At 36.7% G+C, this 57,671-nt stretch carries 52 protein-coding genes and 1 tRNA gene (2 of these 53 cut by a window edge); 23 read left to right on the top strand and 30 right to left on the bottom strand.

All coding sequences use genetic code 11. From position 1 onward, the window contains the following. The 5 genes in view from DKG77_RS13095 to DKG77_RS13075 are tightly spaced (at most 21 nt apart) and all read left to right on the top strand, a layout consistent with a single transcriptional unit that may run on beyond the window. Positions 1-39: the final stretch of a polysaccharide biosynthesis protein gene (locus DKG77_RS13095; RefSeq protein WP_109663611.1), read on the top strand. The gene continues 966 nt to the left of window position 1, outside the view; 39 of the gene's 1,005 nt are visible here — the last part of the coding sequence; its start codon lies beyond the left edge, outside the window; it ends in the stop codon at positions 37-39. Further along, a complete protein-coding gene (locus DKG77_RS13090; RefSeq protein ID WP_109663609.1) occupies positions 39-467 on the top strand; it encodes a dTDP-6-deoxy-3,4-keto-hexulose isomerase in 429 nt (142 codons plus the stop codon). The genes DKG77_RS13095 and DKG77_RS13090 overlap by 1 nt, the downstream gene beginning before the upstream one ends. A 5-nt stretch (positions 468-472) precedes the next feature. Then, positions 473-1,615 carry a polysaccharide biosynthesis C-terminal domain-containing protein gene (locus DKG77_RS13085; RefSeq protein ID WP_109663809.1) on the top strand — a complete coding sequence of 381 codons (1,143 nt, stop codon included), beginning with the start codon at positions 473-475 and terminating at the stop codon, positions 1,613-1,615. Positions 1,616-1,636: 21 nt separating this feature from the next. Continuing rightward, the gene (wecB, locus tag DKG77_RS13080) at positions 1,637-2,770 is read left to right on the top strand and encodes a non-hydrolyzing UDP-N-acetylglucosamine 2-epimerase (protein WP_109663607.1); all 1,134 of its coding nucleotides are present in this window, start codon (positions 1,637-1,639) and stop codon (positions 2,768-2,770) included. Positions 2,771-2,775: 5 nt separating this feature from the next. Beyond that, positions 2,776-3,978, top strand: coding sequence for a glycosyltransferase family 4 protein (locus DKG77_RS13075; protein WP_109663605.1), 1,203 nt, complete (start codon positions 2,776-2,778; stop codon positions 3,976-3,978). A 50-nt stretch (positions 3,979-4,028) separates the two neighbouring features. Here the strand turns inward: DKG77_RS13075 and DKG77_RS13070 are convergent, their stop codons facing one another. Beyond that, positions 4,029-5,357 (bottom strand): UDP-glucose dehydrogenase family protein, encoded by a 1,329-nt coding sequence (locus DKG77_RS13070; RefSeq protein ID WP_109663603.1) that lies wholly within the window; start codon positions 5,355-5,357, stop codon positions 4,029-4,031. Positions 5,358-5,652: 295 nt separating this feature from the next. Continuing rightward, positions 5,653-6,681, bottom strand: a complete 1,029-nt coding sequence (locus tag DKG77_RS13065; protein ID WP_109663601.1) for an NAD-dependent epimerase/dehydratase family protein — start codon at positions 6,679-6,681, stop codon at positions 5,653-5,655. Between the two features lie 373 nt (positions 6,682-7,054). On the opposite strand from DKG77_RS13065, the gene DKG77_RS13060 reads away from it, so the two are divergent. From DKG77_RS13060 to DKG77_RS13045, 4 genes are read left to right on the top strand one after another with little or no spacing between them, the layout of a single operon-like run. Beyond that, complete coding sequence (locus tag DKG77_RS13060) at positions 7,055-8,191, top strand: DegT/DnrJ/EryC1/StrS family aminotransferase (RefSeq protein ID WP_109663599.1); 1,137 nt, start codon at positions 7,055-7,057, stop codon at positions 8,189-8,191. After that, positions 8,184-10,130: a polysaccharide biosynthesis protein gene (locus DKG77_RS13055; RefSeq protein ID WP_109663598.1), complete on the top strand. Its 1,947-nt coding sequence runs from the start codon at positions 8,184-8,186 to the stop codon at positions 10,128-10,130. Before DKG77_RS13060 ends, DKG77_RS13055 begins: the two co-directional genes overlap by 8 nt. Positions 10,131-10,143: 13 nt before the next feature. Continuing rightward, entirely contained in the window at positions 10,144-10,905 is a 762-nt protein-coding gene (locus DKG77_RS13050; protein ID WP_109663596.1) for a polysaccharide biosynthesis/export family protein, read from the top strand. Between the two features lie 43 nt (positions 10,906-10,948). Further along, a complete protein-coding gene (locus tag DKG77_RS13045) occupies positions 10,949-13,318 on the top strand; it encodes a GumC family protein (protein ID WP_109663594.1) in 2,370 nt (789 codons plus the stop codon). On the opposite strand, the gene DKG77_RS13040 is transcribed toward DKG77_RS13045, so the two are convergent. Next, positions 13,319-14,059 (bottom strand): tyrosine-protein phosphatase, encoded by a 741-nt coding sequence (locus tag DKG77_RS13040; protein WP_109663592.1) that lies wholly within the window; start codon positions 14,057-14,059, stop codon positions 13,319-13,321. Positions 14,060-14,109: 50 nt separating this feature from the next. After that, on the bottom strand, positions 14,110-15,480 hold the full coding sequence (gene mnmE, locus DKG77_RS13035) for a tRNA uridine-5-carboxymethylaminomethyl(34) synthesis GTPase MnmE (protein ID WP_109663590.1): 1,371 nt from the start codon (positions 15,478-15,480) through the stop codon (positions 14,110-14,112). A gap of 87 nt (positions 15,481-15,567) precedes the next feature. Here mnmE and DKG77_RS13030 point away from each other — a divergent pair, with 87 nt between their 5' ends. Then, positions 15,568-15,927 carry a DUF4870 domain-containing protein gene (locus DKG77_RS13030; protein ID WP_109663588.1) on the top strand — a complete coding sequence of 120 codons (360 nt, stop codon included), beginning with the start codon at positions 15,568-15,570 and terminating at the stop codon, positions 15,925-15,927. A 53-nt stretch (positions 15,928-15,980) separates the two neighbouring features. Here the strand turns inward: DKG77_RS13030 and dnaN are convergent, their stop codons facing one another. The 5 genes from dnaN to DKG77_RS13005 form a co-directional block, all read right to left on the bottom strand. Beyond that, positions 15,981-17,099, bottom strand: coding sequence for a DNA polymerase III subunit beta (gene dnaN / locus DKG77_RS13025; RefSeq protein ID WP_109663586.1), 1,119 nt, complete (start codon positions 17,097-17,099; stop codon positions 15,981-15,983). Between the two features lie 121 nt (positions 17,100-17,220). Beyond that, a complete protein-coding gene (gene gldG / locus DKG77_RS13020) occupies positions 17,221-18,885 on the bottom strand; it encodes a gliding motility-associated ABC transporter substrate-binding protein GldG (protein WP_109663584.1) in 1,665 nt (554 codons plus the stop codon). Next, positions 18,885-19,616, bottom strand: a complete 732-nt coding sequence (gene gldF, locus DKG77_RS13015; RefSeq protein ID WP_109663582.1) for a gliding motility-associated ABC transporter permease subunit GldF — start codon at positions 19,614-19,616, stop codon at positions 18,885-18,887. Before gldF ends, gldG begins: the two co-directional genes overlap by 1 nt. Then, positions 19,616-19,918 (bottom strand): putative quinol monooxygenase, encoded by a 303-nt coding sequence (locus tag DKG77_RS13010; protein ID WP_109663580.1) that lies wholly within the window; start codon positions 19,916-19,918, stop codon positions 19,616-19,618. The genes gldF and DKG77_RS13010 overlap by 1 nt, the downstream gene beginning before the upstream one ends. A 1-nt stretch (position 19,919) precedes the next feature. Next, a complete protein-coding gene (locus DKG77_RS13005; protein ID WP_109663578.1) occupies positions 19,920-20,750 on the bottom strand; it encodes an SAM hydrolase/SAM-dependent halogenase family protein in 831 nt (276 codons plus the stop codon). 123 nt (positions 20,751-20,873) lie between these two features. Between DKG77_RS13005 and DKG77_RS13000 the strand changes: the two genes are divergently transcribed. From DKG77_RS13000 to acs, 6 genes are all read left to right on the top strand, one after another. Then, positions 20,874-21,827 carry a PhoH family protein gene (locus DKG77_RS13000; RefSeq protein ID WP_109663576.1) on the top strand — a complete coding sequence of 318 codons (954 nt, stop codon included), beginning with the start codon at positions 20,874-20,876 and terminating at the stop codon, positions 21,825-21,827. A gap of 6 nt (positions 21,828-21,833) precedes the next feature. Next, the gene (locus DKG77_RS12995; RefSeq protein ID WP_109663574.1) at positions 21,834-22,787 is read left to right on the top strand and encodes a phosphoribosylaminoimidazolesuccinocarboxamide synthase; all 954 of its coding nucleotides are present in this window, start codon (positions 21,834-21,836) and stop codon (positions 22,785-22,787) included. Between the two features lie 24 nt (positions 22,788-22,811). Beyond that, positions 22,812-23,066 (top strand): DUF4212 domain-containing protein, encoded by a 255-nt coding sequence (locus DKG77_RS12990; RefSeq protein WP_109663572.1) that lies wholly within the window; start codon positions 22,812-22,814, stop codon positions 23,064-23,066. Positions 23,067-23,069: 3 nt separating this feature from the next. Continuing rightward, the gene (locus DKG77_RS12985; RefSeq protein WP_109663570.1) at positions 23,070-24,845 is read left to right on the top strand and encodes a sodium:solute symporter family protein; all 1,776 of its coding nucleotides are present in this window, start codon (positions 23,070-23,072) and stop codon (positions 24,843-24,845) included. A gap of 201 nt (positions 24,846-25,046) precedes the next feature. Further along, on the top strand, positions 25,047-26,531 hold the full coding sequence (locus DKG77_RS12980) for a cytochrome C (RefSeq protein WP_207785455.1): 1,485 nt from the start codon (positions 25,047-25,049) through the stop codon (positions 26,529-26,531). 227 nt (positions 26,532-26,758) lie between these two features. Then, positions 26,759-28,666 (top strand): acetate--CoA ligase, encoded by a 1,908-nt coding sequence (acs, locus tag DKG77_RS12975; RefSeq protein ID WP_109663569.1) that lies wholly within the window; start codon positions 26,759-26,761, stop codon positions 28,664-28,666. Positions 28,667-28,669: 3 nt separating this feature from the next. Here acs and DKG77_RS12970 read toward each other — a convergent pair whose 3' ends face one another. The 3 genes from DKG77_RS12970 to DKG77_RS12960 all read right to left on the bottom strand — a co-directional run bounded on the left by DKG77_RS12970 (position 28,670) and on the right by DKG77_RS12960 (position 31,415). Continuing rightward, positions 28,670-29,347 (bottom strand): 3'-5' exonuclease, encoded by a 678-nt coding sequence (locus DKG77_RS12970; RefSeq protein WP_109663567.1) that lies wholly within the window; start codon positions 29,345-29,347, stop codon positions 28,670-28,672. Further along, the gene (locus DKG77_RS12965) at positions 29,347-31,266 is read right to left on the bottom strand and encodes a DUF294 nucleotidyltransferase-like domain-containing protein (RefSeq protein WP_109663565.1); all 1,920 of its coding nucleotides are present in this window, start codon (positions 31,264-31,266) and stop codon (positions 29,347-29,349) included. Before DKG77_RS12965 ends, DKG77_RS12970 begins: the two co-directional genes overlap by 1 nt. 75 nt (positions 31,267-31,341) lie before the next feature. Then, positions 31,342-31,415, bottom strand: a tRNA-Met gene (locus DKG77_RS12960). A 137-nt stretch (positions 31,416-31,552) separates the two neighbouring features. On the opposite strand from DKG77_RS12960, the gene DKG77_RS12955 reads away from it, so the two are divergent. Together DKG77_RS12955 and DKG77_RS12950 are read left to right on the top strand one after the other, a co-directional pair. Then, complete coding sequence (locus DKG77_RS12955; RefSeq protein ID WP_109663563.1) at positions 31,553-31,936, top strand: START-like domain-containing protein; 384 nt, start codon at positions 31,553-31,555, stop codon at positions 31,934-31,936. Between the two features lie 54 nt (positions 31,937-31,990). Next, on the top strand, positions 31,991-32,836 hold the full coding sequence (locus tag DKG77_RS12950; RefSeq protein ID WP_109663562.1) for an aminotransferase class IV: 846 nt from the start codon (positions 31,991-31,993) through the stop codon (positions 32,834-32,836). 1 nt (position 32,837) lies between these two features. On the opposite strand, the gene DKG77_RS12945 is transcribed toward DKG77_RS12950, so the two are convergent. The 5 genes from DKG77_RS12945 to DKG77_RS12925 form a co-directional block, all read right to left on the bottom strand. Further along, positions 32,838-33,398, bottom strand: coding sequence for a YqgE/AlgH family protein (locus DKG77_RS12945; RefSeq protein ID WP_109663560.1), 561 nt, complete (start codon positions 33,396-33,398; stop codon positions 32,838-32,840). Between the two features lie 126 nt (positions 33,399-33,524). Beyond that, positions 33,525-33,797 (bottom strand): HU family DNA-binding protein, encoded by a 273-nt coding sequence (locus DKG77_RS12940; protein ID WP_073176939.1) that lies wholly within the window; start codon positions 33,795-33,797, stop codon positions 33,525-33,527. 176 nt (positions 33,798-33,973) lie between these two features. Further along, the gene (fmt, locus tag DKG77_RS12935) at positions 33,974-34,942 is read right to left on the bottom strand and encodes a methionyl-tRNA formyltransferase (protein ID WP_109663558.1); all 969 of its coding nucleotides are present in this window, start codon (positions 34,940-34,942) and stop codon (positions 33,974-33,976) included. Continuing rightward, a complete protein-coding gene (locus DKG77_RS12930) occupies positions 34,920-36,812 on the bottom strand; it encodes a RecQ family ATP-dependent DNA helicase (RefSeq protein WP_109663553.1) in 1,893 nt (630 codons plus the stop codon). Before DKG77_RS12930 ends, fmt begins: the two co-directional genes overlap by 23 nt. Then, the gene (locus DKG77_RS12925) at positions 36,812-37,372 is read right to left on the bottom strand and encodes an AAA family ATPase (protein WP_109663551.1); all 561 of its coding nucleotides are present in this window, start codon (positions 37,370-37,372) and stop codon (positions 36,812-36,814) included. The genes DKG77_RS12930 and DKG77_RS12925 overlap by 1 nt, the downstream gene beginning before the upstream one ends. An 88-nt stretch (positions 37,373-37,460) precedes the next feature. Here DKG77_RS12925 and DKG77_RS12920 point away from each other — a divergent pair, with 88 nt between their 5' ends. The 3 genes from DKG77_RS12920 (at position 37,461) to murA (ending at position 39,816) form a co-directional block, all read left to right on the top strand. Next, positions 37,461-37,748 carry a DUF493 family protein gene (locus DKG77_RS12920; protein ID WP_109663549.1) on the top strand — a complete coding sequence of 96 codons (288 nt, stop codon included), beginning with the start codon at positions 37,461-37,463 and terminating at the stop codon, positions 37,746-37,748. Positions 37,749-37,833: 85 nt separating this feature from the next. After that, positions 37,834-38,493, top strand: a complete 660-nt coding sequence (locus tag DKG77_RS12915) for a DUF4290 domain-containing protein (RefSeq protein ID WP_109663547.1) — start codon at positions 37,834-37,836, stop codon at positions 38,491-38,493. Between the two features lie 15 nt (positions 38,494-38,508). Continuing rightward, on the top strand, positions 38,509-39,816 hold the full coding sequence (gene murA, locus DKG77_RS12910; RefSeq protein WP_109663546.1) for a UDP-N-acetylglucosamine 1-carboxyvinyltransferase: 1,308 nt from the start codon (positions 38,509-38,511) through the stop codon (positions 39,814-39,816). Between the two features lie 3 nt (positions 39,817-39,819). Here murA and DKG77_RS12905 read toward each other — a convergent pair whose 3' ends face one another. The 7 genes from DKG77_RS12905 to DKG77_RS12875 all read right to left on the bottom strand — a co-directional run bounded on the left by DKG77_RS12905 (position 39,820) and on the right by DKG77_RS12875 (position 47,946). After that, on the bottom strand, positions 39,820-41,787 hold the full coding sequence (locus DKG77_RS12905) for a tetratricopeptide repeat-containing sensor histidine kinase (protein WP_165819395.1): 1,968 nt from the start codon (positions 41,785-41,787) through the stop codon (positions 39,820-39,822). A gap of 146 nt (positions 41,788-41,933) precedes the next feature. Next, on the bottom strand, positions 41,934-42,938 hold the full coding sequence (locus DKG77_RS12900) for a pirin family protein (RefSeq protein WP_109663543.1): 1,005 nt from the start codon (positions 42,936-42,938) through the stop codon (positions 41,934-41,936). Between the two features lie 2 nt (positions 42,939-42,940). Continuing rightward, on the bottom strand, positions 42,941-43,825 hold the full coding sequence (locus DKG77_RS17145; protein WP_243414927.1) for a VOC family protein: 885 nt from the start codon (positions 43,823-43,825) through the stop codon (positions 42,941-42,943). A 72-nt stretch (positions 43,826-43,897) separates the two neighbouring features. Then, the gene (locus DKG77_RS12890; RefSeq protein ID WP_109663541.1) at positions 43,898-45,325 is read right to left on the bottom strand and encodes an amidohydrolase; all 1,428 of its coding nucleotides are present in this window, start codon (positions 45,323-45,325) and stop codon (positions 43,898-43,900) included. Positions 45,326-45,441: 116 nt separating this feature from the next. After that, complete coding sequence (locus DKG77_RS12885; RefSeq protein WP_109663540.1) at positions 45,442-46,752, bottom strand: cryptochrome/photolyase family protein; 1,311 nt, start codon at positions 46,750-46,752, stop codon at positions 45,442-45,444. Beyond that, positions 46,752-47,444 carry an SDR family NAD(P)-dependent oxidoreductase gene (locus tag DKG77_RS12880; protein ID WP_109663538.1) on the bottom strand — a complete coding sequence of 231 codons (693 nt, stop codon included), beginning with the start codon at positions 47,442-47,444 and terminating at the stop codon, positions 46,752-46,754. The genes DKG77_RS12885 and DKG77_RS12880 overlap by 1 nt, the downstream gene beginning before the upstream one ends. A gap of 4 nt (positions 47,445-47,448) precedes the next feature. Then, a complete protein-coding gene (locus DKG77_RS12875; RefSeq protein ID WP_109663537.1) occupies positions 47,449-47,946 on the bottom strand; it encodes an SRPBCC family protein in 498 nt (165 codons plus the stop codon). A gap of 211 nt (positions 47,947-48,157) precedes the next feature. Here DKG77_RS12875 and DKG77_RS12870 point away from each other — a divergent pair, with 211 nt between their 5' ends. Further along, positions 48,158-49,003 (top strand): DUF2911 domain-containing protein, encoded by an 846-nt coding sequence (locus DKG77_RS12870; RefSeq protein ID WP_109663535.1) that lies wholly within the window; start codon positions 48,158-48,160, stop codon positions 49,001-49,003. A gap of 46 nt (positions 49,004-49,049) precedes the next feature. On the opposite strand, the gene DKG77_RS12865 is transcribed toward DKG77_RS12870, so the two are convergent. From DKG77_RS12865 to DKG77_RS12840, 6 genes are all read right to left on the bottom strand, one after another. Then, on the bottom strand, positions 49,050-50,756 hold the full coding sequence (locus tag DKG77_RS12865; RefSeq protein WP_109663533.1) for a sodium:solute symporter family protein: 1,707 nt from the start codon (positions 50,754-50,756) through the stop codon (positions 49,050-49,052). A gap of 111 nt (positions 50,757-50,867) precedes the next feature. Beyond that, complete coding sequence (locus DKG77_RS12860) at positions 50,868-53,399, bottom strand: PIG-L family deacetylase (protein WP_109663532.1); 2,532 nt, start codon at positions 53,397-53,399, stop codon at positions 50,868-50,870. Positions 53,400-53,503: 104 nt separating this feature from the next. Further along, on the bottom strand, positions 53,504-54,460 hold the full coding sequence (locus DKG77_RS12855; protein WP_109663530.1) for a septum formation inhibitor Maf: 957 nt from the start codon (positions 54,458-54,460) through the stop codon (positions 53,504-53,506). Between the two features lie 36 nt (positions 54,461-54,496). After that, positions 54,497-55,099, bottom strand: a complete 603-nt coding sequence (locus tag DKG77_RS12850; RefSeq protein WP_109663528.1) for a Maf family nucleotide pyrophosphatase — start codon at positions 55,097-55,099, stop codon at positions 54,497-54,499. Further along, a complete protein-coding gene (locus tag DKG77_RS12845; RefSeq protein ID WP_109663527.1) occupies positions 55,092-55,619 on the bottom strand; it encodes a KdsC family phosphatase in 528 nt (175 codons plus the stop codon). Before DKG77_RS12845 ends, DKG77_RS12850 begins: the two co-directional genes overlap by 8 nt. Then, positions 55,603-56,364 carry a Rossmann-like and DUF2520 domain-containing protein gene (locus tag DKG77_RS12840; protein WP_109663525.1) on the bottom strand — a complete coding sequence of 254 codons (762 nt, stop codon included), beginning with the start codon at positions 56,362-56,364 and terminating at the stop codon, positions 55,603-55,605. Before DKG77_RS12840 ends, DKG77_RS12845 begins: the two co-directional genes overlap by 17 nt. Before the next feature lie 136 nt (positions 56,365-56,500). Between DKG77_RS12840 and DKG77_RS12835 the strand changes: the two genes are divergently transcribed. Beyond that, positions 56,501-57,671 carry the 5' portion of a cytochrome c biogenesis protein CcsA gene (locus DKG77_RS12835; protein WP_109663523.1) on the top strand. 2,000 nt of this gene lie beyond the right edge of the window, so 1,171 of the gene's 3,171 nt are visible here — the first part of the coding sequence; the start codon lies at positions 56,501-56,503; the stop codon falls past the right edge of the window.

Raw genomic sequence — 57,671 nt, 5'->3', positions numbered from 1 at the left:
ACACTTTTAGGGCTTGATTTTATCAAAGAAAATCTTTAATGATTAATGATTTTTTAATAAAAGGTGAAGTATTTGAGGATGAAAGGGGAAAATTACGCTTTATCAATCTCTTCGACATGTCTGAAATTATTCGCTTTTACGAAATTGTACCAAAAAATCAACAAATTATAAGAGCTTGGCAAGGGCATAAGCATGAAAAAAAATGGTTTCACTGTCTATCTGGCTCTTTCATTATTAATATTATAGAAATTGATAATTTTAGTAATCCTTCGGATGATTTAATTCCTACACGAATTGTACTTAGCTCCCAAACCCCTGAAATTTTAGCTATACCTAATGGTTTTGCTACAGGAATTATGGCAACTTTGGAAAATTCAAGACTACAAGTCTTTTCAAATTTTGGAATAAACGAATCAAAAAAAGATGATTTTAGATATCCTTTGGAAAAATGGCAAGCTGAATGGTAAAAACAATGGAAAAGCATAAAATAGGAATAACAGGTCAGGCAGGTTTTGTTGGAAGCCATTTGTATACAACTTTGTTGCTACGTGAAGATGTTGAACTAGTTCCATTTGAACGTTCTTTTTTTGAAAGTCCAGAGCAATTGGGTCAATTTGTTTCAGAATGTGACACTATTGTGCATTTGGCTGCAATGAACAGGCATGAAGATCCCAATGTTATTTACAATACCAATATAAAACTGGTTGAACATCTAATTGCTGCTTGTGAGGAAGTGGGTTCGACACCACATATTATTTTTTCATCATCATCACAAGAAATAAAAGACAATCTTTACGGCAATTCTAAAAAAGAGGGTAAAGAACGGTTTATAACTTGGAGCAAAAAATGTGGCGGCAGATTTACATCATTGACCATACCCAATGTTTTTGGACCTTTTGGCAAACCAGACTATAATTCCGTTGTATCCACGTTCTGTCATAAAGTGGCCCATGGTGAAAAACCCACTATTATTAATGATGGTGAAGTGGGGCTGATCTACATTAATGATTTGGTTAAAATTTTCATCAATACAGCTTTTGGGGAACAGGCAGTTACAAAACTTGATGAAAATAGTTTTGAAGTAAAGATTGAACCCAATCATCATGTAAAAGTCTCAAGAATATTGGAATTACTTAACCACTTTAAATCTGATTATATGAAAAATGGTGTTTTTCCAAATATGGAGGACCATTTTGAAAAATCACTGTTCAATACCTTCAGATGCTATATCCCAGAGTCTCACTATCCCGTTAAATACACTAAACATACAGATCCCAGAGGTAGCTTTGTAGAGATTGCCAGAACCGAAACCTCCGGACAATTCTCGTTTTCCACAACAGTGCCGGGCATAACTCGCGGCAACCATTTCCATACCAGAAAAGCGGAGCGTTTTGCAGTTATTAAGGGTAAAGCAAGGATACAGCTAAGAAAGATAGGTACAGATCGCGTCATTAACTATGATTTGAATGGTGATGAACCGGCATATGTTGATATGCCAATATGGTATACGCATAACATTACCAATACAGGTGATGAGGAACTTGTAACACTATTTTGGATAAATGAGCCTTATGATCCAGAAGATGCCGATACTTATTTTGAAAACGTAGAATAAAAAACGATAAAAAAGAGACCATTGAAAAAACTTAAAGTTTTAACCGTTGTTGGTACAAGACCAGAAATAATACGTCTTGCATGTGTTTTGAATGCATTAGATGCCAACGATGCCATAGAGCATACTTTGGTTCATACTGGACAGAACTATGATTATGAACTAAATGAAATATTTTTTGATGACTTTGGCATTCGTAAACCTGACCATTTCTTAAATGCGGCTGGCAAAAATGCCACGGAAACTGTAGGCAATATTTTAATAAAAATTGACCCATTACTTGAAAAAATAGCTCCTGATGCTTTTCTTGTACTAGGAGATACCAATTCTTGTCTTTGTGCCATTCCGGCAAAAAAACGTAAGATTCCTGTGTTTCATATGGAGGCTGGCAACAGGTGTTTTGACCAAAGAGTCCCAGAAGAGACCAATAGGAAGATTGTGGACCATGTATCGGACATAAACCTTACTTATAGTGATATTGCAAGAGAATATCTTCTTAGAGAAGGATTGCCTCCAGATAGAGTTATTAAAACAGGTAGCCCTATGTATGAGGTGCTTCACCAATTTAAGGAAAAAATTGAGGCATCAAGTGTTTTGAAGGACTTGGGTTTGGAAAAGGGCAAATACTTTGTAATTTCTTCTCATAGAGAAGAGAACATAAGTAACTCCAAGAATTTTAATGGATTAATAGAATCACTTAATCGTATTGCGGAGACTTACAACTATCCTGTAATAGTTTCAACCCATCCAAGAACTCGCAAAATGCTCGACTCTAAAAAGGCAGAGACACATAAAAATATTCAATTTTTAAAACCTCTTGGTTTTTCTGATTACAATGCACTTCAGTTAAACTCCTTTGCCGTATTATCGGATAGTGGAACAATTTCTGAGGAATCCTCCATTTTAAATTTTAGAGCCTTGAACATTCGTGAGGCACATGAACGGCCTGAAGCTATGGAAGAAGCATCTGTTATGATGGTAGGTTTAAATCCTGAAAGAATATTGCAAGGACTTAAAGCGCTTGAGACACAAAAGAGAAATCCTGAACGAAATTTCCGTGAAGTTAGTGATTATTCTATGCCAAATGTGAGTGAAAAAGTGGTTCGGATTATTATTTCTTATGTTGACTACATAAACCGTGTTGTTTGGTCTAAATAAATCTTATGAAGAAAGTTATTTTTTTAGCTCTTGGATACCCGAACATCAAAAATTCTACGCATTTGTATACAGATTTGATGCAAGAGTTTTCTAAACAAGGTCATGATGTCTTGGTTGTGGCTCCGGCTTCAAAAAGTAATGGATACGGTTTTAAAAAAGAAGGAAATGTAAAAGTTTTGAGAGTGTCAACGTTACCTTTGTTTAGGGTTGGTGCAATACGAAAGGGGATTGCAAATCTTCTTTTACCATTTCAGTACAAGAAGGCAATAAAGAATCACTGTGATACTTTGGAATATGATTTGATCATTTTGCCTACTCCTCCAATAACTCTTGTCACTGTTGCTTCGTGGTTAAAGAAAAAAAGTTCGGGAAAGGTATATCTTGTTTTGCGAGATATTTTTCCTCAAAATGCAGTGGATCTCAAAATGATGAAAAAAGAAGGTTTTTTTCATAGATATTTTAGAAGACAAGAGCTCAAACTATACAATATATCAGATGCAATAGGGTGTATGTCAAAAGCTAACACCCTTTACGTAAAAAAACATAACCCAAGTGTAGAAAACAAAAAATTACATCTACTACCAAATTGGGAAAAGCTTCCCGCTCCTGTAACTGAAGATGAGATTAAAACAATAAGGGAGAAGTTTGGTTTCACCGATAAGTTTGTAGCAATTTTTGGCGGAAATTTAGGAAGGCCACAAAAAATGGAAAACATTGTTAATCTTGCTAATAGTTGCAAAGAATACAATGACATCTATTTTCTTATATTGGGAAAAGGTACCGAGAAAGAAAATATTAGAAAGTTGGTTTCTAAATTTGACCTGAAAAACTTTAAGTTAATGGAATCTCTTCCAAAAAAAGAATATATACGAATATTGGCCGCTGCGGATATTGGCCTTATTTCTTTAAGTGATGAGTTTACAATACCTAACTATCCATCAAAAGTCCTTACTTACTTTGGGCTTAAAAAACCAGTACTGGCATCATTGGATTTAAATACAGATTTTGGTCAAATGTTGGAAGAAACGAATTCTGGGCTTTGGTCTGAAGCAGGTAAAGTGGAGGATTTAAAGAAAAATTTACTTTGGTTTTACAACAATAAGGAGGAGGGAATAAAAATGGGTGAAAATGGATATAACCATATGAAGACAAACTTGACGCCAGAAATTGCTTATCAAACAATAATCAAGGAAATAGATAATTGCTAACCAGCACATGACAGTTAACAATTATCTTATAAACTCGTTGTAATTACTAACTATTTTTTCCCTATTTGGTAATATGTAAACCCTAGTTCCTGAAGTCGTGAACCATCAAACTGATTACGACCATCAAAAATAACAGGTGCTTGTAACGAATTTTGTATTTCGATAAAATCAGGTGAACGAAACTCTTTCCATTCGGTTAACAGCAACATAGCATCAGCACCTTGTAAAGCTTCATATTTGGTGTTTGTATATGAAATGCCTTCAACATCCTTTAAATAGTGTGATTGGGCCTCATGAATGGCCTTTGGGTCATAGGCTTTTATTTTAGCTCCCATTGAAGCCAGTTTTTTAATTATGTATATGGATGGAGCTTCTCGCATGTCATCAGTTCCAGGTTTAAAAGACAACCCCCAAATTGCAAAGGTCTTGTTTGACAAATCCTCTCCATAATGAGCGATTACTTTGTTTGCAATTACAAATTTTTGCCTATCATTAACATCTTCAACTGCATTTAATAATTGTGCATCATAACCTTCCTGTTCAGCAGTTTTCTTAAGTGCCTTTACATCTTTTGGAAAACAAGAACCTCCATACCCACTTCCAGGATATATAAAACTATAACCAATACGACTGTCAGAACCTATTCCAACACGGACTTTGTTAACATCGGCCCCTACCAGTTCGCATATGTTTGACACCTCATTCATGAAAGATATTTTGGTAGCCAACATAGCATTCGCAACATATTTGGTCATTTCCGCAGAGCGCACATCCATTACCAACATTCGATCCATACTACTTCTAAAAAACGGTGCGTATAACCTACGCATAGCCTCTGCTGTTTGTTTGTCTTCAGTACCAACAACAACACGATCAGGTTTCATAAAATCACTAATCGCATCTCCTTCTTTTAAAAATTCAGGATTAGATACCACATGAAATTCTATTTCTTGCCCTCTCTTTTTCAACTCTTTATCAATCGCCGCCTTTACTTTATCGGCAGTCCCAACCGGTACTGTAGATTTGTCTACCACAATCAGCGGAGTGGTCATATGTTTTCCAATTTCAGTGGCCACTTGAAGTACATATTGCAAATCGGCTGAACCATCTTCACCCATAGGGGTCCCAACGGCGATAAATGCCATATTACATTTATCTAAACAATCTTTTAATTTGGTATGAAAATGTAAGGTCTTATTTGCAACATTGCGTTTTACCATGGCTTCAAGCCCTGGTTCATATATTGGCACAATGCCTCTTTTCAAATTTTCAATCTTTTGTTCATCAATATCCACGCAGGTAACATTATTTCCCATTTCGGCAAAACATGTTCCTGTAACCAAACCTACGTACCCTGTACCAACAATTGTTATTTTCATATGTTCGACTTCTTAAACCTATTAATTCTTAGCTTTAAAAGACTATCAAAACTTGTATTTAATATTGACGCTATTAAAGATTTTTAGTTTACAACTACTCTATTTTTTCGCCAAAAATATGCAATAAAGTAATTAATCAACAGATGGTTCTAGACAAACTTTTTAATAAAACAGATGAAATGTAATTTCACTGATAAAATGTATGTTCTATTAACTCAATTTATGTGCTAAGTTTTAAACAAAAAAGCTTATGATTGGTACAACTGATTTTATCAAACTACTAGGTTTGCTATATTCATATGCTATAGTATGCTTTATACCATTTAACAAATTGTTTAACTCCACTATCAATTGAGGTATTGGAACGATAGTTATAATCTCTTTCCAAATCGCTAACATCTGCCCAAGTCGCTTTTACATCTCCAGGTTGCATAGGCTTCATAACTTTTGTTGCCTTTAAGTGTAAAGTATCTTCTATAGCTTCAATAAAATCTAATAGCTTTACAGATTTACTGTTACCGATGTTGTACAAATTATAAAGTTTTTTTGGGTTGTAGGAAGCTGTATAGTTGTCTTCAATAATAGGTATTATGCCATTAATTATATCATCTATGTAAGTGAAGTCTCTTTCTAGATCACCATTATTAAATACTTCTATTGGAGTATTATTGAGAATTCCTTTTGTAAATAGAAACATTGCCATATCTGGACGACCCCAAGGGCCATAAACGGTAAAAAAACGAAGACCGGTAGTTCTAAAACCAAATAAATGACTGTATGTATGGGCCATTAATTCATTACTTTTTTTTGTGGCTGCATAAAGACTGATTGGACGATCTACCGAATGCGAAATCTTAAAAGGGACCTCTCTATTGAGACCATAAACACTGGAACTACTAGCATACACCAAATGTTTGATATCATGGTTTCGAATGCACTCCAATAGATTTGAAAAGCCAACAATATTACTATCAATGTAGGCTGCCGGATTTTCAAGACTATGGCGAACTCCTGCTTGAGCAGCAAGATTACATACAACATCAAATTTTTGGGAGCTAAATAAACCTGAAAGCATGGTTTTTTCTTCCAAAGAAATTCGTATAAACTTTAATGCATCACCGTATTTATCACTAGTAACAATTTCGTTGATCCTTTTGGCTTTTTCCTCTAAAACACCCAACTCCTTCAATCTATTGTATTTAAGAGAAGTACTATAGTAGTCGTTTACGTTATCCAACCCTACAACCTGATGCCCCATTTTCACAAGCCTTTCTGAAAGATGAAACCCAATAAATCCGGCAGCTCCTGTTACAAGTATTTTCATATAGTTTATTACAGTTAAAATATAAAAACAGTAAAATTAAGTTTTTGAATCTTATGCTATGTAATATCCAAAAAAATCACTGGACACAAGTTAAGCAAAGCGGATATTTTTAATTCAAACTCTGTACATTCTTGGATATTAAAGGAAAGGACATTATTTATCATTAAATAGTGGGTGATTAAGTAAAAATACCAATGTTTTACCTATTTCATTTTAAATTCAAGACTAGAAAAGCGTGTAAACTTGAACCAGTATTATTTTGTTCTTTTAGCTCTTGAACGAGTATTTCCAACTTATATCGAATTGTCAATTTAAATTGATTGATAATCATTCGTTAAGAATTAGTTTTATCAAAAATTCCTCAAATTAACCTATGGAGACTGGAGTACAAGAAAAGATTTGGCTTTCTTCCCCACATATGGGGTCAACAGAACAATTATATGTTAAACAAGCGTTTGATAGTAATTGGATAGCACCTCTAGGACCAAATGTCACCGGTTTTGAAAGAAGTATAGAAGGTTATGTTGGAAATAATGTTCATGCCGCTTGTTTAAGCTCAGGGACTGGAGCAATTCACCTTGCTCTAGAACTTCTAGGGATAGGTTTGGGAGATGAGGTATTATGTCAGAGTTTCACTTTTGCTGCGTCAGCAAACCCAATTACTTATTTGGGAGCAGAGCCCGTATTTATAGATAGCGAACGGGAAACCTGGAATATTTCACCTGAATTATTGGAAAAAGCAATAGTAGATAGAAGGAATTTTGGTAAAAAACCCAAGGCAATTATTGCTGTTCATTTATATGGAATGCCGTACAAGGTGGATGAGATTAAAGCGATATCCAGAAAGTATGACATTCCCGTGATTGAGGATAGTGCAGAAGCTTTGGGTAGTGTATACGATGGTGTTAGATGCGGTAGCTTTGGAGATATTGGAATTTTGTCGTTTAACGGGAATAAGATCATAACTACTTCTGGAGGAGGAGCTTTACTAAGTAAAGACAAACAAATTATTGATAGAGCGGTTTATTTGGCAACACAAGCAAGAGATAATGCCCCGCACTATCAACATTCACATATTGGATATAATTATCGTATGAGCAACGTTCTTGCTGGTATTGGTAGAGGGCAGATGGAAGTTCTAGAGGAAAGAGTCAGCGCAAGAAGGAACAACTTTTTGTTTTATAAAGAAAATTTATCCTCAATTTCTGGATTAAGTTTTCTTGAAGACCCAAAAGGAAGTTTGTCTAATAGGTGGCTTACCTGTGTTTTAACCTCTTCTTTTGAAACTCGAGAAAGAATTAGAATTGCACTTGATAATGAAAATATAGAATCAAGACCACTTTGGAAACCAATGCATTTACAACCCATATTTAAAGAGGCAACAAATTACACCAATGGAGTAAGTGAAGACCTTTTTGAAAGAGGGTTGTGCCTACCAAGTGGTTCGAATTTGGAACAAGAAGATTTAGAAAGAATTTGTACGATAATAAAAGCAAATTTCGATGATTAAAAAATACATTTTTGATAACAATAAGCATTATGCCTCCAAGTGGACCGTGCTCCTTATCGATCTGTGTATTGTAGGGGTTTCATTTATGCTGGCCTATTTCATTAGATTCAATCTTAGCTTTAATTTTGATGTTCAACGGCTTTGGGCACAGCTGCCGATAGTGATTTTATTGTTCCTTACCTCATTTTTAATTTCTGGAAGCTACAAAGGTGTTGTACGGCACACTGGAATAAAAGATGTTTATGCCATTTTCAATGCCATTTGTTTGGCTAGTATAGGAACAATAGGTATTGTTTTAACAAATAGATATTTCGGTATTGTTGACAGCTTTACAATCCCCCTTTCTATAATCATTATTAATAGTTTACTTACTTTTTTGGCACTCACGGCTGCTAGGTATGTTTTTAAGATTTGTTTTGAGAGCTTGATCAAGAATAATGAAACTCCAACAAAAAACCTTATAGTCTATGGTGCTGGGGAATCTGGTATAATCACATACAATACACTTACCAATCATTCAAAAATGAAGGTCAAAGTTGTGGGATTTGTGGATAACAACCTTCAAAAGGTTGGAAAACAGATTAATGGTGTCAAAGTGTATGACAAATCTATACTTACTAAAGAATTTGTAAGGTTCCATAGCATCTCAGAAGTTGTTTTTTCAATCCAGAATATTCGTCCAAGGCAACTTAGGACCTTGGTTAATGAGATTGTAGATTTACCAGTTAAAGTAAAAATTGTCCCCCCTGTTGAAGATTGGATAAATGGGGAGCTAAAAGTTTCTCAGATAAAGAGAGTACAGATAGAAGATCTTTTAGATAGGCCGCCAATTAAAATAAAGAACAGTAAAGTTGTAAAGGACTTTGAAGATAAAGTTATTATGGTCACCGGAGGAGCGGGATCCATAGGTAGTGAACTGGTTCGTCAAATTTGTAAATACAGTTATCAATCTCTTATTATTATTGATCAGGCTGAGTCTGCACTATATGATCTTCAGCAAGAATTAAAACAAGTAGGATTCCATAACTTTATTCCAGTTGTTAGTGATATCAGGGATAAAAACAAAATGAGAGCTCTGTTCGAAGAACATAAACCTGACAGAATTTTTCATGCAGCTGCATATAAACATGTTCCTCTTATGGAACGTAACCCATATGAGGCCGTTAAAATTAATGTTGCTGGCACGAAAACCATAGTTGACCTTGCGGTCGATTTCAATGTTGAAAAATTTGTTTTTGTTTCTACAGATAAGGCTGTAAACCCTACCAATGTTATGGGTGCGACCAAACGAATTGCAGAAATGTACATAGGTTGTAGACAGCAAGATGAAAAAACAAAGTTTGTTACCACTCGATTTGGGAATGTACTTGGATCCAACGGATCGGTAATTCCTTTGTTTAGAAAACAAATAGAAAAAGGAGGCCCTTTAACGGTAACACACAAAGATATTACAAGATATTTCATGACTATTCCAGAAGCTTCTCAGCTAGTTTTGGAAGCTGGTGCAATGGGTAAGGGTGGAGAAATATTTATATTTGATATGGGTGAGTCTGTTAAGATTTTAGATTTGGCCAAAAACATGATTAGACTCTCTGGTCTTCATTTCCCAGATGATATTGATATTAAAATAACAGGACTTAGACCAGGAGAGAAACTATATGAAGAACTATTGGCTAATGGTGAAAACACGCTTCCTACCTATCATGATAAAATAATGATTAGTAAAGTAAGGGACATTGACTATATAAAAACAAGAACCATGATTGATGAGCTTTGCATATCAAACTTGTTTTTTAAAGGAAATGTTGTTCAGCTAATGAAAAGTATTGTTCCAGAATACATCTCCAACAACTCTGATTTTTGTAAATTGGACACCGATACAAAAAAATCTAACCCTACAGAGGATTTGAAATCAAAAATTCCACAACTCAATAGCTAAACACGTACGTTTTATGAACTCAAAATTTAAATTGGTGTATTTATTGTTAATGGCACTGATCATTGCTTCATGTGGGTCAAAAAAAGAAGTGGTTTATTTTCAAGATGCAAACCAGTTTGAGACCCTTGTTGATGATAATTCTTTTACTACCAAATTTAAGGTAGACGATTTAGTCAGTATTCATATTTCCACGTTGGATCCAGAGGCAAGTGCCCCGTTTAACCTTTTTAGGGGGGCAGAAGAAGGTGGTATTCGTGCTGAACAGGTTAATTATTTGGTGGATAAGAATGGAGAAATCGATTTCCCCGTAGTTGGAAAGATTAAAATTGTAGGCCTTTCTCCAAGCGAAACAAGAGAATTGCTTAGGGATAAGCTTTCAGATTATCTGAAGGACCCCATAATTAATATTAGAATCAGAAATTTTACCGTTACCGTTTTAGGTTCGGTTAATAGACCGGGAACCTATCAAGTAAATGGTGAGCAAATCTCAATTTTAGAAGCTTTAGGTTTGGCTGGGGATATCAATATTAAAGGTAGACGTGATAATATCATGGTAATAAGAGATTTTAACGGAACTAAAGTTTACAATCGTGTTGATTTAAACAAAAAGGATGCTCTAAAGTCACCAGTTTATTATCTAACACAGAATGATGTTATATATGTAGAGCCCAATCAGTCGGGTAAAACTGCATCAAATTTGGACCAGAGAGCGTCTATTGCGGTTTCAATAATTTCCGTTCTTGTAACTTCAACGGTTGTTTTATTGACAAGGTAGTTGATTTTTATTTTTTGTATTATCCCCTAAAATTTTATTAGTGATGTCGAGTACCTCTGAATTAAACCTTAAAGCCCTTTTGGATATATGTCTTAGGAATTGGAAGTGGTTTTTGATTTCAATAATAATAAGTATTTCTTTATCAACAGTATACCTTAGATATACTATTCCTGAATATAGCGCAACCGCTAAAATTCAGATTTTAGAAGAATCAAATCAAGCCTCTGAATTAAGTGTTTTAGACGATTTGGACATTTTTTCATCAGGAAAAGCTAAAATTGAAGATGAAACTGAACTACTTGCTGCAAGAGATAATTTCATCAATATTACTAAAAACTTGGATTTAAACATCCAATTTTTTGTGCTGGGTAATATAAAAAACACGGAGATTTATCGTAAAGAAAAGATTCCTTTTTCCATCAATTTTTTATCCAATGATTCAATAATCAACAACGCACGATTTAATTTTTTTGTAAAGGCATATTCTGACACTTCATTTGGTTACAAAGAAAAAGAGGATGAGCCGGAGAAGAAATATGATTTTGGAGATAAAATAAAAAGTGACATAGGCGATATCATTTTAACACCCAACAAAACATTATCTTCCTATAAGGATAAACAAATGCAGGTAGTTATTAAACCATTGCATTTTGTCGCGGATTCATATAGAAAAAGAACACGTATTAATGCCAATGATAAGAAGCTTTCTAATATTATTAATATTAGTCTAACGGACCCTATTGAACAGAGGGCCGTGGATATAATCAATGAACTTATAGGCATTAACAATATCAATGCAGTTACTGACAAAAAAGCAATAGCAGACAGAACCACAAAGTTTATTAATGATCGTATTACAGAAATTTACTCCAATTTATCATCAGTTGATGATACCGCCGAAAACTTTAAGTCGAGTAGGGGAATTGCCGATTTAGGGTCTCAATCAAATGTGAATTTTAACCTGAGTGCATCCAGTGAGCAAGAGCTACAGAATATTAATATTCAGTTAAGTATTGCCAATTCAATGAAGGACCTTATTAATGGTCAGGATGGCTACGATATTATTCCCGAAGTTGGTTTATCTGACCAAAGTATTTCAAATTCGGCGCAACGATATAATGAATTGGTAGCTCAAAGAAATAGATTGTTAGAAAGCTCTAATGAAAAAAACCCGGTAATAGTTAATTTAGATCAACAATTACAAGGTTTAAAAAGAGGTATGCAGTCAAGCTTGAACAATGTTTCCAATAACCTTAATCTTCAGGTGAACAGTTTGAGTAAACAGTTATCTCAAATAAATTCAAGAATATATGCGGCTCCCAGTAATGAGAGAGCTTTAAGAGATATAACTAGAAAACAACAAACAACAGAATCACTTTACTTATATTTATTGCAGAAAAGAGAGGAATCTCAAATTACATTTGCTTCTGCATCTCCTAAATCAAAAGTTATAGATTCCGCTTATGGATCTAATTTTCCGGTTTCCCCAAAAAAGAAAGCCATTTTTTTAGCTTCAATTATTTTAGGAGCGCTAGTACCTTTTTCACTGATTTATGTTAAGGATTTACTAGACAATAAAGTACATAATAAGCTTGGATTGGAAAAAACTATTTTAAACAAAGCGCCTGTTTTAGCCGAACTTCCTAAGATAGGAAAGAAGGAGCCTAAATTGATTTCAGGTGTAGATCGTTCTGTGTTGGGTGAATCTCTTCGTATTCTAAGAACAAATTTGGATTATATACTTAAGAAAAGTGTAAAGCCGAATCGTGGCGGAGTGATACTGGTTACGTCGAGCGTTCCAGGAGAAGGTAAAACATTTATATCCTCGAATTTGGCCATGGTTTTTGCAAGTACAAAAAGGAAAGTTTTGTTGATTGGAGCAGACATAAGAAATCCCAAGCTATATGACTTTTATTCAGGTTTAAGCGAAAATGTCAATGGAGTTAACAAAAGGAGGAAAGATTTGACCGGATTGACTGAATATTTGCATAATGATAAAGTAGAAATAGAGGAGATCATAGTACCAATCCATGTTAATGATAATGACGTGGACGTCATTTTTTCTGGTCAGATTCCACCAAATCCAGCTGAACTTTTAATGAGCAATAGGTTGAAAGAACTTATAGAACATTGTTCTAGCATTTATGACTGTGTTATTATTGATTCTGCACCTTTATTACCCGTTACCGATACTTTGTTAATTAATGCGTATGCTGATCAAACGGTTTACGTGACCAAAGCTGGAGTCACTGAGGAAAAAGTCTTGGAATATCCAATTAAACTAAAAGAAGAAAAAAAATTAAAGAACCTATCTTTTGTGGTTAATGGTGTGAAGGATGCAAACTTGGGGTATGGGGGCCAATATGGCTACGGTTATGGTAAGACCGTTAAGAAATGGTGGAATTTTTCATAATCAATAAAAAACCTTAATAGTATTTTCTATTACTGGAAGAATGCAATTGAGCGTCTTAGTGGATATTTTAATTTCCTTAATTGCGTTTAATTGCTTCATGTTATGCACATCTGAGGCGGCAAATTCTATTAAGCCATCATCAAGAAGTTTTTTTGCTGTTTTCTGTATTTCGCTTCCATAGTACCCAGAAAGGGAAAGAAAGTTTAGTTGAAAAAGAATACCCATTGATTTAAGATTCTTATAGACATCATATTTTTGATGATAATAAAGATACCGCTCTGGATGCGCAAGAATTGGAAAATATTGTTGACCGACTATGTTTTGTATGGCACCATTAAAACCAAATGAAGGTTGCAAATAAGACATTTCCACCAATAAATAATGTTCTTTTAGGGGCATTACATTTTTGTTATCCAGCAAGTTATCGAAATTGTCATCTACCATATGCTCTGCGGCATAATCAATACGAACATTATCCATATTGTTGGCAATAAGTTCTTTCCACAATATATTGAATGAGTCTTTTATGGTATCAGGTGTATTCGGGTAATAATGATTCATTATGTGCGGAGTGCAAACAAAGTTTTTTACACCAAGCTCAGAAAACTCTTTGATTAATTTAATGGATTCATCTACGGTTTTGGCCCCATCATCTATACCTGGAAGAATATGATTGTGCATATCCACTAAACCGTGCAAGTAATCCGCTAAAAAAACTTTCTTTTGAAAGAAACTAAACATGCATAAAATTTGGTACGTAAAGATAAGGGATAAGTGCGCTAGCTTTGTTGTTATTTTCCAATACAAAAATTTGAAAAAATATTCCCCAACAGATCATCAGTAGTGACACTGCCTGTAATTTCCCCTAAATGAAAAAGCGCTTGGCGAATGTCAATTGCCATAAGATCACTTGCCAAACCTACTTCCATTCCTTCTTTTACCTTCTGAATTTCTTCTAAAGCTTTTAATAAGGCGTCATAGTGTCTGCTATTGGTAACAACAGTATCATTACTGCCTAAAGAACCAGAGTCAATCAATGAAAGTAACTTTTCCTCTAAATTTGATATGCCTGTTTTATGTTTGGCAGAAAGGAAAATGGTTTTTGGAATTTCTTTTTTAAGCTGATCAATTTGAGAAGCATCTAACAAGTCCATTTTATTGCAAATAGTCAAAAGCTCCTTATTAGGGTAACTTTTTTTTATACGTTCCAATTCCAGTCTGTCAAATTTTGGAGTATCAAAAAGAAAGATAATAAGTTTTGCTTGTTCAATTTTATCAAAAGTTCGTTTAATACCAATTTGTTCCACTGCATCGCTTGTCTCCCTAATTCCTGCGGTATCTATAAATCTAAAATTAATTCCATTAAGACTTATCTGATCTTCTACTGTATCTCTAGTGGTCCCGGGTATATCACTAACAATTGCTCTATCTTCATTCAATAAGGCATTTAGAAGTGTGGACTTGCCGACATTTGGTTCACCAACTATTGCAACCGGGATTCCATTTTTAATTACGTTACCTAAGTTAAAGGAATCAATAAGTCTTTTTAGTACTTCGCTGATGTGGTTCAATAGCTCATTAAACTGGGTTCTGTCTGCAAACTCAACGTCTTCTTGAGAAAAATCTAGTTCCAGCTCAATTAACGAAGCAAAGTTTAACAGTTCTGCACGGAGTTTTTCAATTTGATTGCTAAATCCCCCGCGCATTTGCTGCATAGCAATTTCATGGGCAGCTTCGCTATCACTGGCAATCAAATCAGCGACGGCTTCGGCCTGGCTTAAATCCATTTTACCATTCAAAAAAGCACGTAGGGTATACTCTCCAGCAGATGCCATATCGCAACCTTTTCTCAAAAAAAGCTGAATAATCTGTTGTTGTATGTATGGAGAACCATGACAGGAGACTTCAACAATGTCTTCGCCAGTATAAGAATTAGGTCCTTTAAACAAAGAAACCAAAACCTTATCCATGACTTTTTCGTTTTCAATAATATGTCCTAAATGAATTGTATGACTTTTTTGATCTTTTAATTTTTTCCCTCTAACAGATTTAAATACAGTATCTGAAATTTCGATGGCTTCAGGTCCAGAAACCCTTATAATCGCTATTGCGCCCATTCCCGAGGGGGTTGCAAGAGCAATAATTGTATTTGTATTAGACATAGAGGCAAAAATACGAATTACTAGAATGTTGTAACATTAGTTCAAAAAAGTATACAGATATTATACATCATTAAAATCAATCAAAAAATGGAAATCATCAATCAAAATGTAATTAGGAAGGATAACACATTGTTATCCATGACACATCTTTCGCAGTTATTGCACTATGTAACTGGCTTTGGAGGGTTTATAGTGCCTCTAATCATCTGGTTAACATCTAGAAGGACTGTTGAAGGAATGAATGAACACGGGAAAGCTGTAATTAATTTACAGTTAAGCTTATTGCTTTATATAATAATAAGCATACCGGCAATTTTGTTGTTGGGATTGGGAATTTTAGGCTTAATAGGAGTTGCCATTTTAGGTTTTGTAATGCCTATAATAAATGCGGTTAAAGCTGCTAATGGAGAATCACCATCTACATTTTTAACCATCCCTTTTGTGTAAATAAAAAAAGCTAGAGCAATTGCTCTAGCTTTTAAGATATTTAGGTTGAATATTTAGTTGTTCAACATAACTGGCATAACCAACATGGTAACATGCTCGCCTTCATCCAATCCATCAGCAGGTGTTAAAATCCCAGCTCTGTTTGGTAAGCTCATTTCCAAAGAAACTTCATCGGATGTTAAGTTGTTCAGCATTTCCACCAAAAATCTGGAATTAAACCCTATTTGCATATCGTCACCCTGATAGGAGCAAGAAAGCCTTTCTTCAGCTTTGTTACTGTAATCAACATCTTCGGCAGAGATATTCAATTCTGCACCAGCGATCTTTAATCGTATCTGGTGCGTGGTTTTATTAGAAAATATGGAAACCCTTCGGACAGAACTTAAAAATTGATTTCTAGAAATGGATAGTTTGTTGGGATTTTCCTTTGGAATAACAGCTTCGTAATTAGGATATTTTCCATCAATCAATCTACAAATCAGTTCAGAATTGTCAAAAATGAACTTTGCGTTGCTGTCATTGTATTCTATAGTTACCTCTGACTCTGACCCCGACAGAATACCTTTTAGAAGCGTTAACGGCTTTTTTGGCATGATAAATTCTGCAACTTCAGATGCGGTAACATCATGCCGTTGATATTTCACCAATTTGTGCGCATCTGTAGCAACAAAAGTCAAATTTTCAGTTGAAAACTGGAAGAAAACACCACTCATCACCGGACGTAAATCATCATTTCCAGCTGCAAAGATGGTTTTGTTAATGGCTGTTGCCAATATATCGCCAAGTAAGGTCGTGGAGCTTGGATTGGAAACTTCCACCGCTTTTGGAAATTCGGCTCCATCAGCATATGCCAAAGCGTACTTACCATGATTAGAACTAATTTCTACCGTATTGTTGTCCTCCACAACAAATGTCAACGGTTGTTCCGGAAAAGTCTTCAACGTATCTAGCAGCAATCTGGCAGGAACGGCAATGGTACCTTCTGCGTCAGAATCAACTTCTAACACAGAACTCATGGTGGTTTCCAAATCTGAAGCGGAAACAGTTAACTTGTTCTGTTTTAGATCAAAAAGAAAATTGTCTAGAATAGGAAGTGTATTGCTATTGTTGATTACACCACCTAAAACCTGAAGTTGTTTTAACAGATATGTACTGGATACTATAAATTTCATTAATGGAACTCTTTTTTAGCATTGTGTTTGTCCATAAATTTCTGTGTGGACAAAACTCATAAAATCAATAGAAACAAATATATCTTAAAACGCTTAAGTAAAGAAACAAATTTATTAACACCTAGCCTGCATATTTGCGCTTGCGGTATGCACCAAAGAAAATCCCCAAAACTAAAGTTAAAAGCACGGGAACACCTATATTTACTAGCTGCCACTTAGTTTTTTGTTCAGTGATTTTTTCAACATCCAATAACGGGATGGATACTTTTTTATTTCTTATGTTTATAAGTCCGGTGTCATCCAAGAGATAATTAGTGCAATTGACCAAAAACTCTTTGTTGCCGTACGAACTATTGGTCCATTTATCATAACCCAATTCCAAAGGTCTGCCATTTCTTAATTGGTTTTTGATAACATCTCCATCAGAAATAACTATCATTTTGTTAGCTTCTCCATCTTCTAGGACATTGTCCAATTTAATTGGCCTTACGCGGTTTTTGAACATGGATGTAAATTGTCCTTCAATCAATACGGCCAATGGTTGATTACCATTATTATAGGTTTCTTTGTTTGGCGGCGTGTCCAAAATGTTTAAACCTACTTGTTTTGGGGTGCCTTCGGTCTTGGATAGAGGAGAGCTTCGTAACAAAACCGTTTTTTGATAATCATTTTCTAAAACGTCCATTGCGTTCGAAAACTGATACCGGACGGCTTCTATATTGGTGTTGATAGGGTGGTTGTTTCTAGAAAACACCATGGGATTATAGTACCATGGCACTGGATTGTATTGTGAATCATTTCCCTCTCCTGTGGCTAATACGATTTGTGTAAAATAAAGATCGTTTACCAAAACGGGGTTTATTCGTACACCATATTTAAAGAAGAAGTCGTTTAGGTTTAAATCTCGGGGCAGGGCCAAGGCACTTCCACCACCTTTAAAAATACTGTCAATTTCCATAGCTACCTGGTCCATTAGCCAAATAGATTTTCCTCCGTTTACAATGAACTGATCCATGACGTATTTTTCTCCATCTGAGAATGCCTCCGTTGGTTTTGCAATGATAGCAAGGTCAAAACTGTTTAGCTGTTCTAAAACCCTTTCTGGGTTTTTGGCAACAGAATCTAAGGTGATAGCGCCAATGTCATAGTATTCTTGAATTGTGGTCAAGTAGTCGGCCAAGAAGATATCTTCCAATTCTCCATTACCTTTTAAGACGGCAACCCGTTTCTTTTTGGTAATGCTCAATTTGGTAAAAGCATCTGCAAAAGCATATTCCAGTTGTTGCACGGAATTATTGACACGCTCTTCCGTGGAAGAACCCAGTTTGTTCTTTAGAAGCGCAACTTTAACAGTTTGATTCTTGTAATTGACCATGGCCCATGGAAAAACAAGTTCCTGTGAAACTTTTCCATTTTCTTCTACCGTTACATTGGCCGGTGTTAAGCCAATACGCTGCAAATTTGCAATGGTTTCTTTCGTTTGGGTCTCATCCTCCAGGGGGTCGACCAAATTGTATTTAATGTTTTTGTTTTTAGAAGCAAAAGACTTCAATAATTGAATAGTTTCTATTTTTAGTTTGGAAAACTCCGGTGGAATGTTTCCATCCAAAAGTATATCAACAACTACTGGAGCGTCAAACTCTTTAGCTGCATCAATGGTTGGTGCTGATAGGGTAAACCGTTTGTCTTCGGTTAAATCAAAACGGGCAGATATGAAACTTCCCATCACATTTAAGACAATAACGGCAACGAGTGCTTTAAGAGCAGAAACTGAAAACTTTCCCATTATCTTGATAATTGTTTTAATCGTACAAAAGTGAGATACAGAAAGAACAGCGTCAACGATATAAAATATAGTAAATCCGCAGTATCGATTATTCCCCTCGCTATACTGTCAAAATGTGATTTAGCTCCAATTTTTTGAAGTAACTGCTGGGTTTCTCCATTAGAAAACAGGGACGAAATAGCATCAAAACCATTAAAAAGCAAGAAGCATATTAGAATGCCTATGATAAAGGACACAATTTGATTGTCTGACAGGGTTGAAGAGAAAAGCCCTATTGATGTATATGTTCCAATCAAGAACAGTAAACCAAAATAGGAACCCAAAACAACACCTAAATCATAGTTGCCCGTGGTCATGCCCAAATTTGAAATTGCAAAAACATAAATAACAGTGGGTAAAACTGCAATAACACATAAAAGAAACGCTCCCCAGAATTTTCCCAAAACCAGTTTCCAAATAGATATAGGTTTTATTAAAAGAAGCTCCAAGGTTCCAACTTTACGTTCTTCAGAAAAACTTTTCATGGTAATTGCCGGAACCAAAAAGATAAAAATCCAAGGGGCCAATAAAAAAAGGTTTCCCAAGTCGGCAAAACCATATTCAAAAATATTAAAGTCACCTTTGAACACCCATAGAAAGAGGCCGTTAAGCAACAAAAATAGGCCCACGATCATGTACCCAATTGATGATGTGAAAAAGGATTGTACCTCTCTTTTAAAAATTGCGAACATTAAAATTGGTTTGATGATTGAATTTTTGCAACGCTCCAAGCTTCTGGCTTTTCTGCGAAGAGTGCTTTGGTCCTAGACCAAACCCCTTTAAAGAAATCTGAGTTTCTGTAGTTTTCCAAATTTGATTCATCATCCCAAAAACTGTACGTAAAAAAGATGCACGGATTCTTAAGATCTTGATACAATTCTACAAAAGTGCAACCTTCAAAAGCCAATATACCATGTTTTGATTCTTCAAAAACTCGTTCAAAACTAGGAATATTTTCGGGTTTAAAGGTGAGTTTTACAATACGAATGAGCATTTTACAGAAAATTTATGGTTACCGTATCCCTGTAATTAAGTCCAAGCAGGGTAGAAGCTCCACCTACGGTATTTTGGTCGCTTTTATATATGGCCAGTTCCAAATAAGAAACAGAATTGAAAAGCGCTAGAGCATCTCCCGGACCTTTACGCTGTCCTTTTTCCAAGTTGTAGTTGATGATTCCGTTATAACTATTGTGAATGGTCTTTATTTTGTTTGTCCTTGCTATTACTTCAAAATCCCTTCCGTTTCTATAGGCTTCAAAAAGACTCCTTTGAATATTGGTAATTACATTGCCATAATTATCAATATAGATTACGTTGCCAATGATTGTTTTACCATCATTGGTAATTCTGGGCTCAAATTCTTTCAACTCCTTTAAAGCATCAAAAGGTTTTCCAATTACTTCCAATTTTCCTCCTCTAGCTATATGGCAAGCAACTTGTACAAACACATCAAGCACTGGAAAAGAAGCGGAATTCAAGTTGGGAATGTTCACTTCCATCACCTTTTCTGGTTTTATTTCCGAAGTAATTAAAGAAATGACACCATTGTTGGCGCTTATAAAATAATGCCCATCTACCAGCACAACAATATGTTGGTTTTCCGGCGAAAGTTCAGAATCAACGCCAACCACATGCACGGTCCCAATTGGAAAAGAACGGTAGGCATTTTTGAGGATATAGGCACACTCCTGAATATTGAAAGGACTAATGGCATGCGAAATATCAACAATACTGACTTCTGGCAAATTATTTAAGATTGTCCCTTTAATGGCACCTACAAAGTGGTCCTTATGTCCAAAATCTGTAGTTAGTGTTATGATTGCCATGCAATACTGTTGATATGTTTTTCCGTGCTCAAATTGATTTTTGGTTAAGTTTGTGGGGTAAAATTAAATAAAAAAGAAAGAATAAAATTTCTTCAAAAATAACCTTAAAACATCCCTCTTTTTTTGAACGAATTAATCATAGAACTTACGGAGATTAGCCCACAGGATTTTTTTGGGCAAAGGAATGAAAATATAGAACTACTCAAAAAATATTTTCCCAAGCTTAAAATTGTTGCTCGCGGCAGTAAAATTAAGGTGTATGGGGATGAAGAATTATTGGAAGAGTTCGACAAGCGTTTTGATATGCTCACCACTCACTTTGCAAAATACAACAAGTTGGATGAGAACATGATAGAACGTGTACTTACCAGCAATGGACAGGAAGATTATGCTTCATCTAAAAGTAGTGGAGATGTTTTGGTGCATGGTGTTAGTGGCAAACTAATAAAAGCGCAAACAGCAAATCAAAGACGCCTTGTTGATGCTTGCAAAAATGATGATATGGTTTTTGCCATTGGTCCCGCAGGAACAGGAAAAACCTATACGGGGGTCGCTTTGGCCGTAAAGGCTTTAAAGGAAAAGCAAGTACGACGAATTATTTTAACTCGCCCGGCAGTTGAAGCAGGGGAGAATCTTGGTTTTCTTCCAGGAGATTTAAAAGAAAAATTAGATCCCTATATGCAACCGCTTTATGATGCGCTCCGGGATATGATCGCTCCAGAAAGACTGGATAAGTACATTGAGGATGGCACAATCCAAATTGCTCCCATGGCTTTTATGCGGGGGCGAACATTGGACAATGCCTTTGTTATTTTGGATGAAGCCCAGAACACGACCCATGCTCAAATGAAAATGTTTCTGACACGAATGGGTAAAAATGCCAAATTTTTATTAACAGGAGATCCTGGCCAAATAGATCTGCCACGTAGGGTGACCTCTGGTTTAAAAGAAGCTCTTCTAATTTTGCAAAATGTAAAGGGAATAAGCATGATTTATTTAGATGATAAAGATGTAATCCGTCATAAATTGGTCAAAAAAGTTATTGACGCCTACAAGAATATTGAGCACCATAACTAGTAACACATGTCAAACACTTTAATGGATACCAATTTTCACTTTGTTGGACAGAAGTCCGTTTACAAAGGAAAAGTGAGGGAAGTTTATACTTTGGAAAATGATGTTTTGGTCATGATCGCTACAGATCGTCTATCAGCTTTTGATGTGGTAATGCCCAAAGGAATTCCATATAAAGGGCAGATTCTAAATCAGATTGCCACCAAAATGATGCAAGCCACAGAAGATATTGTGCCTAACTGGTTAATGGCAACCCCAGATGCCAATGTTGCAGTGGGAAAAGCTTGTGAGCCCTTTAAAGTTGAAATGGTCATTCGCGGATACCTTTCTGGTCATGCAGCAAGAGAGTACAAAGCGGGAAAGAGATTGTTGTGTGGAGAACCAATGGCAGAAGGGATGAAGGAAAACGATAAGTTTCCAGAACCTATTATAACACCGGCTACGAAAGCAGAAAAAGGAGATCATGATGAGGATATTTCCAAAAATGAAATCCTGAATAGGGAAATTGTATCCAAAGAGGATTACGAAGTTTTGGAAAAGTATACTAGGGCACTATTCCAAAGAGGAACAGAGATTGCAGCCAAGCGAGGATTAATCTTGGTTGATACCAAATATGAGTTCGGAAAAACAAAGGATGGTAAGATTGTCTTGATAGATGAAATCCATACACCAGACTCATCCCGGTATTTTTATGCTGAAGGTTATGAAGAACGCCAGGCTAAGGGCGAGACTCAAAAGCAATTATCAAAAGAATTTGTGCGCCAATGGCTTATTTCCAATGGATTTCAAGGATTGGAAGGACAATCTGTCCCTGAGATGAGTGATACATACATAAATTCGGTCTCTGAACGATACATTGAACTATACGAGAGTATTATGGGCGAGACTTTTCAAAAGGCTGATGTTTCCAATATTCAAGAACGTATTGGACAAAACGTTTCTTCGTATCTCAATTCAATTTAATATCTTACCATTTCAAAATTTGAAATGGAACTTTCTCAGCGCAAAAAATACTGGAGGGAAAACCTGAAGTATCTCGCTATTCTTTTGGTCATCTGGTTTTTGGTTTCCTATGGCTTTGGTATTTTATTGGTAGATGAATTGAACACCATTCGTTTAGGAGGTTTTAAATTGGGCTTTTGGTTTGCTCAACAAGGTTCCATTTATGTTTTTGTACTGCTCATTTTTGTCTATGTCCGTTTAATGAACAAGCTTGACAAAAAATACAAGGTAAACGAATAAACTATGGGAATTCAAACGTGGACGTTTATCATTGTCGGAATTACTTTTGCACTGTATATTGGAATAGCTATTTGGTCCCGAGCCGGTTCAACCAAAGAATTTTATATTGCCGGTGGTGGAGTTTCTCCTTTAGCAAATGGCCTGGCCACAGCAGCTGATTGGATGTCAGCCGCCTCTTTTTTGGGTATGGCGGGCATTATAGCCTTTTCAGGGTATGATGGTTCTGTGTACTTAATGGGATGGACAGGAGGTTATGTCTTATTGGCATTATTACTTGCCCCATATTTACGAAAATTTGGAAAGTTTACCGTACCAGATTTTATAGGTGATAGGTATTACTCCAATGTTGCGCGAACAGTAGCCGTTGTGGCTGCGCTTTTTGTGTCATTTACATATGTGGCAGGTCAAATGCGTGGAGTAGGTGTGGTTTTTTCTCGCTTTTTGGATGTTGAGGTAAACACAGGAGTATATATTGGGATGGCGGTTGTATTGTTCTATGCCTTTTTGGGTGGAATGAAAGGTATTACCTATACCCAAGTTGCACAATACTGCGTGCTCATTTTTGCTTTTATGGTGCCGGCTATTTTCATATCGATTATGGCAACAGGCAATCCAATTCCGCAATTGGGATTTGGTTCTGCAGGTGAAGATGGTGTATATCTGTTGGATAAATTGGACGGTCTCATGACAGAACTTGGTTTTACTGCCTACACAGATGGCACCAAATCTAAAACAGATGTCTTTTTTATTACAGCCGCTTTGATGATGGGTACCGCTGGATTACCCCATGTTATCATTCGATTTTTTACTGTTCCCAAGGTAAAAGATGCGCGAAAATCTGCGGGGTATGCGCTATTATTTATTGCGATTCTCTACACAACTGCGCCTGCCATAGCTGTTTTTGCACGTACCAATTTAATGGAGACCGTTCAAAACACACCCTATAAAGAGATTCCTTCTTGGTTCACTAAATGGGAAGATACGGGTCTGATTGCATGGACAGATAAAAATGGTGATGGAAAGATTCAATATTTACCTGGTTCTGCAATTGAAGGTAAAAAGCCTCAATTTATTGAAGGTCGAGCCGATTTTGGACAACGAAAGATCACTAACCCTAGCACAACAGCAAATGAGCTGTATGTGGATAGAGATATTACCGTACTGGCAAATCCTGAAATTGCGGGACTGCCCAATTGGATTATTGCCTTGGTAGCAGCCGGTGGTTTGGCTGCGGCACTTTCAACGGCAGCTGGTTTGTTGTTGGTAATTTCAACTTCCATTTCTCATGATTTGATTAAAAAGCAGTTGGCAAGAGATATTTCTGACAAAAAGGAGTTGTTGATTGCCCGTCTCTCCGCAGTACTTGCGGTAATAGTTGCAGGCTACTTTGGCATTAATCCACCTGGTTTTGTGGCCTCGGTAGTGGCACTGGCATTTGGATTGGCGGCTTCATCTTTTTTTCCAGCAATTGTTATGGGCATATTTAGCAAACGGATGAATAGGGAAGGAGCCATCTCTGGTATGGTAGCTGGCTTGGCCATAACAACGTATTATATTGCCCGTTTTAAACTTGGTTGGGTTGGAAACCCGGAAACTAGTGGCGCGGACAATTGGTGGTTTGGTATTTCCCCAGAAGGATTTGGTACCGTGGGGATGTTGGTCAACTTTGCTGTGGCATTAGTTATTTCACAATTTACTTCTCCACCACCTCAAAAAGTTCAAGAAATCGTAGAGAACATTAGAATTCCAAGCGGAGCTGGTGATGCCAGTAATCATTGATTTTTAGGATTTTAGTTAGTGATTACTACATTCGATTCTTGTTAGGATTCGATGTTAATAAATTTGAACGTTACCTTTTGAAGAATAGCAAAATATAAACGATTAAACTATTTTTTGGTTGATTTTCATGATAAAAGTCATTTGTTGTCAATTAACATTTGCCCTACTTTAGAAATGAATAACGTCCAAAATTAGTCATGAATGAAAAGAAAAATCTTATATTTTTCACTTACTGGAGCTTTTCTTCTTTTGAGTTTTCAGATAGTAAACACCAAATTACATTTATTACAATCCCCTGGAGCAGTAGTTGACGATTATATTGAACCTGATTATGGATTGGGATCAGGTCATATAGATTCTTTAATCCCGTTTCCAGAAGTAAAAAAAGGAGAACGAACACCTTTCGATTTGTGGAAATATGGAGGTATTGGGAAATCCTCTTTTATGGATCCCAAGCTACCAATGGAGTGGGAAGAATGGTTGAAGTTTCATAAAAACCAAAAGCCAAAATTGATGATGGATATTGATTCCTATATGAATTCCAGATATAACTTCTCAAACGAAGTTATTGAAGGAGAATTTATGTCGGGAGGTAGAAAACCAATTATGAAAGGGCCAGTTTCTAGGCTGTCAAAGGGTGTTCGGTCATACGAGGAGCTTTCCAAATTATCGACAATGGAGATTAAAGAAAAAGACCTATTTCCCTTCAAGCCATTGGCACATCCATTGGCTTCCACGGCACACATGGTTTTTCCAGATAGCTGGAACGCAGTCCATCCAGAGCATAATAGAATAGATGTAGGTCACGATTATCCGGATGAATATTTACCCGAATTTCCTCCACCAATGTTTCTTACTACACATAAAGAGCTTGGAGATGTAACGAATGGAAGGGAAGTTACTCTATCCAATTATTATGAAATATTTAATGGGCTATTGACCCCAGAACAAATGGAAGGACTTAAGGAGTTGGTGAGACCAACACCTACAACCTGGTTTAATCAAACAACCCATAGGGTTACGGAAGAGGCGAGCGCAGGAGTTTCCTGTTTTTCTTGTCATGTAAATGGGCATACCAATGGCGCATTTGAGCTGGCTCCAGATAGTCGGCCTCATTTGGCACGATTGCGTGTAGGTACGCCATCCATGAGAGGTAATTATAACTTAATGCAACTTGCTTCAAAAAGATCCGTGAGGAGCATGGATCATTTTGCGGAGATTGAGGAATATTTTGATGGGGATCCTGGTATGATGCAACATATCGGTCCAAGAGGACATCAAAAATCCGTGGCAAACAGAATGGGAGATTTTAATGCTATGTTGAATTTTCCACCTGCACCTAAATTGGATGCCATGAGCAATTTGATTCCTGAAAAGGCAACGGAGCAGGAGTTGTTTGGAGAAAAATTGTTTAGAGGAAAAGCCAAATGTGCATCATGTCATTACGGACCAGCCTTTGTAGATGATTATATGCATGATTTAAAAATAGAACGATTTTATAAAGGTCGTCCAGAAGGACCTATCAAAACTTTCCCTCTTCGAGGGATAAAAGATTCGCCGCCATATCTTCATGATGATAGATTGCCCACATTAGATGATACAGTTGAGTTTTTTAATCTTGTGTTGGAGCTGAAACTAACAAAAAAAGAAAAAAAAGCCCTAACAGCTTATATGCTATGTCTATAACAGAAGACAGTGGTAGAATCAAAAAAATGCAAACCTTAATGTAATTTGCGTTTTTTTCTGCACTTAATTACAGAGAATATCTGAGTGATTCTCTTTTGAATTGTCATTAGTCGATGCTGTTTTGTAAGTTGAGGTCATGAGAACTACTTCTGTCGATAAATCATGTAATAGTGAAAGCGCTGTTTCTTTTTTGTTATTTTTAAAGTTCAAAATTTTCGAGTTCACCCATGAGCAATTACCACATCAAACATTTAGAAGAATACTTTCAAGTATACCGGAAATCGGTGCGAAACCCTGAGGATTTTTGGGAAGAAGTAGCTGAAGAACATTTTGTTTGGCGCAAAAAATGGAACACAGTTTTGGATTGGGATTTTTCCAAACCTGAAATCAAATGGTTTGATGGTGCTCAACTGAACATTACCGAGAATTGTATTGATAGGCATTTGCGAATTCGTGGAGATAAAACGGCAATTCTTTTTGAACCCAATGACCCAAAAGAAGAAGCACAACATATTACGTATACGCAGTTACATGAGCGTGTATGTAAGTTTGCCAATGTTTTAAAAGATAAGGGCATCCAAAAAGGGGACAGGGTAGTAATTTATTTGCCAATGATTCCAGAGTTGGCCATTTCAGTCTTGGCCTGTGCAAGAATAGGCGCGATTCATTCTGTAGTTTTTGCTGGCTTTTCCTCCACCGCTTTAGCAACCAGAATTAATGATTGCGAAGCAAAAATGGTGCTTACCTCCGATGGTTCCTTTAGAGGCAATAAGACAATCGATTTAAAAGGCATAGTGGATGATGCACTAACCCAATGTCCTGGTGTAGAAACGGTACTTGTGGCAAAACGGACCAATGCCGAAATTTCCATGGAAAAAGACCGTGACCATTGGTTACAACCATTGTTGGATAAAGCATATTCTGATTGTGTTCCCGAAATTATGGATGCTGAAGACCCTCTTTTTATCCTATATACTTCTGGATCAACTGGTCGACCAAAAGGGATGATGCACAGTACAGCCGGCTATATGGTTTACACTGCATACACTTTTAAAAACGTGTTTCAATATAGAGAAGAAGATATTTACTGGTGTACTGCCGATATTGGTTGGATTACGGGGCATTCCTATATTGTTTATGGTCCTTTGACTAATGGCGCCACTACAGTAATGTTTGAAGGTGTTCCTTCGTATCCAGATTTTGGTCGATTTTGGGAGATTGTTCAAAAGCACAAAATTACTCAGTTTTATACCGCGCCAACGGCAATCAGAGCTTTGGCGAAAGAGAATTTAGACTTTGTGACCAAATATGACCTCTCTAGTTTGAAGGTTTTAGGTACCGTGGGAGAACCAATAAATGAAGAAGCTTGGCACTGGTATAATGACCACGTTGGTGAAAAGAAATGCCCTATTGTAGATACATGGTGGCAAACAGAAACTGGTGGTGTTCTCATTTCTCCAATTCCATTTTCAACACCAACCAAACCCACATATGCTACTCTGCCAATGCCAGGAATTCAGCCCGCCTTAATGGATGAAAATGGGAAAGAAATTAAGGGAAATCAAGTGGATGGCCGATTGTGCATTAAATTTCCATGGCCTTCCATAGCTAGAACTATTTGGGGAGATCATCAACGTTATAAGGACACCTATTTTTCTGCTTATGAAGGTAAATACTTTACCGGTGATGGAGCCTTAAGAGATGAAGTAGGTTATTATAGAATAACCGGAAGGGTTGATGATGTCATTATCGTTTCTGGACATAATTTAGGTACGGCACCTATTGAAGATGCAATTAATGAACATCCAGCAGTTGCAGAATCTGCTATAGTTGGTTTTCCGCATGACATTAAAGGAAATGCTTTGTATGGTTATGTTATTCTAAAAGAGACAGGAGAGTCTAGAGATCGCGATAATCTAAAAAAGGAAATCAATCAGATGATTACGGAACATATTGGTCCAATTGCTAAATTGAATAAAATTCAATTTGTACCTGGTTTGCCAAAAACACGCAGTGGAAAGATCATGCGCCGTATTCTTAGAAAAATTGCTTCGAAAGAAACTGGTAATTTAGGAGATATTTCAACGTTGTTGAACCCCGAAATTGTAGACCAAATTATAGAAGAAAGCTTATAATTATCAAAGACCAAATTTAGGCGGCTTTTGTTTTTTGATAAGGTCAACAAGACTTTTTGGTTTGAGTTTATCCAAAATGGCTAGGAAAGCAATTACGGTGATATAAGCATCTCCTAAAGCGGTATGTCTATCTTTTTTAGAAATGTTGAACTTTTCCGCTAAATCATCCAAGGAATACTGCTCTTTTTTTTGAAGTACAGCAGTAGTAAGCAAGGTTCTTTTGTAAAGTAATCCCGTATCAAGTGTTTTATTCTTCAGTTTGGGCAATCCATTTCGTTTTAGAGCTTCATTGACCATTGCAATATCAAATAGTACATGATGCCCGACCAAAACATGGTTTTTAATGTAGGTTAAAAATTGCTCCAATGCTTCAATTTCAGTAATACATTCTTTATTTCCTTTTTTTAAAATACCATGGATTTCAGCACTATTGGAATCATAATGAGTTTGGGAAATATAGACCTCAAAACTTTTTTTAACCAATATATTTTTGTTGATGAGTTTTACCGCTCCAATGCTAAGGATTCTATCTTTGTCAAAACTAAAACCTGTGGTTTCCGTATCGAAAATCACAAACTCATTTTCATTGATATTGACAGGAAGCTTATTTATAAATTGATTGGAATAATCCTTCCAGAAAGCAGGTAAATCTGTTTGTTTTTTCTTTTGGAAAAGTTTCATTACCCTAAAATATTCTTGATTTGGAACCGTATCTGCAATAAATCTTGAACTTCCTTAATTGTCTTAAAGGTTCTTTTGAGTTTTATTTTCTCTTCTTTGTTGAGTTTTTCCAAAGCAATAAACCTACCAGAGTCATTGTGCAGCAAACCTTGAATGGTTCTAAACTTTAACAAGGCCTTGCTGGCATATGAACATGCCAAATAGAATTCCTTGTTTTGAGGTTCCAGTTCTGCCAGTTTCTCATAACGTTCTGCAGTATTATTGATGGACTTTACCGAGTGGGATAGGATCAAGACCCTTGCGGCGTCTATTAGTGGCATTAATGCACGTAGTTTAAGGTCGAAAAAATCTTTATGCGCTCCATCTTGTTCTACTAAAAAATCTCTAAAGAATCCACTAGGCGAGGGATTCTGCAATGCTCCACTGGCTAAATGGGTTAAAAACAGCGGATGTTTTTCCACACTTTCAAAAATGTGTTTAGAAAGCTCACTCGCTAGTTTTTTATCTCCATAAGTAACATTATAATCAAAAAAGATAGAGGACAAAAGTACTTCATCCGGTCCTGGATTACTTATCCAATGAGTGGTAACCTCTTTCCATTCGCTTAAGCTATGGCACCATAGTGGATTGGAAGCCATCATTTCTGCTGGACAATACTCATAACCTATGGTGTTAAGTTCCTTGGTTATAATGGCCCCAAGTTTTAAAAAGTAATCGGTAGTCTCTTTTTGCTTTTTTTTGGGAACATCTTCAAAAAGAATGGCGTTGTCCTGATCTGTGTTCAACAATTGCTCGCTCCTTCCTTGACTGCCCATGGTTAACCAAGCAAATCTAACAGGAGGTTCTGCATCCATATTTTTAATAACAATTTTGATTACTTGTTTTATTGTGGCGTCATTTAATTCCGATATAATTTTTGAAATGAGTCTTATAGGAATATTTTCATCTAAATAGCCTCTAAGTAAGTTCATTACTCCATGCCTAATAGAACGTAGTCTTTTTGTACTGGCACATATTTTAATGGCCCTCATCAATACCGCTGGGTTGTTACCGATCGCTACCATAACATCTTGTTTGGACAGTATCCCAACCGCAGGAGTTTCAGGTGTTCCATCCTCAGTTAAGCATAAATGACTTATGTTGCTTTTCATCATTGCCATTTGGGCCTGCGTAATCGTAAGTTCTTTTGGATAGGTGATGACAGGGGATGTCATGACTTCTTTTGCAGTTCCAGTTATGGGCACAAGGCCGGTGAAAATTTTGTTTCTGATATCTTTATCAGTGATAATACCAACAGGAAGGTTTTCTTTTATAACCAGAATACATCCAACATTGTTAATGGTCATTGTGTTGGCGACAACCTTTATTTTGGTGTTTTCTGCACAAGTGACCAAGTTTGTGGAGTAACGAACAGGCTGGAGGTCTAGAAGCTTACTTTCGGGACTGGTATCAACATTATTGGAAATTCCATAAAGTTTTCCACTATGCTTTAGGGAATATGGATTGCGGGTATTAGATGCAAAACTTTCTATTAAAAAATCTCCAACTTGTTTGTTTTCTAGAGCAATGGGCTTAAATTCTTTGATAGGGATAGCGTAAAGTATGGTTTCCTCATGTGCCTTTGCTTCTAACTTGTAATTCTCTTTTGCCATTAATGGTCGCAAACCAAAAATATCCCCTTCGTCGCAAATATCAAGAACACTGGTCGTTTCTTTTTTTGCGAGTGCTATGGCACCTTTGTGCACTACATAAAAGTGTTCATGAGGGGTCTCGTTTTCTGTGAAAATTATACTGTTGTTTTCTTTGTATATAATTGATACTTCATAGGAAAGCTTTTGTAACTGATTTTCTTCCAAGTTGTTGAAAGGAGGGAAGTTTTTGAGAAAATCTGCAACACGTTCAGAAATGGTGTTTTTCATGCCACAAATTTAGGCTTAAAACCAATTCTTAAAGTATTTAAAAGGAAAAAGACCATCAATTGATGGTCTTTTTAGTAGCGAGAGGGGGACTTGAACCCCCGACCTCAGGGTTATGAATCCTGCGCTCTAACCGCCTGAGCTACCTCGCCATGGTGCCGTTAAGCGGGTGCAAATATAAAGTTTAATTTTTGCTCAATCAAAATTCAAATTAATTTATTATTTGATATTTATTTTTATATCTTCCCTGAATTATATCAAATGTTGAAAGGAAAAATTGTGCACTATAATGAGTGATAAGATTAAATTTGAAATAGAGTTTGTTATTCAGGCTTCTCCGCAGTTGCTTTACCAATATATTTCCACTCCCTCTGGTTTATCTGAATGGTATGCAGATAATGTAAATTCCCGCAGTGAAATGTTCACTTTTATTTGGGATGGTTCTGAGGAAAATGCAAAGATGCTAAAGCGAAAAAGCGATGAGTTTGTTAAATTTTCTTGGGAAGAAAACGAAGATGACAGCTTTTTTGAAATGCGCATTATTGTAGATGAAATCACCAAGGATGTTTCTTTGTTTATAACAGATTTTGCAGACGAAGATGAATTAGATGAAGCAAAAATGCTTTGGGAAAACCAAGTATCAGACCTTAAACAAGTACTTGGGTCAAAGTAGAGAGATTCTTAACTATAACGTATATTTGGCCTTGATTTTTTCAAGGCTTTTTTTATGGTCAATTTTAATGGCAAACTTTTTTCAGAACAAACAGATATTTTCAGTTATGGCAACCGAGGATTAAAGTACGGTGACGCCCTGTTTGAAACGGTAAGGTGCGTTAATGGAACTATCTTTTTTTGGGAGGACCATTATTTTAGGCTGATGGCCTCAATGCGTATCCTAAGAATGGAAATTCCCATGGAATTTACTTTGGAATTTCTTGAAGAGGAGATACTGAAAACCGTTACGGAAAATGGACTTGAAACAAAACCGACCAGGGTAAGATTAACGGTTTTTAGGAATGAAGGAGGCCTGTATTGGCCTACCATCAATGAGGTTTCATTTGTTATAGAGGTAAACTCGTTGGAGTCTCCATTTTATCTTATTCAAGAGGAAAGTTATGAAGTAGAGCTGTTCAAGGATTACTTTGTGAACAAGGATATGCTTTCCAACCTAAAGACCACCAACAAAATACTTAACGTTGTTGCAAGTGTCTACGCAAAAGAAAATGGATATGACAACTGTTTGCTTATAAACAACGATAAGCAAGTTGTTGAGGTCATTAACGGAAATCTTTTCTTGGTAACAGAGAACATTATAAAAACCCCACCTTTGAGCGATGGATGTTTAAATGGTATTATAAGGCAAAAACTTATAGAGGTGATTAAATCTCTGGAAGGGTACCAATTATTGGAAGAATCCATTTCTCCCTTTGAGCTTCAAAAGGCTGATGAGCTTTTTATTACAAATAGTATTCAGGGTATAAGGCCAATATACAAATACAGGAAAAAAATGTACACCAATACGGTTGCAAAAAGTCTTTTAGGAAAATTGAACGCTAAAGCAAGAATTGGCTAAACTAGTTTAGAGACGGATTTTCGGGAGCATTGGACCATAACAAATAATCGCCACCTAGCTCTACCATTTTCTCTTTCCAAAATGCATTGGAAGATTTTTCTAAAATACTGCTTTCATATTCATTTTGCACCACTACCCATGACTTTGAAGAAAGCTCTTGATCCAATTGACTGGAATCCCATCCAGAATATCCTAAAAAGAAGCGGATGTCTTGTTCTGTAATGGTTTTGTTATTGATAAGTTCCACGGTCTTCTCAAAATTGCCACCCCAGAAAATACCATCAGAAATTTCGACGCTGTCATCAATAAGGTCAGGGACTTTATGTATGAAATAGAGGTTGTCCTGTTCTACCGGGCCACCGTTAAAAACTTTAAAAGGAATGGTAATTTCAGAAATAAGATCACAAATATTGTAATCTAATGGCTTGTTCAATATGAACCCAACTGAACCCTCGTGATTATGCTCAGCTAGTAGCACTACAGACCTATTAAAGGAAACATCACCAGTAAGTGTTGGTTCCGCAACCAATAATTTTCCTTTTTTAGGTTCATCGCTAACCATAGTGCAACATTCTTATTTCTAAATGTAATATAATATCTGATAATTACAAAAAACCTACAGCTTAGTTAAAATAAAAAAGCACTTCTTTTAAAAGAAGTGCTTCTGTATATCTGAAAATCTAATTGATTAGTTTACAGAACCGCTCAATTCTGCTCCTGCTTTGAACTTTACAACGTTCTTAGCTGCAATCTTGATAGTTTGCCCCGTTTGTGGGTTTCTACCTTCTCTTGCATTTCTCCTGGATACTGACCAAGATCCAAAACCTACTAAAGAAACTCTGTTTCCTTTTTTAAGTGATCCCTCTACATTTCCTAAGAAAGATTCCAATGCTTTTTTGGCTGCTGCCTTAGTGATGCCCGCATCGGCTGCCATAGCATCGATTAATTCTGTTTTGTTCATAATGGAATTAAATTAATTGTTGTTAAAATAATTTTAATGCTAAACAAATTTATATGGATTTGTGTTTAACGCAAGTAAAACCAAGGGAAATAGGGCTTTTTGTTAATAACTTGAAACGTTTGTTGATAAAGTCGAAAAAAAATAGGGCCATTTGCAAGCCTAGTGATAGTAGGGGCTTAGCGAAGATGCGCAGTTTTATCAAGATTTAGACCATTCAGAATTTCAGATACTTGCATTTTTCGCTTCCCTGGTAATTGCAATTCTAGAAGTTGAAGATACCCACCGTTTGTTGAAACCTTCAAAGTCTTTTTATCAGAAAAAAGTTTCCCCACGGGATGATTATGTTCGCAAGGTTCCATCTTCGTTTTATAGATTTTAATGTTTTCTTCCTTTCCGTTATTTACTATACTTGTCCATGCTGTTGGATACGGACTAAGACCTCTTATAAAATCTTGTATTCTGTTCAAGGGAGCATTCCAATCTATTTTGCAGGTTTCTTTGTGAATTTTATGGGCGGGCTTTAAATCATCAAATTCCTTTTGAACAATGGTGGAGAAATCATCTTTTTCAATTTGCTTACATGTTTCCACAACTAATTTAGCGCCAAGTTCCATCAACCTATCATGAAGTTTTCCTGCATTATCTTCTGGATGTATTGTTTCGGTTTTTTGAAGTATGATGTTTCCTGTATCAATTTTATCATCAATAAAAAAAGTGGTCACTCCAGTTTCTGTCTCACCGTTAATAATAGCCCAGTTAATTGGTGCAGCGCCGCGATATTGGGGAAGGAGGGAGGCATGAAGGTTAAAAGTTCCATACTCCGGCATTTGCCAAACAGCTTTGGGCAACATCCTAAAAGCTACGACTACCTGAAGATTGGCTCTTAGATTTCGTAGTTCTTCTAGAAATTCTTCGTCTTTTAGATTTGTAGGCTGCAATACTTTTAGGTTATGTTCGACCGCAAATTGCTTTACAGCAGATTCTTGAATTTTTCTTCCTCTACCTGCCGGTCTGTCTGGGGCCGTAACCACGCCCACAACATTAAATTCGGCCTCCAAAATGCTTTTTAGGCTACCTACGGCAAAGTCAGGAGTGCCCATAAAAACAATTTGCAATGGGTTATTATGTATTGATGATGTACTCATTCTTATGATTCAATATTATTAATTCATCTTCCAACAATCTTTGTAAGACCTGTAACACTGCCTTTTCTTCACCTTCAATTGTTTGTAAAAGTTGTCTAGAAGTATGTGGTGCCTTTTTCAAGAGGTCAAAAACCCTATCTTTCAATGTACCAGATAGGATGCTTTCATTTTCAGTACAAATATCGCAAGTACCACATTTTTCTGTGTCCTTTTCTCCAAAATACTTTAGCATGAAAACGCTACGGCACACTTTCTTGTTTTTTACATAATCTAACATGGAAGCCATGTTGTGTTGTTTTACCGTATTGATATCACTGATTTTTTTTGCAAACAGGTTAATTGTGCGATCATCTTCCCTAGGGACCAAAAAAGTAACCTCTAGATCGCTTGTTGTGCTTTTGTACTCTGCGATATTGTCTTTATGTAATTGTTCTAATATTTTTTTTATGGATTTTTCGTGTTCCCCTGTCTTTTTTGATAACAAATGAATGTTGATCTTAGTTTCATATTCTGTAATCCCACCATAGGTGCGAAGTATGGTTTGAATTATGGGCGCGGTTTTGCGATTTTTTTTTAAATACTCAAAAATGCCTGCTTTGGAAGCCACAAACATAAGCGTTGTCTTCTCGTTGAAACTATCGGACAATGCAATTACCGAGTTTTGGTCAAGAATTCGTAATGCATTGTATGCCATGTTCGTGTTAAACTCATACCTTTTGCAAAAGGTATTGAACTTTAATGCAAAAACCTCTGTGATCAGTTCCCCATAAGAAACCTGAAAATAATTGTTCAGTTGTACATATAGATTCTTTACAAAAGCAACATCTGGCAAGGATGATAAAAACTGTTTTTTTGCTAAATCTTCATCTTCTTTTGTGGTTATAAGAACAGCGGTTGAAGAATTGCCATCTCTTCCCGCTCTTCCCGCTTCTTGAAAATAGCTTTCTAAACTATCAGGAATTTGATAGTGCACAACCAACCGTACATTGGCTTTGTCCACCCCCATGCCAAAGGCGTTGGTAGCGACCATAATGTTTACTTTCTCCTCTAGCCATTGTCCTAACCTTCTTTCTTTTTCGGACTTGGAGATACCCCCATGAAAAAATGAGGCCTTAAAACCATTTTTATTCAAAAATTCGGAAAGGAGCACGGACATTTTACGTGAACGCACATAAACAATGGAATTTCCCTTAATAGCACTTATATATTTTTTTAATTGATATCGCTTATCCTCTGTTTCCCTTACCTTAAAAATAATGTTTGACCTAGAAAAAGAATCTTTAAATATTTTCGCTTCATTTAGCCGTAGGTTTTCAACGATATCCTCCACCACTTTTGGTGTAGCGGTGGCGGTTAGGGCAATCATGGGAGCATTTGGAGCCAAATCTTTAAGAACGCTGCAGTCTAGATAGGCAGGCCTAAAATCATTGCCCCATTGAGAAATACAGTGGGCCTCGTCAATAGCAATAACATTTACGTTCATTTCCCTTATTCTTTCCTGGACTATGGATTGCTGCAAACGCTCTGGTGATAAATACAGAAACTTATAATTGCCATACAGACAATTATCTAAAAGATTGTTAAGTTCTTCAAATGAAATACCACCTGTAAGACCTAAAGCCTTTATGTCTTTTGCCTTTAATTGACTTACTTGGTCTTGTATTAAAGCAACAAGGGGTGAAACGACAATGCAAATGCCATCTTTTAATAATGCTGGAATTTGATAACATACAGATTTACCACCTCCTGTGGGCATCAACGCCAATACATCTTCGTTATTGGCAATGGCATCAATAACCTCCTTTTGAGACCCTCTAAAATTGTTATGTCCCCAATATTCCTTTAAAATGGTTTTTGCTTCCTTTTGCACTAAATAGGATTAAGTGTATCCAAAATAAACCCTATTCGGTCTAAAACTGGCCTTTTTGGAACAATAATAGGGTCGTAACCGAATTTGGTATAGGTATTGATCAATGCATCATGGATTTTTTCAGCCTCTCCAAACGTTTCGAGTCTTTCATTGTCGGATACATAGATCTCTTGCCAGGGAGGTACAACAAATATATGGTCGTAGCGATGATTGTCGCAGGCAGAAATAAATTCTTCGTCATATGTTTGTTCAAAGAAATCCATATATGCAAGTACATCTGGGATTCCGCGATCGAAGAAACTCACGGGTACATTTAATTCCAATGAATTTTTATAATGCCGAGCTCTGCCAGAAAGCAAATCTTTATTGAACTGTAAAGCATCCTCAACAAAGACCAATGGGTTGGATACAAATGCTTCTGAATCACTTTCTTTCTTTGCATTTGAGGTCATATCCCTAATTATTTCGTGAAAGCAATAGTGACCTTTGCTCTCTAGTCCATTTATGATAGATGTCTTTCCTGTTCCGGGTGCTCCGGTAATGACTACCTTATTGTTCAATTACAAAAATTTATGAATACAAAGTAATGAAATAGGAAGAAGGAAAAAAAATTGTGGACTAACCCATATCTTTGTAAAAAACAGTAGAATGGAGAAGGAGAAATCTGAAGAGTTTTATTCTAGACTTAAAGAACAATTGTTGGACAGCACAAAATGGCCATCTAACTATTTGTATAAGTTTATTGTGCCTACGGACGAGGAAAGAATTGGACAAATAAATAACATTTTCAATAATACAGGTGCAGTAATAGAATCTAAAAAGTCTAAAAAAGGTACGTATACCAGTATTTCAATTACAGTACACTTAGATAGCCCAGATGAGGTAATTGCCAAGTATAAGGAAGTATCGGAGGTAGAAGGGGTTATTTCCCTATAAATCACACAGATTGCTATAATTTTATTATTTTGCATGCGTTATCGGATAGACTTCCCAATAATTTAACTTCAATAAACACTTTAATTTGAACTTAGTAGAAAATTTAGAATATAATACAGAGCGCTCAAAGCTCATCATCCCTGAGTATGGCCGTCATTTTCAAAAAATGGTAGATCATGCGGTCTCTATAGCAGATCGTGAAGAAAGAAATAAAATAGCAAAAGCTATAATAAGTGTAATGGGCAATTTACAGCCCCATTTTCGTGATGTTCCAGATTTTCAGCATAAGTTATGGGATCAACTCTTTATCATGTCTGATTTTAAATTAGATGTGGATTCCCCTTTCCCAATTACCCCCAAAGAAGTATTGCAACAACGTCCAGAGCCATTAGAGTATCCACAGAATCATCCAAAATATAGATTCTACGGAAATAACATAAAGAGGATGGTGGATGTTGCCGTTAGCTGGGAAAAAGGCGATATGCGTTCCGGACTGGAATATGCAATAGCAAATCACATGAAAAAATGCTATTTGAACTGGAACAAGGATACTGTGGAAGACTCAGCAATTTTTAATCACTTAAAGGATTTGAGCGATGGTCAGATCGACCTAGCACCAAATGGTGAGAGTTTAACAGATAGCGGACAATTCCTTAAAAATCGCTTGGCCAAATCTAATAGAAATGGCACCAGTAGCAGTAATAAGAAAGGGCAGCGAAGCAACAGAGGAAAAAAAAGGTATTAAATTCCAGAGGATTACATGGGAACATTTCGAATAGAGGGTGGACACCAACTTCATGGTGAAATTACACCTCAAGGCGCAAAGAACGAAGCACTTCAAATTCTTTGTGCAGTTTTACTTTCAGGAGAAAAAATAACCATTAATAATATTCCAGACATTATTGATGTAAACAAGCTTATCGCTTTGTTGGAAGATTTGGGCGTTAAGATCCAAAAAAAAGGCAAGGGATGCTATACTTTCAAAGCAGATGATGTTAATTTGGAATACCTGCAATCTGACCAGTTTAAAAAAGATGGTCGCGGATTACGAGGTTCCATTATGCTTGTGGGACCTTTGTTGGCAAGATTTGGTAAAGGCTATATCCCAAAACCTGGTGGAGACAAAATAGGGAGAAGACGTTTAGACACTCATTTTGAAGGTTTTATAAAGCTTGGAGCAAAGTTTAGATACAATAAAGAAGAATATTTCTACGGTGTAGAGGCGGACAAGCTCAAAGGCACATATATGCTTTTGGATGAGGCCTCGGTTACCGGAACTGCAAATATTGTTATGGCTGCCGTCTTAGCAGAAGGTACTACTACTATTTACAATGCTGCATGCGAACCTTACTTGCAACAGTTGTGCAAGATGTTAAATAGAATGGGGGCAAAGATATCGGGTATTGGTTCCAACCTTTTGACTATTGAAGGCGTTGAAACTTTAGGAGGCACTGAGCATACCATGTTGCCAGATATGATTGAAATTGGCAGTTGGGTAGGCTTGGCTGCAATGACCCGCAGTGAACTCACCATAAAAAATGTGAGCTGGGATGATTTGGGACAGATACCGAATGCTTTTCAAAAATTAGGGATTAAGCTTGAACGAAAAGGAGATGACATATATATTCCAAAACATTCAGATGGATATGAAGTGCAAAACTACATTGATGGCTCCATTTTGACCATCGCTGATGCACCTTGGCCTGGTTTAACTCCAGACTTATTGAGCATTTTATTGGTTGTGGCAATTCAGGCAAAAGGCGAGGTGGTAATTCATCAGAAAATGTTTGAAAGCAGACTCTTTTTTGTAGATAAATTAATTGATATGGGTGCCAAGATTATTTTGTGCGACCCGCACCGAGCTACTGTTATTGGCCATGATTTTAAATCTGCGCTCAAAGCTACCACGATGGTATCACCTGATATTAGGGCAGGAGTTTCATTATTGATCGCTGCATTGTCGGCCAAAGGGACTTCTACTATTAACAATATAGAGCAGATAGATCGCGGTTATGAAAATATCGATGAACGTCTAAGAGCTATAGGAGCCAATATTGTGAGAACATAGTTTTTAGTTCTTTGGTATTAAAATGGTAACCCTTGTACCATTGCACCCTTCATTTTCAAGATTTTGAACGGTTACCAATTCTTGATTGGAAAATTCCTTCAGGGCATTAATCCGTTTGGCTGTGATAGACATTCCCCTTGAGGGGTGTTTAGCTGTTTTTTTAACTGTTTTTGAGGTTAAACCAACACCGTTGTCCTCAATAATACATTCAATATAGTCTTTTATACCCTTGAATGAAACCGTTAGATGTTTTGAACCTTTTTTTTGCATTAACCCATGAATAATCGCATTTTCTATATAAGGCTGAACAAGGAGCATAGGCACCTCATATTCATAGATATCTAAATCATCATGAATAGTAAAAGTATAACTGAAAGAATTGTCAAATCTTAGTGCTTCCAATTCAATATAAATTTTTAAAAGCTCAATCTCTTCATTTAACACCAAATTTATGTTGATAGAACTTTCCAGAACTTGGCGAAGCAATTTTGAGAATTTAGATAGATAGATTAACGCTCTTTTTTTATCGTTGGAAGAGATTAGGTACTGAATAGAACTAAGTGAATTAAAAATAAAATGTGGATTCATCTGGGCTCGGAGCATTCGTTTTTCCAATTCGGCATTTATTTCCTCAATCACCTTTTTCTGTTCGGAAATCAATGAGTTTTTTTCACGTAGTAGGGCATTTGATTTTTGTTTACTTCGATATCTAAAAAATAATAGGCTTGCAGAGAGCAATAGCAAGATTGAAATAACGATAAAATATATCATCCGTTTCCTATTTTGGAGCACTCTAGTATTGAGCAATGTTAGTTGCAGCTCATTCGCCTCAATTTCCCTATCTTTTACATAAACATCGTGCTGTATCTGCAGGTTTTGTATTTCCCTGACCTTGGTTTCATTCATAAGGCTATCCTTAAAGGCCATGGTTTTGTTTAAATGTAATATTGCTGTTTTTAGCTGATTGTCAGCCTCATAAATTTCATAGGCTTTTTGGTGAGCTTCTCTTTTTTGTTCGAAACTACCCTCCAATGAGTTCAAGGCTTCAATATTTTTGTTTGAGTATTGAATGGCCTCTTTATATTTTCGCTGTTTCAACATTAGATCTGCAAGACCATTATAGATTACCGGAATCTGTTGTTTTAATGAAAGTTGTTCGGCAAGTTCAAATGCTTTGTTAAAGTTTGTCTCCGCAGCATCCCATTGCCCTAGATTTAAATAGCAAGCTCCAATATTGGAATAACCTATGCACAAGGTTATTTTGTCATTTTGTTTTTTTGCGTAGGCCTGCCTTCTCAAGAACTTGTCAAGAGCAGCTTTATAATTCTCTTTGTTAAAATCGATTATGGCAATATTTGTTTGCACATTATTTTCCAATTTTTTCCGATCAGGCCCTTTATATATTTCGAGCGCCTTTTCATAACTTTCAATTGCCATATCTGGTTCGCCCATTAAATCATATAGAATACCTAGATTGGAATAGGCTGAAGAAACATCATAGGTAAGGTTTAATGAATCCACAAGTTTGAGGGTCTTTAGGTAGTAGCTTTTACTTGTTGGATAGTCACCTATACGCTTATATACAATTCCAAGAGAATTATATACCATTTTTATATATAAGTAATCTTTATTTTTTTTTGAAATGGAAAGACACTTATTAAAAAAATCTAAAGATTCGGGATAGTTGCCTGTCATGCCATGGGTTAATCCAAGATCGTATAACGCTTTGATTTCTCCTTTTGTAAAGTTGATTTGCCTAGACCTTTCTAAACTTTTTAAACCGTATTCAATTGCTTTTTCAGTATCCTGAAACCGAAAACTTTTCGATAAACCTCTAAATATATTAACCTGTGTTGTGTCATTGGCATTTTTTAGTAAGTTTCGAAGACTGTCAATTTTTTTTGTTTGAGAAAAACAGACATTCACTATAAAAAAAAAGATAAGGATGGAATAAATGGATAAACGGGACATCTTCATGTAATATATGCTTGACCGAATAGAGTAGTTCAATTTCTATTCGATAGGTTCTGGCTGGCATTAATTTATGAAGAATTATTTTCAAAGTCCCTTAAATTATCAAGCAAAGACTTTGAAAACTAGAATGCGTAGGAAAAGGTCTAATTTTTCTCCACTAATTTCCCATCTGGATAAAGCGCAAAACGCCCTTTTTCCTTATCATGGACGTTATCAGGGTAGGGCCAAGGCCAGCCACCAAATTGGGTTAAACGGTATTCTTCCATAGCTTGCTGAATCTCCTGATCGGTATTCATCACGAAAGGACCATACTTGGCCACAGGTTCATCAATGGGTTTTCCTTGCAATACTAGAAAGTGCGCATTTTCTGAACCTATTGTTATGGTTACATCTTTGGAAGGATCCAGCGCGATTCCAAAGTTGGGATTCACCTTTTTATCTCCAAAATAGATTTCGGAACCTTCATAAAAATACAAAGTCCGAGTAACTAGTGTGTTTGCTTTGGGCAGGGTGTATTCGGTATTGGCATCCGCATGAATGTTCCAAATGGCCACTTCATTCTCTGGCTTAGCTGCCCATGAATTTGGTGCAGGAGCATTGGCTTGGGTATTCTTGTAATTTCCCGCAACAACCTTTATTTGGGCATTTCCTTCATCAATAACTGGAATGTCTTCATGCCAAAGCATTTTAAAGTGTGGGTCCACAAACTTGTCTACTTTGGGCAAATTCAACCAAATTTGAAAAAGCTCTAACGGATTGGCTTTATCCATGTTCAGTAACGGAAACATTTCTGAATGTTGTACCCCGCTTCCTGCGGTCATCCACTGTGTATCACCTTCACCAAACCTTCCAGCAGCCCCTAAAGAATCGGAATGGTCACAGTATCCTTTGTTTACAATGGTTATGGTTTCGAAACCACGATGCGGGTGGTAGGGAAATCCGGGTATTGTTTGCCCATGATACATGCGCCACCCATCTTTTATGGTAAAATCATTTCCTATGTTCCTGCCTTTCAAAAGCAATGGGTCGGGACCCATGTCGTTTGTCCCTTTTGGGTAATGGTCCAAATGATATACACAAAAAAGAAAGGGGTCCTGAGTTTGCCATGGAAACCCTAAAGGAAATGTTTGTAGGATAGCATCTTTCATAATTAATGTTTTGCTGTGTTTATTTCTATCCAATAGCCTTCTGGATCTTGTATATAAATCTGCTTTACACCATCGGCTCTATCGGTTACAGAACCTTTATTGCCAGGCCAATCATAAAAGTCAATTTCTTTTAAAATTAAACGCTCAATGAAACCTTCTAAATTTTGTATGGACAGACATAAATGAATGCTTTTATCTTTTTTGAACTCAATAACATCTTTCTTGATCAAGTGCAATTGGGAGTTTCCATAAATGTTGAACCATCTAAATCCAGGTTTTCGCTCTGGGTGTGGAATTTCCTCAAAACCAAAAACATCTTTGTAAAAATCTCCGGTTTTCATCAAATTGGTCACTACAAGAGATTGGTGGTCAAAATCGAAACTCACTTTGTTCTTTTTAGGAGCGATGTACTGAGCACTTAAATACTTTTGTTTCCATTGGCCATTTTCAAAATCCCCAATAGTGAGATTATAGGTATATGCATCTACATATTGCCAATAATCTGTAACTGTGGATTCACCATAGGCGTAGGTGTAAATAATATCTTTGCCTTTGCTTCTAACAGTACCTTCGGTCACTCCCCCAAAAACATCAAACTCCCAGAATTTAATGGTGTTTGATTGTTTATCAAACTTTCTGATACCATGATTTCTAGGACCATAATCTGTTTGTTCTTTGTTTGTGAAACCTAAGGCCTCTGAAACAATTAGTGTACTGTCCAAGCTGTACTTAAACTCAATTTCTTGTTTAAATTTTGAGCCATCACCCCATGTTCCTTCGGACTTCCAAGTTTTCCCGATTAGGTTATCAAAAAGAGACAGTTGACTTTGTTGACCATAGGACTGCGCAAACAATCCCATGGCTAATACCACTACATACTTCTTCATTTTACTATTTACCTTATGGTTTATAGAGTTTCCTTTTGTTTCCTCTTACTTTGCAGAATTCGACTAGCTAATTTAGTTTTTTCCAATTGGTGGAGGGCCATCGATCATGGCTTCATATTTTTCGTTTCCTTTTCTGGTTTTATACTCTTCTTTAACTTTATCCACCAATTTTGGGTTTTCGAACAAATCTGCCATTGTCATAGCCATTGCTTTGGATGCGTAAATCATTCCTTTATGACCTATGCTCATACCACCACATGCAACAACTGCCCATGAATGCCAAGGAGTATCTTTTGGGGCTACGGTTACACTTAGGTTAATGTTTGGAACATTCCAACTTACATCACCTACATCTGTAGAACCACCCCCTGGGCTTTTTTCTGTTTCTCTCAAAGGCTCTACACTACTGTCCATTCCAATTTCCGGTTTGCCGGTTGCTTTTTGTATGGCCTTGCCGAATGCAACTTCATCTTCCGTATAAGAAATTGGTCCCAAAAGTTCTAAATTCTTCTGCATGATTTCTCCTCCCGCTCTATTTACCAAAACCTCATAAATTCCAGAAACTAAGGATATTTTGTAATCTACATTGGCCATAATTGCAGCTCCTTCTGCCATTTTTTTAACTCGTTCATAGGTAGGTAACATTACTTTACGTTTAGGATCACGAACCCGCACCCAAATTTTAGAATAATCTGGCACTACATTTACAACTTGTCCACCATCTTGAATATGATAATGAATTCTAGATGTGGGCATTATGTGCTCTCTATAATAGTTCATACCTGTTGTATAAAGTTCTAGGGCATCAGATGCGCTGCGCCCATTCCATGGATCTGCAGAGGCATGGGCCGCTTGTCCATAGAACTCCACTATAAAATCTATTAGAGAAAGTCCACTCTGTACATCGGCTTCTATATTGGCTCCTGGATGCCAGCTTACATTTACATCTACATCATCCCAAAGTCCTGCTTCTACCATCCAAACTTTTGCAAAAAACTTTTCCTCCGCAGGTGTTCCCAAGAATTTTACAGTACCTTTTAATTTACCCGCTTCTATTTGCTCCTTTATGGCTATTGCAGCCCCTAAACTGGCCGCACCAAACATGTTGTGTCCGCATCCATGGCCGGGTGCTCCATCAATCCTTGGGTTTTTAGTAGGCTCTGTTTTCTGAGAAAGACCAGGTAGTGCGTCAAACTCACCCAATACACTTATGACAGGTTTTCCTGACCCATACGTGGCTGTGAATGCAGTGGGAATATCTGCTACGCCTCTAGTTACCTCCAATCCGTTTTTTTCTGCATAATCTGCCAAAACCTCGGCAGATTTAGATTCGTTAAATGCTGTTTCGGCAAGTGCCCAAATAGAATCACTTATCTTAATCAGATTTTCTTTATGTGTTTCAACAGAGGCAACAATTGCCTTTTTGTTTGAATTCATTTTTTGTGCTGACACATGTATGGAAAGCAAGCAAAGAAGCACTAGGGTAGTTGATTTTTTCATTTTATAATGTTTGAATTAGTCTGTATTTAGAAAGTCATTATCATTAGGTAAATCATTGATTTAAATAGGAAGAAACCTAAAGGACAAAAACGAATACTAAAAATACTGAAAAAGAGTTAACCTACAGCTTCTTTGTAAACTTTTAAACAGCGCTCCCGCGCCATTTTGTGGTCGACCATTTTTGGAGGATAGGTAAGGTCTTGAAGCTCAGGAACCCATTTGTTGATGTATTCCTTTTGCTTATCAAATTTATCCACCTGTGTAGTGGGGTTGAATATTCTAAAATATGGTGCAGCATCCACTCCGCTGCCAGAGGCCCATTGCCAGTTACCAATGTTACTGGCAAGGTCATAATCCAATAACTTTTCAGCAAAATAAGCTTCTCCCCAGCGCCAATCTATTAAAAGATGTTTACAGAGAAAGCTTGCGACCAACATACGTACTCTGTTGTGCATGTAGCCTGTTGAATTTAACTCTCTCATGCCCGCATCTACAAGGGGGTAACCGGTATGCCCCTTTCTCCAAAGTTCAAATTCTTGTTCATTGTTTCTCCAAACTATTCTGTCGTATTTCGGTTTGAAAGAATTGTTCACTGTCTTTGGAAAATGCCATAAGATTTGCATGAAAAACTCACGCCAAATCAATTCGTTCCAGAACACTTCGTTTTCTTCGTCAATTGCCTTTTTCATCATTTTGCGTATAGAAACTGTTCCAAACCTTAGGTGAGGTCCCAACCTAGAGGTACCGTTTTCCTTTGCCGGAAAATTACGAGTTTCTTCATATTGTTGAATGAGTCTGGGCTCAATGTTAAAATCAGGTACTTTTATGCTGGAAGGCTCAAAACCTATATCATTGAGCTGGATATTTGGCAGATTTGTGTTCTTATAAAGATTATGAAAGTGCGAAAACGTATCATAGTCTACCAAATGTAGAGATGGATCAAAGTTTTCTTTCCAGCGGTTTTTATATGGTGTGTATACCACGTATGGATTTCCATCATTTTTTAGGACATCGTTCTTTTCAAAAATGACCTGGTCTTTAAATGTCTGGAAGTTTATGTCATTTTTCTCCAAAAACAATTCAACCTGAAGATCACGGTCTCTAGCATAGGGTTCGTAATCGTTATTGGTGAAGACGGAATCAATTGTAAATTCTTTTATAAGTTGCTCAAAAACTGAAAGTGGATCGCCCTTATACATGGCTATACCACTTTTAAATTTGATCTGCAGCTCTTTTCTCATCGTTTGTAGTTGTCCATAGAAAAAAGAAACCCTCGCATCACTTTTAGGTAGTTTTTCAAGAATTTCAGTATCAAAAATGAAAATGGGTAAAACTGGATGTTTGGATTTCAAAGCTTGATATAACCCAACGTTGTCGTCTAAACGCAAATCTCTTCGAAACCAAAATATACAAACCGTTTTCTTCATTAGTTTACGTTCAAAGTGGACATTCCTCCATCAACCCCTAAAATTTGACCGGTAATCCAAGTACTTTTTTCGCTTAATAGAAAGACCGCCAAGTTGGCAATATCTGCTTTTTCTCCATATCTTTTTAATGGATGTCTTTCTGACATTAGTTCCTTTTTCTTGTCATTATTGAGCAAACGCTTTGCCAGTGAGGTATCTACTAATGATGGTGCAATGGTATTGACTCGTATTTTTGGGGCATATTCTGCTGCCATAGACTTAGCAAAGCCCTCAATAGCACCTTTAGCCGCTGCAACACTTGTATGAAAAGGCATTCCCGTACCAACAGCTACAGTACTAAAAAAAACCATACTTGAACCTTCGGCCATTCTTGGGATTATTGTTTTGACAACATTTACCAGGGAGAAGAAATTTAGATGCATATCCTCTTTAAAAGTATCAACAGACAGCATTTTGAAGGGTTTTAAATTTATACTGCCCGGACAATATGCAAATCCATGAATTTCTTCAGGAAGCTGGTTTTGATCTAATAAATCTGTCTTGGCATCAAAAGAAATATGATTTGCACCCAAGTTTTCTATTTCTTCATTTGTTCTTGAAGCAATATAAACCGTGTTTTCTTCCATAAGAGTTTTGGCCATTTCAAAACCAATACCATGAGACCCGCCAATTAGTAAAATATTCTTTTTCATTTCTTTAAATTGATTTTAATTCCAGCGTGTTGGATTTGCCTTCTACTTTTCCAAAAAGCTCAATTAGTTTTTGCTCACGATATTTAAAAATTTCTCGCAATTGTTTTTTAACGATAATCGGATAGGCCAACTGACCCAAAATTCCGAAAGGAAGTTTGTAATCAATAATATCTTCCATTAGTACACCTCCATCGACTTCTTTTATAAAATGCTTGTGATGCCAAAGTGCATAAGGACCAAAACGCTGCTCATCAACAAAGTATTCGCCCTTCATCATGTGGGTAATTTCTGTTACCCATTTCGTATTGAAAAAAGGAAACGGTTTTACAATGTATTGAATAATTTGCCCTGGAAACATAGGCTTCTCTGCTCCAGATAATATTTGGAACCCCATGTGGTCCGGAGTTATTACCTTCAAGTTATTGGGACTGGACAGAAAATCCCATGCCGCTTGTTTGGATATGGGCAATATTTGGGTTGAACGGAGTTGATATAATTTCATCTGAGAATTTTTACAAAGATAGGCTCAAATTGTTTAACAAAAAACATAAATAGTTAAACAAAATATTTTTCCGCTTTTCAAGAATTTTTTTAGACGAGATAAGAGAAGAGAATCTGCCTATCATTAAAAGACTCTTTTAAGGGTTTCTTAACAATGCTAACATTGCTTTATATTTAGCTTTGTTGCACTAACAAATCTAAAACACTTTCTAATGAAAAAATTACTCTTATTACTATGTGTTGTATCTGTTTCCTTATCGATGGAAGCCCAGATTACAACTCCAGCTCCAAGTCCTGCATCCAAATTGGAACAGAAGGTTGGTTTAACTGATGTTACTGTGGATTATTCTAGACCTTCCATGCGAGGAAGAACAATTTTTGGAGACTTGGTTCCTTATAACAAATTATGGAGAACAGGAGCTAACGCTTACACAAAAGTTAGTTTTAGCACTGATGTTGCTATAGCTGACCAAGAAGTTAAAGCTGGGACATACTCAGTTTTTACAAAACCTGGCGAATCTAATTGGGAGGTATTCTTTTATACAGATACCCAAGGAGGTGGAACTCCCAGAGAATGGGATGATAGCAAGGTAGCTGCGAAAGCAATGGTTAAGGTTTATCCAATGTCCATGCCAGTAGAGACATTTACCATTAGTATTGATGATTTAACGACCACAGGGGCTAACTTAGGATTTATCTGGGAGAAAGCATATGTTGCTGTGCCTTTTACTGTTCCTTCTGATGCAGCAGTACTTAAGGATATTGAAAACACATTGGCAGGACCTAGCGCAGGGGATTATTACACTGCGGCAGTTTATTACCTGAATGAGGACAAAGATATTTCTAAAGCTAAAGAATGGATGGAAAAAGCAATGTCGATGACTGAGGAGCCTAGATTTTGGCAGCTACGTCAACAGTCTTTGATTTATGCTAAGGCAGGAGATAAGAAAGCAGCTATTGAAACTGCTAAAAAATCACTAGCCGCATCTGAAGCTGCAGGGAACAATGATTATGTTAAAATGAACAAAGATTCTTTGAAAGAATGGGGAGCACTTTAATGTTTCTCTTTTAAAAAATAAAAACCCACGTTAGCGTGGGTTTTTTTTATGCTTTTAGTGGAGGTTTACTAAGAAAGTTATCAAATGTTTCAATCAGCATTGCAAGGCAAATGACCAAAATACATCCAAATGCATTTAGCCATAAATAAGACATCCAATCCATATACCATCCAATAATTACAATTACCTGAGTTACTATTGCAGCGGTAAAAACTGCATTTCCTTTTACGAACTTAAGGAAGAATGCCAAAAGGAAAATACCCAAAACATTGCCATAAAAGATGGAACCGATAATGTTTACTAATTGAATTAGGTTGTCAAATAGATTGGCAACACAAGCAATACAAATAGCTATAATGCCCCAGAGCAATGTAAACCCTTTAGTTGCCAGAACATAGTGCTTCTCATCTTTTGCTTCTTTTTTATTTCTTTTATATAGATCCAACGCAGTGATTGTACCAAGGGCGTTCAATTCAGATGCTGTTGAAGACATTGCGGCCGACAGAATAACAGCTAAAAGCAACCCAATGAGCCCGGTTGGTAGGTTGTCCAAAATGAAATGGATAAAAACATAGTCCTTATCATTGGTTTCAACGGTATCATTAGCTTTTGCTATTAAAGTTTTGGCCGTATCTCTGCTTGTCCTTTCTTTCTGGTTAATTTTTAATATGTCCTGCTTAGCTTGTTCAATGGCATTATACTCTTTCAATTCCAAAGCTGCTGAAAAAGCATTCTGAGCCATTTTTTTCTCTTGCTCCAGTGCCAAATGTTCCTGTTCCAAAGCTTTATATTCTCCTATGTATTCTGATTCCATGACCGCTTGTGTCGCTGCTGGATTGAAATTTAAAGGAGATGGGTTGTATTGGTAAAAAACGAATACCATTGCTCCAACAAGTAATATGAAAAACTGCATTGGAATCTTAAAAACACCATTGAAAATAAGTCCTAACTGGCTTTCACGAACAGATTTGCCTGAAAGATAGCGTTGTACTTGACTTTGGTCTGTTCCAAAATATGCAAGCGCTAAAAAGAATCCGCCAGTTATACCGCTCCAGAATGTGTACCTATTATTGGTGTCCAAACTAAAATCTAAAACCTCCAGCTTTCCGTTTGCACCGGCAATTTTTAAAGCTTCACCAAAAGACACGCCTGTTGGAAGGGACCCAAGAATAAAAAAGAACGCAAAGAACATACCCACCATAATAATGAACATTTGCTGTTTTTGGGTCACACTAACCGCTTTGGTACCTCCAGACACTGTATAGATGATCACTAAAATCCCTATGATGATGTTCAATGTGCGTAAATCCCATCCCAGTACAGCAGAAAGTATAATAGAGGGTGCAAATATTGTTATCCCAGCGGCTAAACCTCTTTGGATTAAAAATAGTATTGCGGTGAGCGTGCGTGTTTTTAAATCGAATCTACCTTCCAACATCTCATATGCCGTGAAAACTTTTAGTTTTTTGTAAATGGGAATAAACACCAAACAAATAAAAATCATGGCTAAGGGCAACCCAAAGTAGAACTGTACAAAACCCAATCCGTCATGAAATGCCTGGCCCGGCGTGGATAGAAAAGTAATAGCACTGGCTTGGGTAGCCATAACAGAGAGACCTATTGTCCACCATTTGGCGTCATTGCCGCCACGAACATAATCATCTACATTTTTACTTCCCCGGGTTTTCCAAACCCCATATCCAACAATAAATAACAGTGCACTACCTAGAACAATCCAATCTAATACGCCCATTAAAAGTTTTAGTTATTTAGTACCATTATGAAGTAGAAGATCAAGATATAAACAAAATTTAGAAGAAGCACTATTGAATATTCTTTCTTCCAAATTGGCTTGTTTTCCATATTATCCTTTGACATTACTTTCGGTTTTTACCTCGCTTTTTCCAACGGAAAGCATGTTTGCAAAAAGTTTGTATGCTCCAGAAACACCGGCCGGAAGTTCCCTGAAAAAGCTCAATCCGGTATAAATGTAATGGCCTTCTCCATGCGGAGCTACTAAAAGGCTGCCATCTGTGGGTTCTTCACCTTCGTCTCCCATTGAAAGTATTGGGGTAAATTCTGAGCTCCATTCTTTAGGAAAATATAGGCCTCTTTCTTGAACCCATCCATTAAAATCACTTTCCTTGATAGTGTTTGGAAAGTTTGCAATTGAATGATTATTTGCTATAATGCTAACCGCTGCAGACTCATCCGTAACCCTATCCCTTGAGAGTGTAAGACTGTACGGAGCAATATTCTCAAACTGTTTGGACCACCTGCCTGCAGTGTTGTATTGCACTACCATATTTCCACCGCGCTCAACATAGTCAAACAAAAGGGGCTGTTTGAATTTTAAATCGTCTACGACATTATAAGCTCTAATTCCAACTACAACGGCATCATATTTATCCAAAGATCCTTTTTGAATATCCTTTGGATCAATGATATGAACCTGATATCCGATTTGTTTTAAACTTTCTGGAACTTTATCCCCTGCACCAACTATATAACCAATATGTTCTCCTGTTTTCTGAATATTCATTCTAACTACCTTGGCTTCAGAAGGCAATAAGATAGATTGTTTGGGAATATGTTGATAACCAATTTCCACAAGCTCTTTGTCATATGACTTATTTGCGATAGTGATTATTGGAGCAATCTTCCCTTCGCTGTCTGTACTTGGAGGGGTTACTTTAAAAGTAACTGCTTGTTCCTGACCCTTTTGAGCAATTGAAAAGGGAATGCTTTTTGGAGAAATGGTCCACCCTAAAGGATGTTGCAATGCTATCTCACCAGAAACGCTATCCTTCCCAGCTTTAACATTTACCAATATGTCCTTAGTTTTGGAATCTGAAAAGATCAAGACTTTTTCCTCTATTTTGGAAGTTGCCTCAGGAAGCACAACAAAAGGCTCATATAATTCCCCTCTATCTGGTTTTGAATGTCGGTAGACTACGGGTTTTTGAAATTTGATTTGAACCCCATTAAAATCTAAAGTGAATTTCGCAGTGAAAGCGCTTGGCGTTTCCGCCTTTCCAATCATTTTTTGATTTTTAACCGTATACATCCCCAAAGTACCAGGTTCCTTTAACCAATATGGTCCAGAAATACTGGCAGTTTCAGGAACGGTAAAATCAATGCTAATGTTCTCTTTTATGTTTTCCAATAAAACCTTGTTCGGTAACATGCTGGTTTCTGTACCGGTCAGCTCAATCTTTTTCAGAGTAACATTTTGAGAACTTCGGTTCAATGCTTCTACATTAAGCTTGGAGGTATTGCCACGGGTAGTGGAGGCAGATTCAGAACTGATTTCCAAGTATAATCCAGAACACGCTAAGATCAACGATTGCAACTCTTCAGACTTTAAAGTTTTCCAGTGTTCATCCTCAATACCCTGTAATAGTTGATAGGCTTCGACCAACTCTGGAACATGTTTTGAAGGATTGGAGAAATCAAAATTCTCTTCCATTTTGTATAAAATGTCGCCTATTGCCTTACCGCCTTTTATTCTTGACCACGTGGTATTTATGCCATCAAATAGGTTATTGTTAGCAGGTAAATCCCCTTTTAACAATTCTACATATTCATCCTGAGTACCTCTTGTAGTTACCCTCCCAAAGCCTTGACATAAGTGCTGACTACTTGCCATTGATGCTATTTCGTTATTGGAAAGACCCAGTTCTGGATAGAAAACGCCAATATCCATTTTCAACATTTTGGATTTGTCGGCTTTCGCAAAATTTTCTTGACTACCGTAGAACCACCAAGACGTGTTGAAAAACACTCTTTTTGGTTGCCATATGGATGTAAGTCCCAACTGCTCTGGATATGCATTTTGGTCATTGGCCAAATCAAATGCTTCCATACTTAACATAGCCGAGGAAGTATGATGCCCATGTGTTGAACCAGGTGTTCTATGGTCAAAACGATTTATGATAACGTCTGGCTTTAAATTCCGGATGGCCCAGACCACGTCTCCCAAAACCTTTTCTTTATCCCAAATTCTTAACGTCTCATTAGGGTGTTTGGAGTAGCCAAAATCATTGGCGCGGGTAAACCATTGTTCTCCACCATCAATTCTTCGGGCTGCCAAAAGTTCTTGGGTTCTTAAAACGCCCAAAAGCTCCCTAAGTTCTGAACCGATCAAATTTTGACCTCCATCTCCCCTTGTTATGGAAAGATAAGCAGTACGCGCCTTGTCATGATTGGAGAGGTAAGAAATCAACCTAGTGTTTTCATCATCTGGGTGTGCTGCAATGTAAAGCGCCGTACCTAAAAAGTTGAGTTTTTGGAGGCTATGGTGTATTTCAATAGATGAGGGTTTATTAGGCTTTTGAGCATAGGTGTTAGAAACAACGGTAGCTAAAGTCAGAAGGCTGACCCAAAAGTTTCGCATGAGAAGTTTTTTAGTGGTTATTCCAAATATAGAAAGATTCAAATCAGACAGGATGCAATTTAGAACATCTTTAACACGGTGTGATTATGACAAAAATGCCAAAACTATAGCCCTAAGCTATCTCTAAGGATAATGTCTTCGTTTCCATTTTGCCCCCAGTAAGCTGTCTTTAAAGATTTTAACCTTGTTGCCTTTGTGGTCATTATTTTTGCCTTTGGACCAAAGCCGCTTTTAAAATCTTCGGACCAACTTTCTATAGGGTAAGGGAATTCAGCAGTAAAATTGATATTAAGACTTCTTTCCAAATCTGGATAAACCAAAGTATAGCTGCTGATTCCATCTTTAGTTGACAGCTCAGCTTTTACGTTGTAGGCCTTAAGCTCCACATGTCTTAATCTTGCATACTCCAGGGATGGGATCATTTTTAGGTTTCCAACAGGTAAATCATCAGGATTGATTCTAATTTTGGTCCATATTTCATTTTCCAGAAACTCCTTCTCCAATGTTAAGTTCTGATCTGCTTCATTTTCAAAATACGAATGGCTCATGAACTCAAATTGTTCCCTATTGTTGATTTGTGAATACATGTGCCCACACCATTCTTGCATAGAGAGGCTTGTTTTTACCGCATGTTGGTTATCATGAACTGGGTAAAACGTACTGCTCATTACCGAATAAGGATAAATTCCAGTTAAGTATTTCTTTGTTGAGTTAAGCTTTAAAACAGGAATGTTATCAGGATTGTTTCTGTCTGCTTTTACCTGTTTTTCTGCTAGGAATGGTTCAGTAACATATATAAGAACGGAATGCCCATCTCTAATTTCACCGTATCGGGCTTGTTCCAATTTATAAGAAGTGATTTCGGCATTGCCGGCATACCAATATTTTTTAAAATCTTCGGAAACCTTTTTTTTGGGGCTTTCAATCTTTTCTAAAGCTTCTTCAGTGTTAAGGGCCATTTCTTTGTTAGAGGCTTTGGTTTTTTCAACACAAGAAAATAGACTTAAAGAAACCAAAAGAAATAAACCAATGGCAAATTCAGCCTTGAACAGATTTTTCATAACGGAAGGAATTTTAGTAAAATTAAGGAACCCTGCTTAGGAAACCATATCCATTAACGTTTTATAAACTAAATGAGTAGGTAAGCCAACAACATTGGTGTAGGGGCCTTTTATTTCTGAAATCCCAACCATTCCGATCCACTCCTGTATTCCATAAGCCCCTGCCTTATCAAAAGGCTTGCAGATATCTATATAATATTCAATTTCCTCATCAGTAAAATCCATAAACTTTACCCAAGTTGTTGCGCTTACCGTTTTTTGTGCCGTTGAGGTGGTAAAGCAAACAGATGTAATTACCTCATGCCAATCTCCCGATAATGTGCGAAGCATTTTAAAAGCTTCTTTTTTGCTGGAGGCCTTGGCAAGGGACATACCTTTATACCAAACTACGGTATCTGAGGTAAGCACAATCTCGTTTTTCTTTAATTCTTCTTTAAATGGAGTTGCCTTTAATTTAGCTAGAAAGTTGGATATTTTTTCTCCCTGTAAATGTTCTGGATATACTTCATCTACAGATTTTGGCCTTACCTCAAAATCTAAGCCCATCTCTTTCAAAAACATTTTTCTTCTTGGAGAGGCGGAGCCTAGAACAAGTTTGTAGCCTTTAAGTTTTTTATTTAAGGGATTAGGTTCAATCATTCTTGGCACTATAATTATCGTTCCAATCGCCTCTTACCTTCAATACCTGTTCTATGATATCACGAACGCAACCTTCACCACCATTTTTATGCGAAACATAATCAGAAATTGCCTTTACTTCAGCTACAGCATTTTGCGGAGCAGTGGCAAGGGCCACCATTTTCATAGGAGGTATGTCTGGCAGGTCATCGCCCATATAAAGTACATTTTTAGAATCAATATTGTAAATATCCATGTACTCTTCCAAAGGGTCTTGTTTGTGATGGGCCCCTAAATAAATATCCGTTACCCCAAGACCTTTTAATCGTTCTTTTACGCCTTGGTTGGTGCCACCGGAAATAATGCAAACATTATAACCTTTCTGCAAAGCAGTCTTAAGGGCATAACCATCTTTAACATTCATTTTCCGAAGCATTTCCCCTTTGGTGGTTATCAAAATTGAACCATCTGTGAACACACCGTCCACATCGAAGACAAAGGTGGTAATATCATTCAAAAGCTCTTTATAATTCTTCTTCATATCTTTTTTTTATGGCCTCACTAAATAAAATGTAAAGTTCGGTTTGTTTTTTATCTTTCAATAAACTTAAATGGTTTTGAATACTTTTTTTATCATTTCTTCTTGCAGGACCAGTTTGAGCTTCTTTTGGGGAAATGGATTGTATTTTTTTGGCAGTTTCCAATATTAAGGGTTGCAACAACTCAAATGACAATCCCTCTTGTAGACAAATACTTTCGCTAATGCTATATAAATGATTGGTAAAATTGTTCGCAAAGACAGCTGCAAGATGTAATTTTTTTCTTTGATCAGAGGTGATTACATACACCTTTTCTGAAATGTCCTCACCTAACATTTGTACTACTTTAAGGGACTCATCTTGTTTAGCTTCTATACAAATGGGAATGGATTTAAAATCTAGGGCCTTGTCTTTGGTAAAGGTCTGTAAAGGATAGAAAACACCCCTGTTTGGAGATACTATACTATCCATTTCCACAGACCCTGAGGTGTGCACTACAATTCCCTTTTTACTGGCAAGTGATTGAGAAACTTTGGCAATGGCATCGTCTTTTACCGCGATGATATAAACATCTGCATCTACAATTTGTGCAAAATCGTTTGAAAAAGGAACTATATTGGAAAAACCTTCCAAACTGTTTTGATTTCGACCTACCACCTGAACAATTTTTACTTCTTCAGACTTGGCAAAAGCATTGAACAAATGCTTAGCTACATTTCCGGTACCGACAATTACTATGGACAGCATGCCCAAAACTACGAATTTAGAGATACATTGTTTTTAGAAGAATTAACAAATTTGTTTAACCATTTCTATCCTGTAAGATCCTAATAAATGGTAAAAAGATGGTATTTTTGCAAGCTGAAAACACATCTGCAATTAGATGATAGAAATTGTTAAAAAGACCCTTTTTTCTACAAAACTTATGGCTGTTCTTTTTCTGGTTTTTGCGGTAGCGATGGCCATTGGAACCTTTGTAGAAACTTGGTATAGCACTGAAACAGCCCGAATTTATATCTACAATGCCACCTGGTTTGAGGCTATTATGGTATTTTTTGTCATCAATTTTCTAGGAAATATGTTCCGCTACAAGCTTTTTAGCTGGAAAAAATGGCCGGTGCTAATACTGCACCTTTCATGGATCTTGATCATTGTTGGAGCTTTTGTCACAAGGTATATAAGTTATGAAGGTATGATGCCCATTAGGGAGGGCAATACCGAAAACAGATTTTATTCAGATAAAACCTTTTTAACAGCTTTTGTGGATGGCGATATTGGAGGAGAGACAAAGCGCAGGGTATTGGAAGATGATTTGATCGTTACTCCAGAAGGCATGCGTTCCAGTTTGCCATGGAAATCGGACTTTAATGGGCAGCCTTTTACAATTTCCTATGTAGACTTTATCGCTGGGGCAGAAGAAGGGCTGATTCCTGATGCAAGAGGTAGCCAATACCTTAAAATTGTTGAAGCTGGAGATGGTCAACGTCATGAACATTACCTGGAAAATGGAAAGGTCGCGAGCATCCATAATGTATTATTTTCTTTAAACAAAGAAACAGATGGAGCGATAAATATTTACTCGGATAGTGTTGGTTATCAAATCAAATCACCTTTCTCTGGAGATTTTATGCGAATGGCCGATCAATTCCGGGGAGAAGTTGTCAATGACAGTCTTCAGACCTTGCAATTACGTTCCTTGTACAATATGGCAGGAATGCAGTTTGTAATTCCAGAGCCTTTGGTTAGAGGTAGTTATGGTATTGTCAAGGTTCCGGCAAATGAAGTTACAGAAGCAACACAAGATGCTTTAGTTGTATCCATTACTGTAAATGGAGAAACGGTAGAGCAGAAATTGTTAGGAGGAAAGGGTAGTTCCAATTTTTCAGATAAGGTAAAAGTAGGCGGGATGGATTTTTCGCTTAGTTACGGGTCTAAAGTATATGAACTTCCATTTTCAATTCAATTGAATGATTTTATTGCTGAAAAGTATCCGGGCACAGAGGCTGGTTACGCTTCTTTTATGAGCAAGATTACTGTTAAGGATAAGCGTCCGT

It is taken from the genome of Flagellimonas aquimarina, from assembly GCF_003149745.1.
Lineage (GTDB): Bacteria > Bacteroidota > Bacteroidia > Flavobacteriales > Flavobacteriaceae > Flagellimonas > Flagellimonas aquimarina.
This window is presented reverse-complemented; position numbering and strand designations above follow the sequence as displayed.

Coding starts and splice junctions, on each gene's coding strand:
- DKG77_RS13040 (WP_109663592.1), bottom strand. CDS start 14,059: ATGTTTAGTTTCTTTCAAAAGAAAGTTTTTTTAGCGGATTACTTGCAC.
- DKG77_RS12845 (WP_109663527.1), bottom strand. CDS start 55,619: ATGAAGAAGAATTATAAAGAGCTTTTGAATGATATTACCACCTTTGTC.
- gldF (WP_109663582.1), bottom strand. CDS start 19,616: ATGTTCGCAATTTTTAAAAGAGAGGTACAATCCTTTTTCACATCATCA.
- DKG77_RS12880 (WP_109663538.1), bottom strand. CDS start 47,444: ATGAAAAAGAATATTTTACTAATTGGCGGGTCTCATGGTATTGGTTTT.
- murA (WP_109663546.1), top strand. CDS start 38,509: ATGGGAACATTTCGAATAGAGGGTGGACACCAACTTCATGGTGAAATT.
- DKG77_RS13075 (WP_109663605.1), top strand. CDS start 2,776: ATGAAGAAAGTTATTTTTTTAGCTCTTGGATACCCGAACATCAAAAAT.
- DKG77_RS12965 (WP_109663565.1), bottom strand. CDS start 31,266: ATGAAAAACACCATTTCTGAACGTGTTGCAGATTTTCTCAAAAACTTC.
- DKG77_RS13065 (WP_109663601.1), bottom strand. CDS start 6,681: ATGAAAATACTTGTAACAGGAGCTGCCGGATTTATTGGGTTTCATCTT.
- DKG77_RS12980 (WP_207785455.1), top strand. CDS start 25,047: ATGAAAAGAAAAATCTTATATTTTTCACTTACTGGAGCTTTTCTTCTT.
- DKG77_RS13055 (WP_109663598.1), top strand. CDS start 8,184: ATGATTAAAAAATACATTTTTGATAACAATAAGCATTATGCCTCCAAG.
- DKG77_RS13085 (WP_109663809.1), top strand. CDS start 473: ATGGAAAAGCATAAAATAGGAATAACAGGTCAGGCAGGTTTTGTTGGA.
- DKG77_RS13090 (WP_109663609.1), top strand. CDS start 39: ATGATTAATGATTTTTTAATAAAAGGTGAAGTATTTGAGGATGAAAGG.
- DKG77_RS12865 (WP_109663533.1), bottom strand. CDS start 50,756: ATGGGCGTATTAGATTGGATTGTTCTAGGTAGTGCACTGTTATTTATT.
- DKG77_RS12860 (WP_109663532.1), bottom strand. CDS start 53,399: ATGCGAAACTTTTGGGTCAGCCTTCTGACTTTAGCTACCGTTGTTTCT.
- DKG77_RS12905 (WP_165819395.1), bottom strand. CDS start 41,787: ATGTCCCGTTTATCCATTTATTCCATCCTTATCTTTTTTTTTATAGTG.
- DKG77_RS12855 (WP_109663530.1), bottom strand. CDS start 54,460: ATGAAAAATCTGTTCAAGGCTGAATTTGCCATTGGTTTATTTCTTTTG.
- DKG77_RS12945 (WP_109663560.1), bottom strand. CDS start 33,398: ATGGTTAGCGATGAACCTAAAAAAGGAAAATTATTGGTTGCGGAACCA.
- DKG77_RS12900 (WP_109663543.1), bottom strand. CDS start 42,938: ATGAAAGATGCTATCCTACAAACATTTCCTTTAGGGTTTCCATGGCAA.
- DKG77_RS12940 (WP_073176939.1), bottom strand. CDS start 33,797: ATGAACAAAACAGAATTAATCGATGCTATGGCAGCCGATGCGGGCATC.
- DKG77_RS12840 (WP_109663525.1), bottom strand. CDS start 56,364: ATGCTGTCCATAGTAATTGTCGGTACCGGAAATGTAGCTAAGCATTTG.
- DKG77_RS12885 (WP_109663540.1), bottom strand. CDS start 46,752: ATGAAGAAAACGGTTTGTATATTTTGGTTTCGAAGAGATTTGCGTTTA.
- DKG77_RS13070 (WP_109663603.1), bottom strand. CDS start 5,357: ATGAAAATAACAATTGTTGGTACAGGGTACGTAGGTTTGGTTACAGGA.
- gldG (WP_109663584.1), bottom strand. CDS start 18,885: ATGGGAAAGTTTTCAGTTTCTGCTCTTAAAGCACTCGTTGCCGTTATT.
- dnaN (WP_109663586.1), bottom strand. CDS start 17,099: ATGAAATTTATAGTATCCAGTACATATCTGTTAAAACAACTTCAGGTT.
- DKG77_RS12995 (WP_109663574.1), top strand. CDS start 21,834: ATGTCAAACACTTTAATGGATACCAATTTTCACTTTGTTGGACAGAAG.
- DKG77_RS12970 (WP_109663567.1), bottom strand. CDS start 29,347: ATGAAACTTTTCCAAAAGAAAAAACAAACAGATTTACCTGCTTTCTGG.
- fmt (WP_109663558.1), bottom strand. CDS start 34,942: ATGAGTACATCATCAATACATAATAACCCATTGCAAATTGTTTTTATG.
- mnmE (WP_109663590.1), bottom strand. CDS start 15,480: ATGTCTAATACAAATACAATTATTGCTCTTGCAACCCCCTCGGGAATG.
- DKG77_RS12890 (WP_109663541.1), bottom strand. CDS start 45,325: ATGAAAAAATCAACTACCCTAGTGCTTCTTTGCTTGCTTTCCATACAT.
- DKG77_RS13060 (WP_109663599.1), top strand. CDS start 7,055: ATGGAGACTGGAGTACAAGAAAAGATTTGGCTTTCTTCCCCACATATG.
- DKG77_RS13050 (WP_109663596.1), top strand. CDS start 10,144: ATGAACTCAAAATTTAAATTGGTGTATTTATTGTTAATGGCACTGATC.
- DKG77_RS17145 (WP_243414927.1), bottom strand. CDS start 43,825: ATGAAGAAGTATGTAGTGGTATTAGCCATGGGATTGTTTGCGCAGTCC.
- DKG77_RS13005 (WP_109663578.1), bottom strand. CDS start 20,750: ATGGCAATCATAACACTAACTACAGATTTTGGACATAAGGACCACTTT.
- DKG77_RS12955 (WP_109663563.1), top strand. CDS start 31,553: ATGAGTGATAAGATTAAATTTGAAATAGAGTTTGTTATTCAGGCTTCT.
- DKG77_RS13045 (WP_109663594.1), top strand. CDS start 10,949: ATGTCGAGTACCTCTGAATTAAACCTTAAAGCCCTTTTGGATATATGT.
- DKG77_RS12985 (WP_109663570.1), top strand. CDS start 23,070: ATGGGAATTCAAACGTGGACGTTTATCATTGTCGGAATTACTTTTGCA.
- DKG77_RS12875 (WP_109663537.1), bottom strand. CDS start 47,946: ATGAAATTATATCAACTCCGTTCAACCCAAATATTGCCCATATCCAAA.
- DKG77_RS12870 (WP_109663535.1), top strand. CDS start 48,158: ATGAAAAAATTACTCTTATTACTATGTGTTGTATCTGTTTCCTTATCG.
- DKG77_RS12920 (WP_109663549.1), top strand. CDS start 37,461: ATGGAGAAGGAGAAATCTGAAGAGTTTTATTCTAGACTTAAAGAACAA.
- acs (WP_109663569.1), top strand. CDS start 26,759: ATGAGCAATTACCACATCAAACATTTAGAAGAATACTTTCAAGTATAC.
- DKG77_RS12950 (WP_109663562.1), top strand. CDS start 31,991: ATGGTCAATTTTAATGGCAAACTTTTTTCAGAACAAACAGATATTTTC.
- DKG77_RS12850 (WP_109663528.1), bottom strand. CDS start 55,099: ATGATTGAACCTAATCCCTTAAATAAAAAACTTAAAGGCTACAAACTT.
- DKG77_RS12990 (WP_109663572.1), top strand. CDS start 22,812: ATGGAACTTTCTCAGCGCAAAAAATACTGGAGGGAAAACCTGAAGTAT.
- DKG77_RS13010 (WP_109663580.1), bottom strand. CDS start 19,918: ATGCTCATTCGTATTGTAAAACTCACCTTTAAACCCGAAAATATTCCT.
- DKG77_RS13030 (WP_109663588.1), top strand. CDS start 15,568: ATGGAAATCATCAATCAAAATGTAATTAGGAAGGATAACACATTGTTA.